The 54,671-nt window shown below is 44.0% G+C and carries 54 protein-coding genes and 3 pseudogenes; 37 read left to right on the top strand and 20 right to left on the bottom strand.

Annotated features, from left to right (window positions below; translation table 11 throughout):
* Positions 1–65: 65 nt before the first annotated feature.
* From H8A87_RS16230 to H8A87_RS16215, 4 genes are all read left to right on the top strand, one after another.
* The gene (locus H8A87_RS16230; RefSeq protein WP_198690977.1) at positions 66–374 is read left to right on the top strand and encodes an integrase core domain-containing protein; all 309 of its coding nucleotides are present in this window, start codon (positions 66–68) and stop codon (positions 372–374) included.
* Between the two features lie 30 nt (positions 375–404).
* On the top strand, positions 405–827 hold the full coding sequence (locus H8A87_RS20530; protein ID WP_408646933.1) for a toprim domain-containing protein: 423 nt from the start codon (positions 405–407) through the stop codon (positions 825–827).
* 519 nt (positions 828–1,346) lie between these two features.
* Complete coding sequence (locus H8A87_RS16220; RefSeq protein WP_198690972.1) at positions 1,347–1,619, top strand: hypothetical protein; 273 nt, start codon at positions 1,347–1,349, stop codon at positions 1,617–1,619.
* 591 nt (positions 1,620–2,210) lie between these two features.
* Positions 2,211–2,747: a hypothetical protein gene (locus H8A87_RS16215; protein ID WP_232370315.1), complete on the top strand. Its 537-nt coding sequence runs from the start codon at positions 2,211–2,213 to the stop codon at positions 2,745–2,747.
* A 59-nt stretch (positions 2,748–2,806) separates the two neighbouring features.
* On the opposite strand, the gene H8A87_RS16210 is transcribed toward H8A87_RS16215, so the two are convergent.
* On the bottom strand, positions 2,807–3,172 hold the full coding sequence (locus H8A87_RS16210) for a DUF1090 family protein (protein WP_198690971.1): 366 nt from the start codon (positions 3,170–3,172) through the stop codon (positions 2,807–2,809).
* Between the two features lie 209 nt (positions 3,173–3,381).
* Here H8A87_RS16210 and H8A87_RS16205 point away from each other — a divergent pair, with 209 nt between their 5' ends.
* Positions 3,382–4,224, top strand: a complete 843-nt coding sequence (locus tag H8A87_RS16205; protein WP_198690970.1) for a 23S rRNA (adenine(2030)-N(6))-methyltransferase RlmJ — start codon at positions 3,382–3,384, stop codon at positions 4,222–4,224.
* 152 nt (positions 4,225–4,376) lie between these two features.
* Positions 4,377–5,729 carry a glutathione-disulfide reductase gene (gene gorA, locus H8A87_RS16200; RefSeq protein WP_198690969.1) on the top strand — a complete coding sequence of 451 codons (1,353 nt, stop codon included), beginning with the start codon at positions 4,377–4,379 and terminating at the stop codon, positions 5,727–5,729.
* A 180-nt stretch (positions 5,730–5,909) separates the two neighbouring features.
* Here the strand turns inward: gorA and H8A87_RS16195 are convergent, their stop codons facing one another.
* Positions 5,910–6,233, bottom strand: a complete 324-nt coding sequence (locus tag H8A87_RS16195; RefSeq protein WP_198690968.1) for an AzlD domain-containing protein — start codon at positions 6,231–6,233, stop codon at positions 5,910–5,912.
* Entirely contained in the window at positions 6,233–6,895 is a 663-nt protein-coding gene (locus tag H8A87_RS16190; RefSeq protein WP_198690967.1) for an AzlC family ABC transporter permease, read from the bottom strand. The genes H8A87_RS16195 and H8A87_RS16190 overlap by 1 nt, the downstream gene beginning before the upstream one ends.
* Before the next feature lie 103 nt (positions 6,896–6,998).
* On the opposite strand from H8A87_RS16190, the gene H8A87_RS16185 reads away from it, so the two are divergent.
* The gene (locus H8A87_RS16185) at positions 6,999–7,547 is read left to right on the top strand and encodes a helix-turn-helix domain-containing protein (RefSeq protein ID WP_198690966.1); all 549 of its coding nucleotides are present in this window, start codon (positions 6,999–7,001) and stop codon (positions 7,545–7,547) included.
* Positions 7,548–7,637: 90 nt separating this feature from the next.
* The gene (locus H8A87_RS16180) at positions 7,638–8,006 is read left to right on the top strand and encodes a hypothetical protein (protein WP_198690965.1); all 369 of its coding nucleotides are present in this window, start codon (positions 7,638–7,640) and stop codon (positions 8,004–8,006) included.
* Between the two features lie 140 nt (positions 8,007–8,146).
* Here the strand turns inward: H8A87_RS16180 and lsrK are convergent, their stop codons facing one another.
* Positions 8,147–9,739: an autoinducer-2 kinase gene (lsrK, locus tag H8A87_RS16175; protein ID WP_198690964.1), complete on the bottom strand. Its 1,593-nt coding sequence runs from the start codon at positions 9,737–9,739 to the stop codon at positions 8,147–8,149.
* 74 nt (positions 9,740–9,813) lie between these two features.
* Positions 9,814–10,824 (bottom strand): transcriptional regulator LsrR, encoded by a 1,011-nt coding sequence (gene lsrR / locus H8A87_RS16170; protein ID WP_198690963.1) that lies wholly within the window; start codon positions 10,822–10,824, stop codon positions 9,814–9,816.
* A 240-nt stretch (positions 10,825–11,064) separates the two neighbouring features.
* On the opposite strand from lsrR, the pseudogene H8A87_RS16165 reads away from it, so the two are divergent.
* The 6 genes and pseudogenes from H8A87_RS16165 to lsrG form a co-directional block, all read left to right on the top strand.
* Positions 11,065–11,559, top strand: a pseudogene (locus H8A87_RS16165) (ATP-binding cassette domain-containing protein); the annotation flags it as partial.
* Between the two features lie 32 nt (positions 11,560–11,591).
* Positions 11,592–11,819: pseudogene (locus H8A87_RS16160) on the top strand (autoinducer 2 ABC transporter permease LsrC); the annotation flags it as partial.
* Positions 11,820–11,881: 62 nt separating this feature from the next.
* Positions 11,882–12,028: pseudogene (locus H8A87_RS20015) on the top strand (autoinducer 2 ABC transporter permease LsrD); the annotation flags it as partial.
* A 100-nt stretch (positions 12,029–12,128) separates the two neighbouring features.
* A complete protein-coding gene (gene lsrB / locus H8A87_RS16150) occupies positions 12,129–13,148 on the top strand; it encodes an autoinducer 2 ABC transporter substrate-binding protein LsrB (RefSeq protein ID WP_198690960.1) in 1,020 nt (339 codons plus the stop codon).
* Between the two features lie 50 nt (positions 13,149–13,198).
* Positions 13,199–14,083, top strand: coding sequence for a 3-hydroxy-5-phosphonooxypentane-2,4-dione thiolase (gene lsrF / locus H8A87_RS16145; RefSeq protein WP_198690959.1), 885 nt, complete (start codon positions 13,199–13,201; stop codon positions 14,081–14,083).
* Position 14,084: 1 nt separating this feature from the next.
* Complete coding sequence (gene lsrG / locus H8A87_RS16140; protein ID WP_198690958.1) at positions 14,085–14,384, top strand: (4S)-4-hydroxy-5-phosphonooxypentane-2,3-dione isomerase; 300 nt, start codon at positions 14,085–14,087, stop codon at positions 14,382–14,384.
* A gap of 373 nt (positions 14,385–14,757) precedes the next feature.
* On the opposite strand, the gene H8A87_RS20240 is transcribed toward lsrG, so the two are convergent.
* The 4 genes from H8A87_RS20240 to mobA are packed head-to-tail and all read right to left on the bottom strand — an operon-like array spanning position 14,758 to position 16,661.
* The gene (locus tag H8A87_RS20240) at positions 14,758–14,886 is read right to left on the bottom strand and encodes a hypothetical protein (protein WP_269749560.1); all 129 of its coding nucleotides are present in this window, start codon (positions 14,884–14,886) and stop codon (positions 14,758–14,760) included.
* Between the two features lie 10 nt (positions 14,887–14,896).
* Complete coding sequence (locus H8A87_RS16135; protein ID WP_198690957.1) at positions 14,897–15,517, bottom strand: hypothetical protein; 621 nt, start codon at positions 15,515–15,517, stop codon at positions 14,897–14,899.
* Positions 15,514–16,062 carry a molybdopterin-guanine dinucleotide biosynthesis protein MobB gene (gene mobB / locus H8A87_RS16130; RefSeq protein WP_198690956.1) on the bottom strand — a complete coding sequence of 183 codons (549 nt, stop codon included), beginning with the start codon at positions 16,060–16,062 and terminating at the stop codon, positions 15,514–15,516. Before mobB ends, H8A87_RS16135 begins: the two co-directional genes overlap by 4 nt.
* Complete coding sequence (mobA, locus tag H8A87_RS16125) at positions 16,059–16,661, bottom strand: molybdenum cofactor guanylyltransferase MobA (RefSeq protein ID WP_198690955.1); 603 nt, start codon at positions 16,659–16,661, stop codon at positions 16,059–16,061. The genes mobB and mobA overlap by 4 nt, the downstream gene beginning before the upstream one ends.
* A 173-nt stretch (positions 16,662–16,834) precedes the next feature.
* Here mobA and H8A87_RS16120 point away from each other — a divergent pair, with 173 nt between their 5' ends.
* The 5 genes from H8A87_RS16120 (at position 16,835) to H8A87_RS20655 (ending at position 22,438) form a co-directional block, all read left to right on the top strand.
* Entirely contained in the window at positions 16,835–17,104 is a 270-nt protein-coding gene (locus H8A87_RS16120) for a YihD family protein (protein WP_198690954.1), read from the top strand.
* 21 nt (positions 17,105–17,125) lie between these two features.
* Positions 17,126–18,112 (top strand): serine/threonine protein kinase, encoded by a 987-nt coding sequence (locus tag H8A87_RS16115; RefSeq protein ID WP_198690975.1) that lies wholly within the window; start codon positions 17,126–17,128, stop codon positions 18,110–18,112.
* Positions 18,113–18,129: 17 nt separating this feature from the next.
* The gene (dsbA, locus tag H8A87_RS16110; RefSeq protein ID WP_198690953.1) at positions 18,130–18,753 is read left to right on the top strand and encodes a thiol:disulfide interchange protein DsbA; all 624 of its coding nucleotides are present in this window, start codon (positions 18,130–18,132) and stop codon (positions 18,751–18,753) included.
* A 410-nt stretch (positions 18,754–19,163) separates the two neighbouring features.
* On the top strand, positions 19,164–21,956 hold the full coding sequence (polA, locus tag H8A87_RS16105; RefSeq protein WP_198690952.1) for a DNA polymerase I: 2,793 nt from the start codon (positions 19,164–19,166) through the stop codon (positions 21,954–21,956).
* A 434-nt stretch (positions 21,957–22,390) separates the two neighbouring features.
* A complete protein-coding gene (locus H8A87_RS20655; protein ID WP_438361642.1) occupies positions 22,391–22,438 on the top strand; it encodes a hypothetical protein in 48 nt (15 codons plus the stop codon).
* A gap of 147 nt (positions 22,439–22,585) precedes the next feature.
* On the opposite strand, the gene yihA is transcribed toward H8A87_RS20655, so the two are convergent.
* The 3 genes from yihA to darT form a co-directional block, all read right to left on the bottom strand.
* Complete coding sequence (yihA, locus tag H8A87_RS16100; RefSeq protein ID WP_198690951.1) at positions 22,586–23,209, bottom strand: ribosome biogenesis GTP-binding protein YihA/YsxC; 624 nt, start codon at positions 23,207–23,209, stop codon at positions 22,586–22,588.
* A gap of 273 nt (positions 23,210–23,482) precedes the next feature.
* Positions 23,483–24,544, bottom strand: a complete 1,062-nt coding sequence (gene darG / locus H8A87_RS16095; protein ID WP_198690950.1) for a type II toxin-antitoxin system antitoxin DNA ADP-ribosyl glycohydrolase DarG — start codon at positions 24,542–24,544, stop codon at positions 23,483–23,485.
* Complete coding sequence (gene darT / locus H8A87_RS16090; protein WP_198690949.1) at positions 24,541–25,191, bottom strand: type II toxin-antitoxin system toxin DNA ADP-ribosyl transferase DarT; 651 nt, start codon at positions 25,189–25,191, stop codon at positions 24,541–24,543. Before darT ends, darG begins: the two co-directional genes overlap by 4 nt.
* 418 nt (positions 25,192–25,609) lie before the next feature.
* Here darT and ppiA point away from each other — a divergent pair, with 418 nt between their 5' ends.
* The 3 genes from ppiA to argD all read left to right on the top strand — a co-directional run bounded on the left by ppiA (position 25,610) and on the right by argD (position 28,401).
* Positions 25,610–26,176: a peptidylprolyl isomerase A gene (gene ppiA, locus H8A87_RS16085; protein ID WP_198690948.1), complete on the top strand. Its 567-nt coding sequence runs from the start codon at positions 25,610–25,612 to the stop codon at positions 26,174–26,176.
* A gap of 304 nt (positions 26,177–26,480) precedes the next feature.
* Positions 26,481–27,056 carry an aminodeoxychorismate synthase component II gene (locus H8A87_RS16080; protein ID WP_198690947.1) on the top strand — a complete coding sequence of 192 codons (576 nt, stop codon included), beginning with the start codon at positions 26,481–26,483 and terminating at the stop codon, positions 27,054–27,056.
* 127 nt (positions 27,057–27,183) lie between these two features.
* Complete coding sequence (gene argD / locus H8A87_RS16075; protein WP_269749561.1) at positions 27,184–28,401, top strand: bifunctional acetylornithine/succinyldiaminopimelate transaminase; 1,218 nt, start codon at positions 27,184–27,186, stop codon at positions 28,399–28,401.
* Between the two features lie 84 nt (positions 28,402–28,485).
* On the opposite strand, the gene crp is transcribed toward argD, so the two are convergent.
* The 4 genes from crp to H8A87_RS16055 all read right to left on the bottom strand — a co-directional run bounded on the left by crp (position 28,486) and on the right by H8A87_RS16055 (position 31,843).
* A complete protein-coding gene (gene crp / locus H8A87_RS16070; RefSeq protein ID WP_004240730.1) occupies positions 28,486–29,118 on the bottom strand; it encodes a cAMP-activated global transcriptional regulator CRP in 633 nt (210 codons plus the stop codon).
* Between the two features lie 513 nt (positions 29,119–29,631).
* Positions 29,632–30,501 carry a phosphoribulokinase gene (locus H8A87_RS16065; protein WP_198690945.1) on the bottom strand — a complete coding sequence of 290 codons (870 nt, stop codon included), beginning with the start codon at positions 30,499–30,501 and terminating at the stop codon, positions 29,632–29,634.
* 77 nt (positions 30,502–30,578) lie between these two features.
* On the bottom strand, positions 30,579–30,797 hold the full coding sequence (locus H8A87_RS16060) for a YheU family protein (RefSeq protein WP_198690944.1): 219 nt from the start codon (positions 30,795–30,797) through the stop codon (positions 30,579–30,581).
* Positions 30,794–31,843, bottom strand: a complete 1,050-nt coding sequence (locus tag H8A87_RS16055; RefSeq protein WP_198690943.1) for a hydrolase — start codon at positions 31,841–31,843, stop codon at positions 30,794–30,796. Before H8A87_RS16055 ends, H8A87_RS16060 begins: the two co-directional genes overlap by 4 nt.
* A 100-nt stretch (positions 31,844–31,943) precedes the next feature.
* On the opposite strand from H8A87_RS16055, the gene H8A87_RS16050 reads away from it, so the two are divergent.
* Positions 31,944–32,549, top strand: coding sequence for a LysE family translocator (locus tag H8A87_RS16050; protein WP_198690942.1), 606 nt, complete (start codon positions 31,944–31,946; stop codon positions 32,547–32,549).
* A 16-nt stretch (positions 32,550–32,565) separates the two neighbouring features.
* On the opposite strand, the gene murP is transcribed toward H8A87_RS16050, so the two are convergent.
* Positions 32,566–34,032 (bottom strand): PTS N-acetylmuramic acid transporter subunit IIBC, encoded by a 1,467-nt coding sequence (murP, locus tag H8A87_RS16045; protein ID WP_198690941.1) that lies wholly within the window; start codon positions 34,030–34,032, stop codon positions 32,566–32,568.
* Positions 34,033–34,058: 26 nt separating this feature from the next.
* A complete protein-coding gene (murQ, locus tag H8A87_RS16040; RefSeq protein ID WP_198690974.1) occupies positions 34,059–34,964 on the bottom strand; it encodes an N-acetylmuramic acid 6-phosphate etherase in 906 nt (301 codons plus the stop codon).
* 745 nt (positions 34,965–35,709) lie between these two features.
* On the opposite strand from murQ, the gene H8A87_RS16035 reads away from it, so the two are divergent.
* Together H8A87_RS16035 and H8A87_RS16030 are read left to right on the top strand one after the other, a co-directional pair.
* The gene (locus H8A87_RS16035) at positions 35,710–39,135 is read left to right on the top strand and encodes an inverse autotransporter beta domain-containing protein (RefSeq protein WP_198690940.1); all 3,426 of its coding nucleotides are present in this window, start codon (positions 35,710–35,712) and stop codon (positions 39,133–39,135) included.
* 1,961 nt (positions 39,136–41,096) lie between these two features.
* Positions 41,097–41,987 (top strand): LysR family transcriptional regulator, encoded by an 891-nt coding sequence (locus H8A87_RS16030; RefSeq protein ID WP_198690939.1) that lies wholly within the window; start codon positions 41,097–41,099, stop codon positions 41,985–41,987.
* A 282-nt stretch (positions 41,988–42,269) separates the two neighbouring features.
* On the opposite strand, the gene H8A87_RS16025 is transcribed toward H8A87_RS16030, so the two are convergent.
* Positions 42,270–44,225, bottom strand: coding sequence for an ABC transporter ATP-binding protein (locus H8A87_RS16025; protein ID WP_198690938.1), 1,956 nt, complete (start codon positions 44,223–44,225; stop codon positions 42,270–42,272).
* Positions 44,226–44,341: 116 nt separating this feature from the next.
* On the opposite strand from H8A87_RS16025, the gene kefG reads away from it, so the two are divergent.
* The 4 genes from kefG (at position 44,342) to slyD (ending at position 47,619) form a co-directional block, all read left to right on the top strand.
* A complete protein-coding gene (kefG, locus tag H8A87_RS16020) occupies positions 44,342–44,905 on the top strand; it encodes a glutathione-regulated potassium-efflux system ancillary protein KefG (RefSeq protein ID WP_198690937.1) in 564 nt (187 codons plus the stop codon).
* Positions 44,906–44,907: 2 nt separating this feature from the next.
* A complete protein-coding gene (kefB, locus tag H8A87_RS16015) occupies positions 44,908–46,731 on the top strand; it encodes a glutathione-regulated potassium-efflux system protein KefB (RefSeq protein WP_198690936.1) in 1,824 nt (607 codons plus the stop codon).
* Positions 46,732–46,745: 14 nt separating this feature from the next.
* Positions 46,746–46,949, top strand: coding sequence for a YheV family putative zinc ribbon protein (locus H8A87_RS16010; protein ID WP_010848530.1), 204 nt, complete (start codon positions 46,746–46,748; stop codon positions 46,947–46,949).
* Positions 46,950–47,094: 145 nt separating this feature from the next.
* Positions 47,095–47,619, top strand: coding sequence for a peptidylprolyl isomerase (gene slyD, locus H8A87_RS16005; protein WP_198690935.1), 525 nt, complete (start codon positions 47,095–47,097; stop codon positions 47,617–47,619).
* A 136-nt stretch (positions 47,620–47,755) separates the two neighbouring features.
* Here the strand turns inward: slyD and H8A87_RS16000 are convergent, their stop codons facing one another.
* Entirely contained in the window at positions 47,756–47,974 is a 219-nt protein-coding gene (locus H8A87_RS16000) for a SlyX family protein (protein ID WP_198690934.1), read from the bottom strand.
* A gap of 247 nt (positions 47,975–48,221) precedes the next feature.
* Here H8A87_RS16000 and fkpA point away from each other — a divergent pair, with 247 nt between their 5' ends.
* The 8 genes from fkpA (at position 48,222) to fusA (ending at position 54,578) form a co-directional block, all read left to right on the top strand.
* Complete coding sequence (fkpA, locus tag H8A87_RS15995) at positions 48,222–48,986, top strand: FKBP-type peptidyl-prolyl cis-trans isomerase (RefSeq protein ID WP_198690933.1); 765 nt, start codon at positions 48,222–48,224, stop codon at positions 48,984–48,986.
* Between the two features lie 439 nt (positions 48,987–49,425).
* Entirely contained in the window at positions 49,426–50,163 is a 738-nt protein-coding gene (locus H8A87_RS15990; protein WP_198690932.1) for a helix-turn-helix transcriptional regulator, read from the top strand.
* The gene (tusD, locus tag H8A87_RS15985) at positions 50,163–50,558 is read left to right on the top strand and encodes a sulfurtransferase complex subunit TusD (protein ID WP_198690931.1); all 396 of its coding nucleotides are present in this window, start codon (positions 50,163–50,165) and stop codon (positions 50,556–50,558) included. The genes H8A87_RS15990 and tusD overlap by 1 nt, the downstream gene beginning before the upstream one ends.
* A 55-nt stretch (positions 50,559–50,613) precedes the next feature.
* Positions 50,614–50,973, top strand: a complete 360-nt coding sequence (gene tusC, locus H8A87_RS15980; RefSeq protein WP_198690930.1) for a sulfurtransferase complex subunit TusC — start codon at positions 50,614–50,616, stop codon at positions 50,971–50,973.
* A 19-nt stretch (positions 50,974–50,992) separates the two neighbouring features.
* Complete coding sequence (gene tusB, locus H8A87_RS15975) at positions 50,993–51,280, top strand: sulfurtransferase complex subunit TusB (protein ID WP_198690929.1); 288 nt, start codon at positions 50,993–50,995, stop codon at positions 51,278–51,280.
* Positions 51,281–51,447: 167 nt separating this feature from the next.
* Positions 51,448–51,822: a 30S ribosomal protein S12 gene (gene rpsL, locus H8A87_RS15970; protein ID WP_010848548.1), complete on the top strand. Its 375-nt coding sequence runs from the start codon at positions 51,448–51,450 to the stop codon at positions 51,820–51,822.
* A gap of 98 nt (positions 51,823–51,920) precedes the next feature.
* A complete protein-coding gene (gene rpsG, locus H8A87_RS15965) occupies positions 51,921–52,391 on the top strand; it encodes a 30S ribosomal protein S7 (protein ID WP_198690928.1) in 471 nt (156 codons plus the stop codon).
* Between the two features lie 78 nt (positions 52,392–52,469).
* Positions 52,470–54,578, top strand: a complete 2,109-nt coding sequence (gene fusA / locus H8A87_RS15960) for an elongation factor G (protein WP_198690927.1) — start codon at positions 52,470–52,472, stop codon at positions 54,576–54,578.
* Positions 54,579–54,671: the final 93 nt, after the last annotated feature.

The following is a 54,671-nucleotide window of genomic DNA, read 5'->3' as shown; positions in this document are numbered from 1 at the left end:
TTTATTGCGTACCCGGGATCGTTAGATCAACAGTATACAAATAATGACTTGACACTTAGAAGGGCATCCAAGGCAGTCAATACAGCAGTAAAAAGTTCCGCCGCTTACTCTGGCAAAACAAGATTATCCAAAGCCTGAGTCGCAGAGGCTGCTGCTATGATAATTCCCCGATGGAACGGATATTCCGGCGTTTGAAAAGTGAATGGATCCCACCAGAAGGCTATCAGGATATTCATGAAGCGATAAGAGATATCCCCCAATATCTGGGCGGGTACTATAACTACACCCGACCCCATAGTTTCAACGGGGGAAATACCCCCGTTGAATACGAAAAGCAATGGGAACAGGCTAGAAAGGTGTCCGGAAGTTCTTGACTACTACACAATGTGACGGCCGCCTATGGGGTGAACGGCGTCACGCCTGACCACTGGCAGGCCTTTGAGCAATACGGGATTAAGCAAATCCTGATTGCCTTCGACAATGACAGTGCAGGCAATGACGTGGCGGTAAAACTGGCGACCGCGCTGGTTGCCAAAGGCATCACCCCGCTGCGTGTGGTGTTCCCGTCGGGGAAGGATGCGAACGGGTATCTGTGCCAGATGGCCGAGCCGGAAACGGCCTTCTCGTTGTTGATTGAGGGCGCGCTGCTGATGCAGGACGCCGCGGACATGGTGGCGGTTGAGCACCAAAAAGTGGAGCCCGCCACAGCGCCAGAACCCGCGGCTTCCTTAGCCGCTGAACCCGCGTACAGCGTGGCACCCTGTGGTCGCCTGACCCGCCCCCACACGGCTTCAGTGCGTGGCAGGGCTTTGGCCTCAGCGCCCTGACTGACCTGCCAGCTGGCGGAGACCGGTCCACTGGTTACCATTTCTATTTATGAATATCAATATCCAAAAGTTTACAGTAAATATTGGTAGCGGATAGATGATAAGGATTTAATTTCTAGTGTTAGTCATAGTAAGCCAAATTATATATCTGTAATTATTAGATAGTTGAGTAATATAATGACACTATCAAGATAATTAGGTTATTTTAACAGTGTTAGATTACGAGCGGTCTGATAGGTTATATAAACTAGAATGGATTAAGTGAGTAAAAATATATATCAAATGTGAAAAATAAATTAAAAATACTTTTATGTCTGACTATCATCATGTTTTTAATATACAAAAATAGAGACTTCAATATCGTTGATGTTTTATTCTATTATGTTGATAATTATTGCCATAAAGACCAAGACTGTTTGGTGGATATGAGTGCAGTAATTCCGTTTAAATGGGATCCCATGTATGTATTTGATATGGATATATATACTGGTGATATTAAGAATATTGTGGGGATTTTCCATGAATGGGACTGGTCAGGGAATAAATTATATCGATAAAGGTAATAAAAATTTTTACACTGATGAATACTACCCACATTTTGGGTTCTTTGCAGACTATCAGCACTTATTACAATACTTTTCTTGTCCAGAAAATGGAGCAAAAGACAAATGTCGATTTAATTATTATTTTGTTCCCAATGATAATTCAAATGTCCTGATGAACGTGGAAGGTGCTCAAGAATTCGTTCTAAAAAGTACTACCGATTTTCCCCCGCAAACGAACAGCAAATGAAGGATAAGCGTTTTATTCCTCAAAAGTAGCTACGCTGGAAGTCAAAACATATTAATAACTACACTGGCATGTATAAATTACCAGTGTTTTTCTTAAAAATCCCACATACTTAATCCCTCGAAAACTATCATTAAATCACGTTAGTAATCATTTTCCTCATTTATTATTTGTTAACCATATTTTTCTATTTGAAATCAAAAAAATCGCTAGTACAATTACTATACTTTTTCGCTGTCTAGAGTATTCTTGCGTACCGCTCTTGATACTGAAGAACAGAAACAGATGTCAATTTCTTTATCTTGTAAACCGCACTTAAGATATCAAATAGTAATTAAAAACAATTGATTATAAGTGATGTGGGTTCATCTCCACAATTCAAGATATACCTTCATGACATATTGTAAACTCCAAAAATATTAAGCTGCTGTTGAAAGGCTGAGGAGGGCTTTTTCTGACTGAGTTTATCAATATCAATGACATGAGGGCTCTGTGATAAGGCTGAGATTGCAAGATTAATAGTAACTAGTTGATTTTAAAGGTTAAAATTCCAAAGCCGTTTTCTCATATCAGATTTGATTATGAAGGGGGGGAATGATGTTTTTCCATGTTGTCAACAGAAATAATATTATCATATTTGCGTTAATGTTGGGGATTGCCATTTTATTTTTATCTTTTAATAGCAGTCGATTGGGAATTATTGATTACGCCGACAAGCATTGTCAGAAGAACACTGCCTGTTTGGTTGATATGACTAAAATTATCCCTTTTGACTGGGACAAAATGTATATCATCGATAAAGGAATGGGACGTGAGGATATTGAGGATATTATCGGTGCGTCATTTAATGAAAAAGCCAGTCTTTTTTATAAGATTATCTTTGTTAGGAATAAAAAAGTAATTTATTCGGATGAGTATTATCCTTCGGATGAGTCGTATGTGAAAAAATTTCTCAAACCTAATTTTCATTATCCTTATGAAAGAGAAGGGAATTATTTTAGCCACTATGCTATTTCCAAAAATAATTCCATTCTTTCAGTAGAAATTAAACATGAGCCATTCATGAGTGATAAGGTTTACTACAAGATTTCCCCTTCTAATGCACAGCAGGTTAGGGGGAAAAATTTGTAAACTTCTCCCGCTCTTCCAAAAAAATGAGCTGAGTTGGTTCGGAATTTAGTGCAGGTTGGCTATTTCTGCTTGGCCTGCACTTTTTTGCCTGTGTCCATTGTGTTGCTTTTAGCAGGCTTGCGAGGCCGCTTTTTGCCATCTGCTTGCTTCAATGACGGAGAGTTGTCAGCTAAGTTATTTTTCACAATTTTTGGTTTATTGTTTTTATCTTGTACGCGTTTTTCCAGAGCACATGTGGCTTTTATGTTTTTCAAGGTTCGAGTTAATCCTGTTATTAGGCGCTCATTTTTATCTGTTTGGGCATATTCGAGCTGTTTCTTCAGTGTTTTTCTTTTTATCTCACATCCTGATTTATCTTGGCTTGCATAGGCAACACTCATACTGAAAACGATCAATGTAGATAAGATCAAGGTTTTCGACATCATGAATTATTCCTGGGATTATTAAGAACACTTATCTAAAATTTTATACTCCGATCTCGATTCGATCCTAAAAATTCAACTGAGTTAACACCGTAAAGGGAGCTGGAGGAGGCTTTTATCTTTTTTGTTGAGAATGAGGCTATAATGCCCCTTTAGTTGTCTGGTAGGGCATCAGGCAAGTTATCAATATTCCGCTCTCGGGGTTAAATCGAATGTTAAGTTATCGTCACAGCTTCCATGCCGGCAATCATGCTGATGTGCTGAAGCACACGGTGCAAAGCCTGATCATTGAGTCACTTAAAGAAAAAGAAAAATCTTTCCTGTATCTAGATTCCCACTCTGGCGCAGGCCGTTATCAATTGAGCGGGGAACATGCCGAGCGTACGGGAGAATATCTGGAAGGTATTGCCCGCATTTGGCAGCGTGATGATATTCCTGAGGAATTGACGGCGTACATGGATGCCGTGAAGGCGCTAAACCCAAATGGTTCTCTGCGCTATTATCCGGGTTCTCCGCTGATTGCTCGTCATTTATTGCGCGAATACGATGAGCTTAATCTGAGTGAGTTGCATTCCAGTGATTTTCCTTTGTTACGCATGGAATTTTCCCGTGATCAACGCGCACGTGTCCTGCGGGAAGATGGTTATCAGCAGTTGAAATCAAAACTGCCGCCAAGAAGCCGCCGTGGATTTGTGCTGATCGACCCATCTTATGAATTGAAATCGGATTATCGGAGTGTCGTTCAGGGTGTTCAGGAAGGGTATAAGCGCTTTTCGACCGGCACTTATGCGCTGTGGTATCCCGTTGTGTTGCGCCAGCAGATTAAACGCTTGGTGAGGGAATTGGAAGCGACAGGCATCCGCAAGATTTTACAGATTGAACTTGGCATGCGTCCTGACAGTGATCAACGTGGTATGACGGCATCAGGCATGATCGTCATTAATCCACCGTGGAAATTGGAGCAGCAGATGAAGGCGGTATTGCCGTGGCTGCATCAGGTATTGGTTCCTGAAGGTACAGGACATGCTTCAGTGGAATGGATTGTACCTGAATAAGGTGAGGGTTTAGCGTGGCGTTATCATTCAATAGCTGTGGCCTATGGCAATAAGAGCCAGAATCGTCCACAGTCAGCGATAACTTTTTGTAATAATAGACGTCAGGTTGAACTTTAGCAGTAAGTTAATTGATTAGACGGAAGTGACCTAAGATGAGTAAACATTACGATTATATTGCAATTGGCGGTGGCAGTGGCGGCATTGCTTCCATTAACCGTGCAGCCATGTATGGGCAGAAGTGTGCCCTGATTGAAGCAAAAGCATTAGGCGGAACATGTGTTAATGTGGGCTGTGTACCGAAGAAAGTGATGTGGCATGCTGCTCAAATTGCGGAATCTATTCATCAATATGGTCCCGAATATGGCTTTGATACCACAGTCAGTCGTTTTGACTGGAAAAAGCTGATTGCTAGCCGTACTGCCTATATTGACCGCATCCATCATTCTTATGAGCGCGTATTGGGTAACAATAAGGTGGATGTCATCCAAGGATTTGCCCGTTTTGTTGATGCGCGCACTGTTGAAGTTAATGGCGAAAAAATTACGGCTGACCATATTCTTATTGCAACAGGCGGTCGTCCTGTGCGTCCAGAGATTCCCGGTGCAGAATATGGCATTGATTCAGATGGTTTCTTTGAACTGGATGAAATGCCGAAGCGTGTTGCTGTGGTGGGAGCTGGCTATATTGCGGTTGAAATAGCGGGCGTGTTGAATGCACTGGGGAGTGAAACTCATCTGTTTGTCCGTAAACATGCGCCGCTGCGCTCTTTCGATCCTATGATTGTGGAGACATTGCTGGAAGTCATCAAAAGTGAAGGGCCGACATTGCATACGGAAGCGATATTAAAGTCCGTGATTAAAAATAGTGATGGCAGCCTGACCGTTCAATTGCAGGATGGCAGGGAGCAGACGGTTGATACGCTGGTCTGGGCAATTGGGCGTGAACCGATGACGGATAATCTGAATCTGGTTGCAACGGGTGTTGAGCTGAGTGAGAAAGGTTATATCCAAGTCGATAAATATCAGAATACCAATGTTAATGGTATTTATGCGGTTGGTGATAACACGGGTGCGGTGGAATTGACACCAGTAGCGGTTGCAGCGGGACGCCGTTTATCAGAGCGTCTGTTTAATAACAAACCTGAAGAACATTTGGATTACACCAATGTACCAACGGTGGTATTCAGCCATCCACCCATTGGTATAATAGGCTTGACAGAACCACAGGCAAAGGCGAAATATGGCGAAGATCAGGTTAAGATTTATACTTCGTCATTTACCGCAATGTATACTGCTGTGACGCAACATCGTCAGCCATGCCGCATGAAGCTGGTTTGTGTGGGAGCAAATGAAAAAATTGTCGGCATCCACGGTATCGGTTTTGGTATGGATGAGATGCTGCAAGGTTTTGCGGTTGCGTTGAAGATGGGAGCAACGAAAAAGGATTTTGATAATACGGTTGCGATCCATCCGACTGCGGCGGAAGAGTTTGTTACTATGAGATAACTCTTTATTATGTAGCGATATGGTGGATATCACTACAATTTTGTGTACTAAAATGATTGAGCCTGCCTGAACTTTTTAGAGTTTGAGCAGGCTTTTTTAATGTTTGATAGCATATTTATAATATGGATATACAGGGATGCAGCATTTACCACTTGCCGCTATTTGCGGCAGTGCTTTTCTTTAGTTTATACCCGCATAGCGCAGAAGTGCTGTCACGATCGCCGCAACTAGAATCATGACAATCAGCGGCATTTTTCGCCAAGCAAGAAACACCGCGACGGCAACACCCAGTACACGCGCCATACCAGCAAAATGGCCACTTTCGTAGAAGGTGGCAGCGAGCGCTACAGCGAACAATAACGTGGTGGCAGCATCCTTAAGCAGTGCCTGAGAGTGTTCTGATAATGCCAGTCTATTGCCCAGTTTTGCTCCACCAAGACGCATCAAATAAGTGCCAATCGACAACACCGCAATGCCGATAATAATCAGGGTATAGCTTGCCATTATTTTTTCCTCGCCAGTAAGCCCAACAGTGACATCAATACTGGTAACCCCACTGGCGTGAAAGGCACGGCTGCAAGCGAAAGCGCCGCCCCGCTGGAAGCGCGAATCAGTGTGGTTCTGTTCTTGAATGATGGGATAACCAATGCCAGCAAAATTGCCGGGAAGACTGCATCCAGACCAATGGCTTCCGGTATAGGAAGGAATTTACCGACCACGCAGCCAATGACTACGCCGAGCGGCCAGAATACGGCAACGCCGATACCGCATAGCCAGTAGGCGGCTTTGCGCTGTTCAGGAGTCGGTTGTGACATACCGAAAACCACACTTTCATCATTCATAATGTGGCATCCCAGAAACCCCAACATGTGTTTTCCGACCAACTCGCGTACAGCCACTCCGAAAGGAAAATGACGGGCATTCACCAACAAGCCTGCCACAGCTGCTGCAAGTGGATGACCGCCGCTGGCAACAATACCAATAAACATAAATTCTGACGCTCCCGCCAGCACTAACGTGGACAAGGCGAGTGGAACCCATAAAGGAAAGCCATAAGCCATGGCCAGTGAACCATAGGAAACGCCAACCACGCCGACAGCCAGACAGACCAGAAATATCGCTTTTTTAATATCGCCTTTCAGACAGGAGAAATAGTGAGTAAACATACAATGTTATCCATACCGAACGATTTTTCATTATAATGAACAGATTTGAAGATCATATCAAGTCGAACGTTTTGTTCTTTTTAATGAACACTGGAGTAATGGCATGACACAGCCAATCAGCGTAATTGCGAAGAGTTTAGTCCGTGAACGTGCCCGCATAGGTCTTTCACTGGCGGAAGTTGCCCGGCGTGCGGGTATTGCAAAATCCACATTGTCACAATTAGAAGCCGGTAACGGGAACCCTAGCATAGAAACGCTCTGGGCATTGTGTGTGGCGCTGAATATCCCTTTTGCCCGTCTGCTGGAACCGCAGAGCAACAAAACACAGGTGGTTCGACGTGGCGAGGGCACCAAAGTGGTGTCAGAACAGGCTGATTATCAGGCGATTTTACTGGCCACTTGTCCGCCGGGTGCACGTCGTGATATCTACCTGTTGATGACGCAACCGGGAGCAGATCACGTTTCCCATCCACATCCCCCTGGTTCGGTAGAGCATATCATCGTCACCCGTGGGCGGGCGCTGGTAGGGCTAACGGAAGCGCCAGAAGAGTTAAGCGAAGGCGATTACATCTGTTATCCGGCAGATCTAGAGCATGTCTTCAAAGCGCTGGAGCCAGATACTCAGGCGATTCTGGTATCTGAGCAGAATTAACATTATTCCGCCATTGCGGCGATAATCTGTAACGTTATTTTTCTGCTCTATATTGTGATATCTGCCATTGCTATATTACTGATTAATTTAGTGCAATCGCATATAAAAGAAAAAGATTTCAGTCGTAAAACGATGATTGATGCGTTTGTTTCTCATAGCCGCAATGGTCATTTAGATGATGCTATATTAGCAAGGAAACAAAAGAATAAAATTGTATGGCAAATGCAGTCGTTGATGGCATTTTCAAGGTTACTGCATAATGTTATCCCGTTGCTGGTGTTAAGTGTTGTTATGTTTTGTCATTATCTGGAATGGCTGAATTTGCAGGTTAGCCAATTGGCTGCTTTGGTTATTATCAGTACGGTATTGTTGGTGTGTTATAGTGCCAGCAAATTTTATTTTGATAAATATATTGTTGCAAATGCTGGGTTGATGTCGATATTGCTCTTGATTTTTTGATGTTGCTCTGCCTTTTTGTTGCTTCTGATGAAGAATTCTATCAAATGATGTCTATTGCTGTTGAAAATGATATTCGTCATGCAGGATCAGGACGCAATGAATTAAATTGGCCTCTAATTGCTAAAGAGGCCATTCAAAACTTACAGCCCCGGTGCTTTCCACAATGATGTCGTCAGCCCATCATCCACCAGATGCAGTTGGCCTTCATACACTGTCTGCCAATCTTTTTTCGCTTTCAGGTAAACCTCTCGGAGGTTTAAATCCGGCTGGTATTCTTGCTCCCAACGCACTAATTTTTCCCCTGTCGCGGGCAGTGAGTCATATAATCCAACGCCAACACCTGCTGCAATTGCACAGCCCAATGCCGTAGCTTCCTTAACCACCGGCACTCGTACCGGCAGTCCGGTAACGTCAGACAGAATCTGGCTCCAGAGTTTACCTTTCGAGCCACCGCCTGCGAAGACCAGTGAGTCAGGTTGAACACCAGAGAATGCTGCGACCATATCGAGGTTACACGCCGAGACGATAGCCGCGTTCTCTTCCAGCGCTCTAAATAGCGTCGCCTTGTTGCATTTTTCCGGATCAATCGAGAGGTTGAGGAAGGAGGGGGCGGCGTGATACCACGATTTAAACCGCATCACATCGGAGAAAATCGGCATTACGCCATGCGCACCCGCAGGAACGCGCGCCGCCATACCTTCCAGCAGGCTGTAGGCATCGACGCCCAATCGTTCTGCCAACAGTTTTTCTTCTGCACAGAAAGCATCGCGGAACCAACGCATGGTGAGGCCGGTAAAAAAGCTGATGGACTCAGCCTGTGCCATGCCGGGGATAACATGCGGGTTGATGCGGATGTTCATGTTCGGGTCGGTGATGGGCTTTGGCAGGTTGACGACTTGTTGCCAGAATGTCCCGCCAAGTACTGCGGTTTGGGCAGGTTTGACGACACCAATACCGAGGCAGCCGAGTTGAACGTCGCCACCGCCCATAATCACCGGCGTTCCGCTGTTCAAGCCGCACTCTGCCGCCGCTTTTTCCGTGATATAGCCGAGCAAGGTTCCCGTTTCTTTGACGGGAGAGAGGATATCGGAACGCAGTCCGGCCATTTCCAACAGGTTTGGACGCCAATTACGGCTGACTAAATCCAGCATCCCCGTTGTCCCTGCGTTGGAGGGATCTACCGCCAGTTCGCCACTCAGCATATAAGCCAGCCAATCGCTGATCATCGTCAGGGTGTTGGCTTGCCGATAGATATCAGAACGGTGATGTGCCAGCCAAAGCAGACGGGGCATGGCGCCCAGTGCCAGCGTTTGGCCGGAGTAGCGGTAAACATCATACTCAAAGGTATGGTTGTAAAGCTCTTTAAGTTCGATGACTTCATGGCTGGAGCGGGCATCCACGTTGGCACACGCCCAGATGGGATCGCCGTTGCGATTATACAGGACGATGCCTTCCCGCATTGAGCAGGCGGCAACGCCCTGAATCGCATTGGCGGGCAGATCCGCCTTTTGCAGTGCCTGCCTGATACATTGGCAGGTCAGTTGCCAGTTGTTTTTCAGGTCAAATTCCATCGAACCGACAACATTCGGTACGGGCTGGTGTATCCACTCAGCCTGTCCGACGGAAACCTGATTCCCTTCGAGATCAAATATAACTGCACGGATACTGCCAGTTCCTGCATCAAGCGCCATCAGATACTTCCTTGATGGGTGAGCATGAGCGCGTTGATTCATGATGCTATCCTCGTCTGTCGTTATCTTTTTCTTATTCGATATGGCACAGGGAGTGGATAGAGATTATTCGTCGATCAGGTCAGCATAGCCCTGGCGGTCTGTTCTTCTGTCACCAGTGAATTGATGTAACCCCCTTTCAATGCAGCAACGACGGCATCCGCTTTTTCGATGCCTCCAGCTACACCAATTACGTTCGGGATGGTTTTTATTTCTGGCAAGGAGATACCGATCAATTCTTGATGGATATCGATATCGTTGACCAATTCACCTTCCGCGTTGAAGAAGTAACCAAGAATATCTCCGACGGCACCTTTGCGGCCGAACATCAATTGTTCTCCATCGCTGATATAGCCGGAACGCATAATGGTCGCTTGCTGTTTCTGGTTGATCGCGCCAATTCCTACGATGGCGATATCTGCTGCACAGGCGGCCAAAATGACATCCCGTACACTGCTCTCTTCGCGGAATGTTGCCGCGACTTGTTGAGTAGAGGCTCGCAGTGGGGCAGGAATGATGCTGACAGGGCAGTCCGCATCAAGCTGGCCGATGCCAGTCATGTAAGGGCCCACACCGCCGGACAGCGTCACCAACCGAAGTTGCTGGGATGAGATAAAACCGCTCAGGTGCTGCAAAGTGCACATGGGAGTTTCACCAAATCCAATCGCCAATAGCTGGTGAGGTTCAATCAGCGCCATCAGCAGGTGGGCGGCTCCGACACCGAGACGGGCATTCAGGTTTATGCCGTCAAGGGTGGGTAACACGCGAACCTGTTTGAGATTAAAGCGTTTTTGCAAGGCATCTTCCAATTCCAGACACCCTTCATAGCGTGAGTTGATCTGAACGCGGATCACGCCAGACTGCCGCCCTTTCTCCAATAGGCGGGAGACCTTAAGGCGGCTGAGGCCAAGCAATTCACCGATGTCCCCTTGCGTCAGACCATCGTGATAGTAAAACCAGGCGATACGGGCCATTAGTTCTTCTTCACTCATGCTATTTCCTGGATAGTTGTGACTTGAATAGTCAATTTCCTCGGATAATACGCTTCTCTCTGATACTAATTGTTTCTTGCTTAATTTAATCGACATAACAACTTCTTTATCCACTAAGGAAAGAATAAGCATGAAAACCTCTAATGTGTTAGAGGATTCTCACAAAATTTTGAACATATTTTAATTTAGAACTGATTTTTTCACAAAATGTGATCAAACCATTGAAAAAATCTTAAGTTTTGAATTAGAGTTTTGAACAAATGTTTTTAGAATTAATAAATGTTCATATCTAGCATCGGTGTCAAAACGCAAGCCCAAAATTCCATGAGGTACGTGATGTCACAGAGCAATACCGCTACTAATACCGATAATCCACTTTACCAGCGCCATGACTGTACGCCTCTTTTGGCTGCCCGTGGAATCAGTAAGCAATTTTCTGGTTTGATGGTGTTGAAGCAGATCGATTTTACGCTGATGTCGGGACAGGTTCATGCATTACTGGGTGGAAATGGGGCGGGTAAATCAACTCTGATGAAAATCATTGCCGGTATTGAACAGCCAGATGCCGGAACTTTGGTCGTGGATGGTGCTACTGTTAATCATCTGACACCTGCAAAAGCACATCAATTGGGCATTTATCTGGTACCACAAGAGCCTTTGTTATTTCCCAGTCTTTCTGTTCAGGAAAATATTCTATTTCGCTTACCTAAACATCAAGTCAATACAAGTCGAATGCAGGAATTGCTGACTCAACTCGACTGCCAAATTGACTTGAAGGCGCCAGCGGGCAGTTTAAATGTAGCGGATCAGCAGTTAGTGGAGGTTATGCGCTTTCCTTTTGGCAAATATGCTGAGGCCTTGACATGTTGAAACTTATCCAAAATAACCGAAAGGCCACGGCATTGATCGCTATTTTGGGGCTGTTTGATCTGCTGGGGAGTCTAGATCGTCATGTTTTCAGCTTCCAGACTGTTACGATTATTTTCGGTGATGCTCAACTCCTTATTTTATTGGCGATGGGCGCTACATTGGTGATACTGACCAGCAATATTGATGTTTCAGTTGGTTCAACTACGGGATTGTGTGCTGTGGTGAACCGATAAAGAAATCAATAGCAAAAAACGGGAGGCTATAATGAGTACGGTACAATGCTATGGGCAGTTATGGCTGGGAAATGGTGCTCTTGGTGATGGAAATTTTGCGGTCTGGCGTGGTTAATCCACGGATGCTGGATATTAATGTGCTGTTGTTTAGTACCAGTGATTTTATCTGCATCGTCACTAAAATCGTGATTAGTGGCAATGCCAGAGGGCTTCTGTTTCACAACAACATATGCCTGAAACATAAAAGATGATCCTGAAACATAAATGATATTGAAATAAGAATAGACGGAGATAGGTATGAAGGCACCAACGATGAAAAAGTTGGCTTTGGCTGCTGCATTAAGTCTGGCGTGTGTCTCTTGGGCACAGGCGGCAGAGAAGATTGCGTTTATCCCTAAATTAGTCGGTGCTGGGTTCTTTACCAGCGGCGGCCAAGGTGCGGTGGAAGCTGGCAATACACTGGGCGTTGAAGTCACTTACGATGGCCCAGCAGAGCCAAGCATGGTGGAGCAGGTTCAGCTTATCAATAAATTTGTTAATCAAGGTTATAACGCGATTGTGGTGTCGGCGGTGTCAACCAATGGCTTGTGCCCTGCCTTGAAACGCGCCATGAAGCGGGGGGTCAAGGTACTGACGTGGGATTCAGATACATCACCAGAATGCCGCTCCATTTATATCGATCAGGGAACGCCAAAACAGTTGGGTGGAATTCTGGTCGATATGGCCGCTAATCAGGTGAAAAAAGAAAACGCAAAAGTGGCGTTTTTTTATTCCAGCCCGACAGTGACGGATCAGAACCAATGGGTGAAAGAGGCCAAGGCCAAAATTGCAGCGGAACATCCGAACTGGGAAATTGTCACCACACGGTTTGGGTATAACGATGCCACGAAATCATTGCAGACTGCGGAAGGTATTTTGAAAGCGTGGGGAGATTTGGATGCGATCATCGCCCCAGATGCCAACGCGTTGCCTGCGGCAGCTCAAGCGGCAGAAAATTTGAAGCGTCAGGATGTCGCGATCGTTGGATTCAGTACCCCGAATGTGATGCGCCCTTACGTTGAAAACGGTACGGTTAAACAGTTCGCTCTGTGGGATGTGGTCAAGCAGGGCAAGATAGCTATTCATATTGCCAATGAGATATTGCAAAAAGGCGATCTGAATGTGGGAGATAAATTGAACATTCCTGATATTGGCAACATTGAGATCTCACCCAACAGTGTACAGGGATACCGTTATGAAGCAAAAGGCAATGGCATCGTTGTCATGCCGGAGCGGGTGATTTTTACCAAAGACAATATCAACCAATACGATTTCTGATTCATAGAGCTGGTATACGGCTTGGCTCTGACACCTTTCTGGAGGGAGAAATGGCAGATTTAGATGATATCAAAGACGGTAAAAATTTTGGCATTGATACACCACAAAAGAATACTTTGTTTGAACTGAAAGGCTGTGGTGCGCTGGATTGGGGCATGCAATCCCGTTTGGCGCGGATTTTTAATCCCACCACCAATAAAACGGTGATGCTGGCATTTGACCACGGTTATTTTCAGGGGCCAACAACGGGTTTGGAGCGTATCGACATCAATATCGCCCCGCTGTTTGAACATACCGACGTGCTGATGTGTACCCGAGGTATCCTGCGCAGTCAGGTTCCTCCTGCAACCAATAAACCCGTGGTGCTGCGTGCATCCGGTGCTAACTCGATTCTGACTGAACTATCCAATGAAGCTGTCGCGGTGGCGATGGAAGATGCGCTTCGGCTCAATGTCTGTGCGGTAGCGGCGCAGGTTTATATCGGTTCGGAACATGAACATCAATCCATCAAGAACATTATCAAGCTGGTGGATCAGGGAACGCGTTATGGTATGCCAACGATGGCAGTGACGGGCGTCGGTAAAGATATGGTGCGTGATCAACGTTACTTCTCGCTGGCGACTCGCATTGCAGCGGAAATTGGGGCGAACATAATCAAAACCTATTATGTCGATACTGGTTTTGAGCGGATCGCAGCGGGTTGCCCAGTGCCGATTGTGATTGCAGGCGGTAAGAAATTGCCGGAGTTGGATGCGCTTGAAATGTGCTATCAGGCGATTGATCAGGGAGCATCCGGTGTGGATATGGGACGCAATATCTTTCAATCCGAAGCGCCCGTTGCGATGCTGAAAGCGGTGCAGGCAGTGGTACATCACAATGAGAAGCCCGCTCAGGCTTATGAACTGTTCTTGAGTGAGAAAGCCAGGGGGGAATAATATGCACGTCACATTAGTTGAGATTAATGTCAAAGCCGACAAAATCGACGAATTTATCGAGGTATTTAGGGATAATCACCTCGGTTCCGTGAAAGAACCGGGCAATTTGCGATTCGATGTGCTGCGCGATGAAAATATCCCGACTCGCTTCTATATTTATGAAGCCTATACCGACGAAACGGCAGTTGCGGCGCATAAGAAAACGCCTCATTACCTGCTCTGTGTCGAAAAACTGGAAGCGTTGATGGCTGAACCACGGAAAAAGACCACGTTTATTGGTTTGATGCCAGAAGGGAAGTAAGGCAAGAGCATATTACGGTAAGAAATAGAAAAAATTACTCTTATTCTTTTATCGTGTAAGTATAAATTCTCTAAGTATTCAACAGCCTGCAATATAATATGTGGGCTGTCTTCCAAAAATCGTCGGTGATTAATTGTATTTATTGGTCGGTATCTTCTGGAAACAGCTTCTGTCCGCTTTACTTGTCACTACTGACGATTTTATTGCTGAAAATAGATTTGAATCATCTGGATTTCATCCTGATTCACAGAAGTAAGGTCGTAGACTAAAAGCGGAAATAACGCCCTGACGGTAACGTTAAGGGCGTTTGGTTTTTTGACAAAATCCTTTTGAATAATTCCTGCTTCCATTTATAAGGCTGGAAGATCAATTTTTAAGTGGTTTGTTGTTTTACTTCGTCAATAGCAGTAGCAATTGCCCTCAAGCTACGCTGAATATCGTCTTCCGTAGTAGCCCAAGAGCTGACACTGAGTCGGATACCGTTGTTTATTTTCCATACCATTCATGGATGCTCATCTCAGCTTCTTTACTGGAATCTGGTAAGCATGACTCTTATCATGAGAGCCAATAAACCATATTGAAAATCCTTTAAAATAGGATTTTATTTCCAATACTTCTCTATAAGCACGCCATCCGTTAATTTGAATGTCTGTTGAGAACATGGTTGAAACATCTGGGTTCCAAGGATGTTCCAGGCCAAATTCACGTGCCGGAATATTAAAATCGCCAAAATATATCGGTTTTCCCGTCAATTGATGTAATTGTTCGATTTGCTGAATGATATTCTGTTCGCGTTTATAACGGTGGTTGAGAATAAACTTTGTTTCGCCAACACCACCTTGTTGAATAAACGGGAAAGGCTCAACGATAACTTGGATATCATGACGTAATAATTCCTCAATTAAAATAATGGCTTTTTTCTTTTGTGGCTGATTAACTGCCATCGTAGAGGAAGTAACAGTCGGAATATCTATTCGAATAGGAACATTCACGGTATTTAAATTAAAGTGTCTTACATCAGCGACGATTTTTTCTATATTTTCAACATCCCATACGGTTATGTTGCCAGATTTTACTTTTCCTGTTTTTACGGTACTTATTTTCACAGTACTTGTTTTCGCGGTATTCATCATAATAAATCCTCTCGGGATTTTTGTGAGTATAACCATTCAGTAATAAATGCGGTCACCTGTTCCGGTTTATTGATATCGAGCTGTGGAAGTGGTGCGGCCAGCGGGATATTACTGGCAATCGCGATCACATGGGGATCAAGGATTTCATCAACGGTGTGGTACAGGTCATCTCGATAAAGTGCGATTTTTGGGATCGACTCTTGTTTGAAACCTTCGACCAGAATCAGATCCAAAGAATTTGCATCGAATCGGCTGGCAAGGTAGTGCAGATCCAGCGCTGGCAAATCTGGCGTTTCTGTCATCAAGGCCCAGCGCTGCTGGCTGGCAACCAATGTCTGGACTGCTCCTGCTTTGCGCAGCTCATAGCTGTCTTTGCCCGGTTTATCGACATCCATATTGTGATGAGTATGCTTAATCAACCCAACGCGGATATGTTGTTGGCGCAATAATGGAATAACCTGTTTTAATAGCGTCGTTTTCCCGGTTCCACTATAAGCGGTGATGCCCAGTATGGGCAGTGTTGTGTCGTCGAAGTTGTGACTCATGCTGGTTCCTGAAGGAGTCCCCAGTGTTGGTATTCCCAGTTATGGCATTCTTCTGGTGTATTTAGGTTGGTGAAAGCATGAGCGTCAGGAAAATAGACGGCTTTTGCCTTAATCATCTGCATAAAGAACATGAGTTTTCTATCCCCCAGTGCGAGGTAGCTTTCCAAGCGAGGGATCAGGCTGCGATGCATTAATGCTAAAGTGGGGTGGGCACGTTCGCAGTCGTGGGCATAAGCGGCCCAGGCGTGTTGTTTGTAGAGCCACAGTTTTGCGACGAGATCTTCGGGAAAATCCGGTACATCACAGGGAACAAATACCACCCATTCATGGATGGCTTTCTTCAAAACCGCCAACATACCGGCCAGTGGCCCTGAAAAATCGGTAATGATATCCGGTATGATGGGATAACCACTCTGCTGATAAATTCCCAGATTGCGATTGGCATTAATCAATAGCTCATGAACCTGTGGCTGCAATTTTGTGACAATGTGTTGGTATAATGATGAGCCATCGAATTGCAGTAATCCTTTGTCATTTCCCCCCATGCGGGTGGATAGTCCTCCAGCCAGAATTGCGCCACTGATTTTTGGATGCGTCATGTTAAATCACCTGATATTGGGCAATGAAATGTTTGGGTATATAACCATTGTGAATCAATATCTAACGATGCTGCTTTGAGGTGGGAGTATAACTTTACGCTGATTGACAGACCAATTCTTTCTCAGAGCTATTAACCCTGCTAATTTGTATAGTTATTTATAAGGAACTAAAAATGAAGTATCACCGTCTCAATGAAGTTATCGCACTTTTACACCCAGTGTGGAAGAATGAGCCGGATCTCAATCTGATAGAACTTTTGCAAAAACTGGCTGGTGAAGCGGGTTTCAAAGGGCAGTTGTCTGAATTAACAGATGATGTTCTGATATATCACCTGAAAATGCTTGGTACGGATGGCCAGGCAGAAATCCCTGGATTGAAAAAAGATTATGAAGAAGATTTTAAGACTGCGTTGTTGCGTGCCCGGGGCATTATTAAAGATTGATGAAGAGAGAACTGTGTTGTGATGGAACCGAAGGCTTTTAATTTTCAGAATATTACGCCGGACCTAATCATGGATGCGTTGGTGCAGTCTGGCCTCTACATTGATTCCGGTCTGACTGAGCTAAATAGTTATGAGAACCGCGTTTATCAGTTCATGGATGAGAACCGTAAACGCTATGTCGTGAAATTTTATCGTCCCTTGCGCTGGAGCCAACAGCAGATCCAAGAGGAACATGATCTTGCACATGAATTACAGCAAGCCGATCTGACCGTTGCGGCACCGCTAATGTTTGATGGGAAGACAGTGCTGAATTATGGCGGATTCTTTTTTGCCATTTTCCCCAGCGTGGGTGGACGTCAGTACGAATCGGATAATTTTGACCAGCTGGAAGATGTTGGGCGATTGCTGGGCAAGATGCATCAAATTGGCCGCCAAAAAACATTTTCTGCTCGTCCTACTATTAATCTTAATGAATATTTATATCAGCCGTATCAATATTTGGCTGAATGTAAGCTAATTCCTGCTAGACATAAGAAGGGTTTTTTTGCTGCACTGGATGAATTGAACAAGGTAGTAGCAGATCAATGGCATGATAACTGGCAAGTATTGCGGCTGCATGGTGATTGCCATGCTGGTAATATCTTGTGGCGTGATGAGGCATGGTTTGTGGATCTTGATGATGCCCGCAATGGCCCTGCTGTTCAGGATTTGTGGATGATGCTCAATGGATCACGGCAAGAACGGATGATCCAGTTGGATATCTTGCTTGAATCATATGGTCAGTTTACGGATTTTGACCCAAAGACATTGGCTTTGATGGAGCCTCTGCGTGCGATGCGAATGGTCTATTATTTGGCATGGGTCGCTCGTCGCTGGGAAGATCCGGCTTTCCCCAAAGCGTTTCCATGGATGGCTGATAGTGACTTTTGGCTTAATCAGATGAGCCTTTTTTCTGAACAAATTCGGCTGTTACAGGAACCACCTTTACAGCTCAATCCGATGTATTAATTTTTCTGGAGACCATTATGAAAAAATTTTGGCTAGTACTGGTAGGAGCGTTTATGGCATTTAATGCGTCCGCTTCCGGTTTTTCTGAAGGCAAACAGTATACGGAATTAAAAAATTCGGTTGCGGATCAGCCGCAAGTTTTGGAATTTTTCTCTTTTTATTGCCCTCACTGCTATCAGTTTGAAAATGTTTATCATGTTCCTTCTACTGTTGAGAAAAACCTGCCAGCAGGTGTGACTCATGAACGTTACCATGTCGATTTTCTGGGTCCTTTGGGTAATGCCCTGACGGATGCCTGGGCGGTCGCCATCGTTATGAAGATTGAAGACAAAGTCACCCCAATTTTGTTTGATGGTATTCAGAAAAGCCAGACTATCAATAGTAAGGAAGACATCCGCAATGCCTTTATCAAGGCGGGTGTGTCTGGTGACGAGTATGATGCGGCATTGAATAGCTTTATCGTACAATCTGTCGCGGCCAAAGAGCGTCAGGCGGCTCAGAATTTAGAATTGCGTGGTGTTCCAGCCATTTTTGTTAATGGAAAATACTTGATTAACAACGGTGGCATTGAATCTCGGTCAGCATTGGATTATGGGCAAAAGTTCTCTGATGTGGTGAATTATCTGGTGACAAAAAAATAAACCGCGAGATCATGACCTCAAAGAAACAAGAACGCTAGTATTAATATAAAATAACATAGGTATTGTGTCGGCTATGATAAAGCTGGCACAATACTTGCTGAAAGGCTCCTTTCATAACATAAACTCCGGTAATATCCACAAGTCAGTGATTTTTAAGTAGTTGTAATATTTCCTTAATATTTCGCGTAATTCATTGATTTTTACCTCCTGTTATTCACTCTTTACGGTATTAAACATAAATCTGTTTTATGTGCCATTTTTTTGTGCACAAAGTTATCCACAGAGCACTCATCAGAATATTTGTCAGAAAATGCACGTTAGCACGAGAAAATTCTCGCAAAATTCGTCTATAACGACACAGTATGGCATTCTATTCTTTATTCATCCCACAGAACGACGAAGAAAATTTTATGGCACAAATAGCAGACAATCCCCTGATTTTGGTTGATGGCTCTTCATACCTTTATCGTGCATACCATGCGTTCCCTCCACTGACAAACAGTGCAGGAGAACCGACGGGCGCCATGTATGGCGTGCTGAACATGCTGCGCAGTTTGATCATGCAGTATAAACCCAGTCATGTGGCGGTCGTGTTTGATGCCAAAGGCAAAACGTTCCGTGATGAATTATTTGCTGAATATAAATCCCATCGACCACCGATGCCGGATGATTTGCGGGCGCAAATTGAGCCGCTGCATAAAATGGTTAAGGCAATGGGTCTGCCAATTTTGGTAGTACCGGGCGTTGAGGCCGATGATGTTATCGGTACATTGGCGTTGCAGGCTGAAAAAGAAGGCCGTTATGTTCTGATCAGCACCGGCGATAAAGATATGGCTCAGTTGGTGACCCCGGGTATCACACTGATTAACACCATGACTAACACCATTTTGGGGCCGGAAGAGGTCACGGAGAAGTATGGTGTTTCACCTGAATTGATCATCGATTTTCTCGCCCTGATGGGAGACTCTTCCGATAATATTCCTGGTGTGCCGGGCGTCGGTGAGAAAACAGCATTGGGATTGTTGCAGGGTATTGGTGGATTGGACGATATCTATGCCAGACTTGATGAGATTGCCACACTTAGCTTCCGTGGAGCCAAGACATTGGGCGGGAAAATGGGGCAGCATAAAGAGGTGGCTTATCTCTCGTATCAACTGGCGACGATTAAAACCGACGTTGAGCTGGATAGGACTTGTCTGGAGCTTTCCGTTGTGCCACCGGATGCGGATGAGTTGCTAGCACTGTTTAGCCATTATGAGTTCAAGCGTTGGATTAGTGATGTGCAGAATGGCAGTTGGCTGGAAGGTAAAGGTCAGAAACCTGCTGCTGCCAGTGCCAAATCAGAATCAGTGTCGGTTGCGCCAACTGCGGTCAAGATTTCACCGGAAAGCTATCAAACCATTCTTGAGCGCCAATCCCTTGATGAGTGGATTGAGAAGCTGAAACAAGTTCCGGCATTCTCTTTTGATACTGAAACTGACGGCCTTGATACTCTAACCGCCAATCTGGTGGGAATGTCTTTTGCTATTGCGGTGGGGGAGTCCGAGGTTGAAGCGGCTTATTTGCCGTTGGGACACGATTATCTGGATGCGCCACAGCAACTGGATCTGAATGAAGTGCTCACAGCATTAAAACCGTTGCTGGAAGATGCAAACCTGCCCAAAATTGGCCAAAACCTGAAATTTGATCGTGGCGTTCTGGCGCGTTATGACATCGCTCTGAATGGTATTGTTTTTGATACCATGCTGGAATCGTATGTCTTGAACAGCGTGGGGGGACGACATGACATGGATAGCCTTGCGGAGCGTCATCTGGGCTATAAAACCACCACGTTTGAAGAAATTGCGGGCAAGGGCAAAAAACAGCTGACTTTCAATCAAATCCCGCTGGAGGAAGCGTCAAAATACGCGGCTGAAGACGCGGATGTGACTTTGCGATTGCATCAGGCTATGTATCCACAGGTGGAGAGCGTACCGACCCTGAAAAAAGTTTTCCAGAAAATTGAAATGCCGTTGGTGCCGGTGTTATCTCGCATGGAGAGGATGGGAGTACTGATCGATGCCCAAACGTTGGCAGTGCATTCACGGGAAATCACTGCGCGTTTGGATGAGCTGGAAAAATCCGCTTATGTGCTGGCGGGTGAAGAATTCAATTTGGCTTCACCAAAGCAGTTACAAGTTATTCTGTTTGAAAAAATGAATCTGCCTGTACTGAAAAAGACCCCGAATGGTGCACCATCAACCAATGAAGAAGTGCTGGAAGAACTGGCGGAGAATCATGAACTGCCACGGGTGATTCTGGAACATCGCGGTCTGGCAAAACTAAAATCCACCTATACCGACAAACTGCCTCAGATGGTTAATCCGCTGACGAATCGCGTCCATACTTCTTATCATCAGGCGGTAACTGCGACGGGACGTCTGTCTTCCCGCGATCCAAACCTGCAAAACATTCCTGTCCGCAATGACGAAGGGCGACGTATCCGTCAGGCATTTATTGCGCCAGAAGGCTATTGCATTATGGCGGCGGATTATTCACAGATCGAATTGCGGATTATGGCGCATTTGTCGCAGGACAAAGGGTTGCTGGATGCGTTTGAGCAAGGTAAGGACATCCACCGTGCGACTGCCGCGGAAGTGTTTGGTGTACTACTGGAGCAAGTCACCAGTGAGCAGCGCCGTAGTGCGAAGGCGATTAACTTTGGTTTGATTTATGGTATGAGCGCATTTGGTTTATCCCGCCAGTTGGGTATTCCACGCGGCGAAGCACAGCGCTATATGGATCTCTATTTTGAACGTTATCCGGGAGTGCTAGCTTATATGGAACGCACGCGCCAGCAAGCAGCCGATCACGGATTTGTCGAAACGTTGGAAGGTCGTCGATTATACCTGCCGGATATTAAATCGCGTAATGCCATGCGCCGTAAAGCTTCAGAGCGTGAGGCTATCAACGCCCCAATGCAGGGTACGGCGGCGGATATCATCAAATTGGCGATGATTGCGGTGGATGATTGGATCGTCAGCGAACAGCCAAATGTGCGCATGATCATGCAGGTTCACGATGAACTGGTATTTGAGGTACGTGAGTCTGAATTGGCGACAGCAGAGCAGAAAATTCGGGAGCTGATGGAGCAAAGCATGCAGCTTGATGTGCCGTTAAAAGTGGATGTAGGGATTGGTGATAACTGGGATCAGGCACACTGATTAACATATATGTCTTTTATCTTTCAATTTACTGCTTTTTGAAAGCTATTGGGTATAAGACAGCGTCTTTTCCAATCAAAAATCTGTCAAAGAAACTAAAGAGCCGCAAAAAAGCGGTTCTTTTTTTTAGGTTATCGTTTTTTTGTAAAAATGATTTTTTATTGAATGATTTTTATGAAATTACTGTTTGTTTAATGAACTGAAATTCCTCTCATCACACCGCGAAGAGGCTTGTTACAACAATTTCAGTTAGGTTTTATATTAGATCTAGATCTCACAAATATGTAATTAAACTACATAAAAGACGGCTTAATAACCTAATTTGGTCAAATAATAGAGGCTGAATCGCGGTATTTTATGAAAATTAATTACAAAAAGTCTTTTTTTGATTAGAGGAATAAGGTAGAGTTATCGGCGTAGGGTACAGAGGTAAGATGTTCTATCTTTCAGACCTTTTACTTCACGTAATCGGATTTAGCTGAATATTAGCTGCCCCAGTCATCTCTTTTGACTGGGGCGTTTTTTTATGTCCGATTTATACCCTTCATATCTCAAGTTGCTGCTTTGTTGGCTGCAATTTGAAATTTATTGGGTATAGAAGGTGAGGATGCGGTGAACGTAGACGGATGTTACTCCGCCTCAATGGCCGGTTGGTTGAACCAAAGGTCAAGTTTCTGCTCAAGTTTATCGATCCCGATTTTTTTCAGGACGGAGAAGTATTCGATCTGAACATCGCCATCCAGAGAAGATAACTCCTGACGGACTTTCGTCAGCTGGCTTTTACGGGCACCGGATGCCAGTTTATCGGCTTTAGTCAGCAATACCATGACAGGCACCTGCATCACGACAGCCCACTCGATCATCTGCATATCCAGATCTTTCAGTGGATGACGGATATCCATCAAAACCACTAAACCTAGCAGACATTCACGCTTCTGGAGATATTCTCCCAAGGCTTTCTGCCACGTGCGTTTCATCTCTTCTGGCACTTCAGCGTAACCATATCCCGGCAAATCCACCAGACGAACGCCTTCTTCCACTTCGAACAGGTTAATCAACTGAGTTCGGCCGGGTGTCTTACTGGTACGCGCAAGGCCCTTTTGGCGGGTCAGTGCATTTAGGGCGCTGGATTTACCTGCATTTGACCTACCGGCAAACGCGACCTCAATGCCCACATCTTGAGGCAGGTGGCGAATGTCAGGTGCACTCGTGACAAAGTGGGTCATGTGATAGTTGTAGTTTTTGATGGTCAAAATGGTTATCTCCCAGAGGAATACACGAAAATAGCGCGGTGATTATACCGAGAGCAATGGCTTGTGGACAGGCGTAACTTTATATACTCTTCATCTTTCAAGTTGCTACTGTGTTGGCTGCGCTGCAACTTGAAAGCTATTGGGTATATATCGCCATTTATTCCGACAGCGAACGGCGCAGATAGTCGGCGAAATTTTGATAGTCTATTACAATTACTTATTTTGTGTTCAAGCTTATCAGGTGGCCAAATTTACTATGCCACTCTACTCTGCTTAAATTGAAGCAAGTCTATCTATAGCGATATTTACATGGCGGTCTTCAAACAACGATAGCTTCCGTGAAGCCCACTTAGCATCACCTTTCCAATGGCTCAAGCCTCTTTTAATTGACTCGATATTGTTGTCGCATTTTTCTTTATACAAGAGCCAATCGACTGTAGCTAACAGCTCCATGCCATAGGGAGACTCAAACCCTTCAATGAGTTCTGCGGTTTTTTCTAATACCGATAAGTAATCTTTAGCTCCGGTTCTCAAGTAAGCCTGAAGCTTTTCTTTCTTAGAGTCATTAAATCGAATTACATCTAGCGGGTCACTATCAGGAATACGCTTATCAGAACAAAGGTAGCTACCGTCTAATGCATTGAGTAAATGAGTTAAATTGTGTGCATATGGTCCATAGTTCTTCGCTTCAAACTTGAGTTTGAGAATGTCTTGAAACCCTTGCTTTTCAAGTTCTCTAGAAAGTAACCAAGCCAGTTTTTGTATCTCAAGTAAGCTGCATTCCATTCCTAAAATCCAGTAACGACGAATAAGCTCCGCGATCATGGCTCGGGCTGGGGTTAATGCTTCAACGCCTTTCTTTTTACTAATATTTTGATACTTAGCAATAGGTTCGTAAATGTAGACGTCTACACCATCTAGAGGTGATAGTGCTGCTTCGATCTCTGGTTTCACATCATCCCAGCTAAGACCGCCGTTACCAGCGCCCAAAGGGGGAATCGCAATCGATTTGACGTTATTCTCCATAATCCATTTTTTGAGATCACCTAATCCTTTAACTATCCATTCCATCTTAGAAGGGGAGCGCCAATGCTGTTTGGTTGGAAAGTTAATAATCCATTGGGGACCAACTAGCTCTCCTGTTTCAGTAACAAATATTTTTCCGGTATTAATGTCACCAGACTTACAAGCTTTTGCATACAAAGTCATATTCAAAGGGAAACGATCTTTGAACATTAAAGCAATTCCCTTTCCCATAATTCCTACTGTGTTGACTGTGTTGACCAATGCCTCCACATCAGAGTCTAGTAAGTTACCTGTTGTATAATGAATCATGAAAAATACCACCTTGGTCTCGTGATCACTTGAACATAATGACCAGATTGCTTGATTAACTCTTCTAAGTATTGCTTATTTTTTTCGGAATAACACACGATACCAACGAAAGCTTCTACTGGGCAATGGTTGTGTATGAGAGCTTCTGCCTGATAGCGTTCAAACTTGGCAGGATCATCAGGATCTCTTTTAAAATCTTTTGATTGAATAATATTCCAATCAATTTTGTCCAGATCTGCTACATCAGAGTAGAAATTCGACCACATGTAGTAAGCGTGGCTATCAGTAAAAATAAAGGGAACATCCATTTCATGTAATCTGTGCAAACTAGAGACAAGGATAACGATTTCATTATTATCTCTTCGCTTTATTCCTCCCCAACCACTATGTATGTTCTTTAGCATCGGAGAAAAAGGCGTGAAATAAAATGGGATGTAATCGTTCAGTGTTCCTCCCGGGGCAATGGGTACGGGATGGTTAGCTCTTTTCAATATTAGCTCTGGATTACCAATATCTACCCAATTCTCTGATTTTGTATCACTATTCCCTGCAAAAAAACCATTTTGGAGAATCCAAGGAAGGTTATCTCTGTGAACAATTCGCCAAATCAACGCTTTCTTGGGGTTTAAGCTTTCTTTATAGCTCATGTCAGCGACCGTTACGGAAAAAAGCTGGTTGAATATTGATATGGTGGAAACATCCCATATCGAGTACAAAGCGCGTTTACTTGTTTTTGTACTAACTCATTATGAAAAAATATACTAAATTTGATTAGGAATTTCAGTTCCATCATTCACTGAGCAGATCAATGCGATACTGATTCTCTTTGGCGTGTAAAGCACATCAATATAGAGGTTATTCTTAAAATAATCCTCGCCCAAATATGCGAATATACCCTTCATCTTTCAACCTGCTGTTTTGTTGATAGGTAGATTTTCCCTCTACTCACCTAAAATACTCGTAAATGTAGGTAAATCTTTGGAACTTAGTTCCATTGGGAATTACACTTAATGAGTTTTGTTGTTATGAGTTTTATTGTTGACCTCAAAAATAAAGGAACCATCAATGTTTAAACGTATTTTTGTGTCGCTTATGACTGCATGTGCTATCAGTGTGGTGGCTGTCCCAGCATTGGCTGCCGAAACTCATGTGAAGCTGGTGACATCAGCCGGAGAAATCGAACTTGAGTTGGATAGCAGTAAGGCACCAATTACCACCAAGAATTTCGTTGAGTATGTCAATGAGGGATTTTATAACAACACTATTTTTCATCGTGTTATTCCCGGCTTCATGATTCAGGGCGGCGGCTTCACAAAAGATATGAAGCAGAAAGCCACTAAGGACCCAATCAAAAATGAAGCAGACAATGGCTTGCGTAATCTTCGTGGCACTATCGTCATGGCGCGTACCGCAGATAAAGACAGTGCAACCAGCCAGTTTTTTATTAACGTTACTGATAATGCTTTCCTTGACCACGGTCAGCGTGACTTTGGTTATGCCGTCTTTGGTAAAGTGATAAAAGGTATGGATGTGGTTGATAAAATTTCTCAGGTCAAAACAGAAAATGTTGGGCCTTACCAAAATGTGCCAGCGAAACCTATTGTGATTTTGTCAGCTAAGGTCGAGCGCTAATCGTTTGACAGGGCGTAATACGGTATTCGGATAATCATTCTTGGTTGTTCGAGTACCGTCTGCCCTCTTTCATCTTCCTTCTTTCTGTCGCCTCTGTTTTTTCACATCAGGCTTGCATCATGGCGATGCAGTTGTCACGCATTCTCTGTGCCTCTATTTTAAAAATGCTTCTGTGGTATGATAAGTGCCCCGTTGCCGTTGATACTGCTTTACCTGATTTTCATTTTACCGTAATACAGAATGCATAATACCCCAATGGGGTAGGGCAACTTATAAAACTATAAAATCAGTAGGATACACTCCTATGTTATTAATAATAGATAACTACGATTCTTTTACATTCAATTTATATCAATATTTTTGCGAGTTAGGGACAGAGGTTTTAGTTAAACGTAATGATGAATTACATCTTGAAGATATCGAAAGATTGGCTCCCACACATTTAGTGATTTCGCCAGGGCCTTGTACGCCAAATGAAGCAGGGATCTCGCTGGAAGCGATTTCACACTTTGCTGGGAAGTTGCCCATCCTCGGTGTGTGTTTGGGGCATCAGGCGATAGGTCAGGCTTTTGGAGCCAGCGTTGTTAAAGCCCGTGAGGTGATGCATGGGAAAACCTGTCTGCTCCACCATAGCCAGCAAGGAGTATTCAAGGGATTGGATCATCCACTGACCGTCACGCGTTATCATTCTTTGGTCATAGCTGCTGAAACTCTTCCTGCCTCATTTGAGGTGACAGCATGGAGTCAGCGCAACGGTGACGTGGATGAAATCATGGGAATACGTCACCGTACTTTGCCACTGGAAGGAGTGCAGTTTCACCCGGAAAGCATTCTTAGTGAGCAGGGGCATGAGTTGTTGAATAACTTTCTCAAATATTAATCAGATACCACCAGCAGTCCCTCACTCGGCTTTTTTTTATTTGCTCTAATATGATTTTTTATTCATATTTAGTGACTATTATTTCACTGTGGTATGGCAAATATAAAAAAATAAGGTGAGGGAGATGATGATAGAAAATACAGCAATAAACCGAAATACCTACGATCAGGTTATGCTGCCAATTTATGCGCCAGCGAGTTTTATTCCTGTCAGGGGGCAAGGCAGCCGGGTATGGGATCAACAGGGCAAAGAGTATATTGATTTTGCTGGTGGTATCGCCGTTTTAGCTTTGGGGCACTGTCATCCCGCCTTGGTGGATGCCCTGAAACAGCAAGGCGAAAAATTGTGGCATATCAGCAATATTTTCACCAACGAACCCGCCTTATCCTTAGCGCAAAAATTGATTGATGCGACGTTTGCACAGCGAGTTTTTTTCGCTAACTCAGGAGCAGAGGCCAATGAAGCGGCATTTAAATTGGCACGCCGTTACGCGATTACCCGCTGTCATCCCAATAAAACCAAAATTATTGCTTTTCATCAGGCGTTTCACGGACGTACATTTTTTACTGTTTCGGTCGGTGGGCAGCCGAAATATGCCGAGGGTTTCGGGCCTAAACCCGCCGATATTGTCCACGTTCCTTTTAATGATCTGGATGCCGTCAGGGCGGTGATAGACGATCATACCTGCGCTGTTGTTTTGGAACCGATTCAAGGAGAAGGAGGCGTCACGCCTGCAACGGTGGAATTTCTTCATGGTGTGCGTGAGTTATGTGATAAACATCAGGCGCTGCTGGTCTTTGATGAAGTTCAGAGTGGAATGGGGCGCACAGGCAAGTTATATGCTTACCAGCATTATGGGGTACAGCCGGATATTCTGACGACAGCAAAAGCTCTGGGGGGCGGTTTCCCGATTAGTGCAATGCTAACGACAGAGGCAATTGCGACAGCGATGGAAACAGGCGCGCATGGAACAACTTATGGAGGAAACCCGCTGGCTTGTTCTGTCGGTTGTGCTGCATTGGATATCATCAACACGCCGGAAGTGTTGACGGGAGTGGAAAATCGACACGATATTATTATCCATGCACTGGAAAAGATGAACCAAAAATATGGAATATTTCAAGAAGTTCGCGGCAAAGGGCTGCTTATCGGAGCTGTATTGAAAGTGGAATATCAAGGTAAAGCGAGAGAGATATTGCAACAAGCGGCGGAACAGGGATTGATGTTATTGAGCGCGGGAGACAGTATTTTGCGTTTTACGCCATCATTGATTATTCCTGAGGATGAGATAGCAGATGGGATGGCGCGGTTGGATATGGCGATATCACGATGGCTGAATGAATGAAATAACAGCTAAGTGAGACAATAAAAAAAGCCAGTGCGAATGGAATAGATTATGCCACTGGCTGAGTTTCAGATTTTTTAGGAACTAACGTGTTCCATAAACGACAATGGTTTTACCATGTGCAGAGATCAGGTTTTGATCTTCCAGCATCTTAAGGATACGGCCAACTGTTTCACGGGAGCAACCCACAATCTGCCCAATTTCCTGACGTGTGATTTTGATTTGCATGCCATCAGGATGGGTCATTGCATCAGGCTGTTTGGCCAGATTGAGCAATGTTTGGGCGATACGGCCTGTAACGTCCAGAAAGGCTAAGTTACCCACTTTTTCGGAAGTTGTTTGTAGGCGACTTGCCATCTGAGCAGATAAACGCATCAGAATGTCAGGATTAACTTGAATTAACTGGCGAAATTTCTTATAGGAAATTTCAGCCACTTCACAGGCGCTTTTGGCTCGCACCCATGCAGTACGTTCTTGCCCCTCTTCAAATAATCCAAGTTCACCAATGAAATCTCCCTGATTTAAATAAGAGAGAATCATTTCTTTGCCTTCTTCATCTTTTATTAGAACAGCAACCGAACCTTTAACAATGTAGTAAAGCGTTTCTGCTTTCTCGCCTTGATGAATAAGCGTGCTCTTGGATGGATATTTGTGAATATGGCAGTGTGACAAAAACCATTCAAGAGTAGGGTCTGTTTGTGGCTTGCCGAGAACCATTCGCTTTATCCTCTGTTGTTATTTCCGCCTTTATGATGTGAGAAACAGAAGGTTTCTCTTCAGGCTGGCTTTATAAAGTCAATAGATTAACATATTAACTTGCTGAAAAACTGACAAGCGGGAATTTTATATGAATTATAAGGATACCGAAATGCTGGTGTATTGATCTTAACCCATATATCTTGCCAGCCTCGCTTGTAACCTTGTTTGTAACACAGGAAAACGTTTCTGTCTTCTCCTGTATCGCTTCAGCATATTAAACTGGCCGCCAGATTACCAGAAATCTGTCTGGAGAGATGTTTTTATTGATTTTATATTTATAAAAAGAAAAATAATGTTAGATACTGAACTTGTAGTGATGAATTTTATGTCGCTCGGACACGTTATGCTTCTTCATATTCATAAGACTGATTTTTATCAGCTACTTTATTGTTACAAAAACTGCTTATTTAAATAAAACAGGCAGCATTATTTTTTGTTACCTGTTTTATTAAAAAGAAAATGAGGCTTAAATCATGAGATTCTTTTGCCTTCAAGTAATTGCTTCACGAGCGGTGCCATAATTAACTCCATGGCCAATCCCATTTTTCCACCCGGAACAACGATGGTATTTATACTGGAAATAAATGAGCCCTGAAGCATTGCCAGCAAATAAGGGAAATCAATTTGGGTTAGGCCACGGAATCGAATCACGATATAACTTTCGTCCAGCGAAGGAATGGCCTTGGCAGAGAAAGGATTCGAAGTATCAACGGTGGGAACGCGCTGGAAATTGATGTGGGTGCGTGAAAACTGAGGGGTGATATAGCGGATATAGTCATCCATCGAGCGGACAACGGAATCCATGACTGCCTCTCTAGAGTGCCCACGTTCGCTGGTGTCACGAATCAGTTTTTGTATCCATTCCAAGTTGACGATAGGCACGACACCAATCAGCAAATCAACATGGCTGGCGACATTGTGCTGTGGAGTAACAACACCGCCATGCAGCCCTTCATAAAACAGAACATCCGTATTTGATGGCAAAGATTCCCACGGTGTAAAAGTGCCCGGTAATTGGTTATAAGGCACAGCTTCATCATAGCTATGGAGGTATTTTCGGCAACGGCCATTGCCCGTTTCCCCATAGTCAAAAAATGTCTTTTCCAGCATGCTGAAATCATTGGCTTCTGGCCCAAAGTAACTGATATGCCTACCCTGCTCTTTTGCTTTGCGGATCTCAGCATCCATTTCAGGACGAGTATAACGATGAAAACTATCCCCTTCGATGAGTGCAGCGGTCGTGTCAAGTTGTTGGAAAATCTTGCGAAAGGCCACGCTGGTGGTTGTCGTTCCTGCTCCACTGGAACCAGTGATTGCAATGACAGGATGTTTGGCAGACATGGACAGACTCCTTATCAATAAAAATTGGGATTATCTTCTTTAATCAGTCACTTAGGATGAATAAAACAAGCAAGGACTTATGGACGGAACATTTCTTTAGGCATGATATTGACGGTTTCATGTAATTCAGACCATACCAGCAGAACCTCACCTCGTTCAAGCTGACGTTTAATATCCAGTACTTTTTGTTCGAGCGTTTTCTCTTGTTCGCCGTAATCGGTGCCTTCCCGTAAGACAAAACTTTCTATCAAGTTGAGTAGCGTATCGGCTTCCAGTTGTTGCCACGGGATCATCATTGTGGTTGCTCCTGATGATGTTGTTGTAATTGTTTTGGGGATGATTGTTTTGTGGATAATTGATTTGAGGATGATGGCTCTAAATAAGGTGCCAGCCAATCAGGAATGCGTTGTTCCAGCCACATTTGTGGGTTTTTCAGTGAGCCGCTGACGAAACCGACATGACCACCATGTTCAGTCATTTGATATTCAATATTAGGCGGTAAATGTGCCGGATTGGGGATTACTTCCGGTGCCATGAAAGGATCATCTTTGGCGTGGATAATCAACAGCGGTGTCGTGATATTCGGTAAACGAGGCAGCGCACTACACTGGTGATAATAGTCGTCTGCATCTTTAAAACCGTGGATTTTGGCGGTGATAGCGTCATCAAATTCACGCAATTTTTTCATTGAATTGAGTTGGCTAAGGCTCAAAGGCAGCGAATTAGGATAGCGCAGTAATTTACGGGTGGCATTATTTTTCAGTTTATTGAGCAGGTAGTGTTGATAGACCTGAGAAAACCCCTGTTCTATCCGTTTGGAACAGGCTTTCAGCATGAACGGTGCAGAGACAATAACGGCGGCATCTACTTGGGCCTGTTCTTGTTCCTCTGCCAGATAACAGGCCAGCATATTGCCGCCAAGAGAATAGCCGACAGCGGCGGTGGGAGCATTGCCATAAGTCGTTTTTAGCCAGTTCAGGAAATAGCGGGCATCACTGGTTTCCCCTGAATGGTAAATGCGTTGCTGACGATTAGGTTCACCACTGCATCCACGAAAATGCATCACGACACCAAGCCAGCCTTTTTCCTGACAGGCACTGATCAGACCGTGGGCATAAGGGCTACGGAATCCTCCTTCTAAACCATGAAAAAGAACCAGTCGTGGTTTATGGGACACGGTTTCCGGATCTTCGCTCCATGCTAAATCCACAAAATCACCATCAGGCAAGGTTAGCCGCTGCCAATGGGGTTGTAGCTTGGGGTGGCGTCGAAGCAGACGAGGCAAAAGAGTTTGTAAATGGGGATTGCTCGCCCCACTTAAAGGACAAAAGTTATCACTCATAATGAATTGATTTCATGATTAGTCATCTTGTATGTGGAATAACATACTGCTATTTTTCTCGAAAGGAAATGTTAACTCTTTGGGTGAGAGGAAGTAACCCATGACCGCAAGCCTGATATTCTCGCTCAGTACATTTGTGTTTATTTCCGCTGTCACGCCGGGTCCAAACAATATGTTACTGACTTCATCGGGTGCCAATTTTGGCATCCGCCGCTCCATTCCACTTTGTCTGGGCATTGTTCTGGGAATGCAGACAATTCTGTTGCTGTCCGCCTTTGGTATTGCGGCACTGCTGCTGATCTATCCCGCCATGCATACGGGCTTGAAGGTGCTCGGTAGCCTGTATTTGTTGTGGTTGGCTTGGAAAACGGCGACTTCGCACTATAAGCGATTGGACACAACAAAGCCGGTAGGAACGCCAATCAAAATTCATCAGGGTTGGTTATTACAGTTCTTGAACCCCAAAACATGGCTGATGGGATTGGGAGCAGTCAGTAGTTACAGTCTGGCTGGGGCGCTATATAACCACTCCATTTTAGCCATTAGCGTAGTGATGATCATCTCCAGTACGGTCGCGGGTGCCATCTGGCTTATTCTCGGTTCACTGATTGGTCGCTTATTGAGAAGCCGCCATTCATGGTTTATATTCAATATCGCAATGGGAATTCTGACCGCTGCCTGTGTGCCGTTAATTTGGATTAATTGAAGTTGATTTGATCGAATCAGCTCAGGTCGATATTTTTGCTACCGAAGAATAAGGTCAGCGTAAAACCAGCGACGTAAGCGATGATTAGCCCTGCCCCATATACTGCCATGCCCGTGAAGATACCACTGTTGGAAGTCATCAAGGGCAGGGCGACCAGCCCAGAGGGGCCGAAAACACTATTTAGCCCGACGGGTAATCCCCACCAAGCAACCAGGCCGACAAAAAAGCCGCCAACTGCACCACCGAGACAGGCGGTGACAAAGGGTTTGATGCGGGGCAGGGTTACGCCATAAATCAAGGGTTCCCCGATCCCCAGAAATCCCGGAATGATGGCACCTTTGATCTGCGTGCGCAGCAGGGAACCTTTTTGGGCTTTCACATATAACGCCAGCGCAGACCCTACTTGACCTGCTCCGGCCATGGCGAGAATAGGGAACAAGGAATTGAAACCTTGTGCATCCATCAAGGCAAAATAGACGGGGACGAAGCCTTGATGCACACCAAACATTACCGCGATTAAGAATAATCCCGCTAAGGCTGCCGTACCGAATGGGTTGCCATTCAAGTTTATGAACAACCATGACATCGTGGTAAACAGATAACTGCCGACGGGCATAATAACGATAAAGGCAACGGCACCCATGATAAGCAGGGTAATTGCGGAAGTCAGGATCATATCTAGATCCGACGGCATGATTTTGCGGATCTGTTTTTCCACCCAAGCGCCAAGAATACAGGCGATCAGCACCCCGATGATATTACCTCGTGGATCGATGGCAAAGCCAAAGAAATTGCTGATGCCGGAATAGAACCCGCTGGTGGCTTCGGCGTTATAACCCAGAACGAACAGAGACGCGATAATGGCACCGTTCACGCCCGATCCGCCAAATGCCTTTTGCGCATTGTAGCCAATCAAGATACTCAGGAAACTGAACATGCCTTTGCTGAAGATTTTCATATAGCCGATCATCTCTACCAGTATGGCGTTGGGATGCGCGACTTCTTTGATAAAAACCTGTTCCAGCAGGGTAGCGAACCCCAATAACAGGCCAACGGCAATAAATCCTGGGATCAGGGGGGTAAAGATAGTGGCGAATTTAGCCAGAAACTTATGGATTGAACGGGTTTGTTTTTCTTTGAGATGTTTTCTGTTTGAGGACGCGATATCTTTCAGGTTGCCGGCATGAGGCTCAATGGCGTGCGACTCTGATTCATTGAGATGATGTGATTCACTTAACAGTGTATTCATCATATCTGCGGCTGTTTGGGCTTTACCGGGGCCAAGGACAATCTGGAATTGGTCATCACTTTCTATGACGCCTAATACTCCTGCGATTTTCTTCAATGTGATTTTATCGGCAAGTGAATCATCACGGAGAGTCAATCGCAGGCGGGTCATACAATTACCGCAGTGTGCAACGTTACCCGCCCCGCCAATGGCGTTGAGGATTTCGACCAGCATTTCCTGACTAATTTTAGCCATTTATGACCCCTTCAAAGAGGCAATGATTATCGGTTTATCAGGATTGCTGGCCTTATAAATCCTTGGTGCTCTGCCAATAACGCTTTGGCTTCTTCGGCATTGATGCCCGATAAAATCATCACGATTGCGGTTTTGCAGTGGCCGCCACAGGCGTTCAGGGCTTGTTCTGCCATTTCCCTGCTGCACTCGGTGGCGGCCATGACAATATTTTTCTGACGTTCGATCAATTTAGCATTAGTGGCTTCTACATCTACCATCAAATTGCCATATACCTTGCCAATGCGGATCATGGCGCCTGTCGTGATCATATTCAGTACCAGTTTTTGTGCCGTTCCTGCTTTCATGCGGGAAGAACCTGTTACAACTTCTGGCCCTACCACGGGCGTGATGGCGATATCCGCCAATTGCATCATTGGGTTATCAGGATTACAACTGATACAGGCTACGGTAGCGCCAACTGATTTGGCATATTCCATCGCGCCTAATACATAAGGCGTCCGACCACTGGCAGCGATTCCCACCAGAACGTCTCTTTGATTAAAGTGTAGTACCTTAAGATCATCTGTGCCTAATTGCCGATTATCTTCCGCATTTTCGACAGCTTTCAGAATTGCCTGATGCCCGCCAGCAATTAAACCGATCACTTGTTCTGGTTTTGTGCCATAAGTTGGTGGGCATTCACTGGCATCCAAAATGCCTAAACGCCCAGATGTACCGGCTCCACTATAGATTAAGCGTCCTCCTTGACGAAATGCCTCAGCGACTTTATCAACCACACAGGCAATCTGGGGCAGTGTTTTTTCAACGGCTATGGCCACTTTTTTATCTTCATCGTTGATAACGCGCAGTATATCGAGTGTTGATAATTGATCAATATGGGAACTGGCAGGGTTACAGCTCTCTGTCACCATACTGTTTAAGTCGATTTTCATCATTTTTTTGCCATATTTTCTGGAAAATTAAGAAGTGATTTATGTGTGCCAAATTATCGTACTGAACACTTGATATAAAATATATACCCATAGAGTCAAATTGCAGTGAAGAGGCCAGAGGAAATCTGAACAGTAAATAAGACATGCCATTGTAAACAATATGGTTTTAATTTCTACCAGTGGTAAATTTTGAATTTACTCTTCAATAGAGCAGCCATTACAACGAATAACCAGCTCTTATAATGGGAAGAGGAATTTTAAATTGTATTAATTGTTTCTCAGGATGTTTGGTTAATATATTAATTTGACTTAATTGATGTTTATTGGCTTTTTAGCAATAAGATTAAATTACCTAGCTGACTCTAGGGATAATACAAGGAAATTTTATTGAAATTGGCGTTAGCTAAACCTATTAAAATTGACATCTTGAATTCAAGGCTGCATTTCGGTGTGGCCTTTTCTGTATTTGCTACTGAAATTACACCGATTACTTCAGTATCCACACATTTAGGCCAATGTCCATAGAGCTTATTTCGGTTGACAAATTTTTATACAAAGTAAAAATATCTGAAAAAATCATAAGATTACTTTTTGTTATCACATGATAACAATATTTCATTACGCATGCCGATAAAAACTTGCCTAATGTTTGTTAAGTGTGGAAAAAGATAGCTTTTTTTATACCAACCGGACATCAAATAATATAAGTGCTGGCATTAGCCCATATTTTATGAGGTACTCATATATGGACTCATCTATTAGTAATAAGTTCAGTCGATCATTTGTTTTTATATGCTCCTTGTTTTTGCCATTTACATCCATGAGCACATTCGCAGTTGGTGAGAAGAACCCTGATCATCAGCTACAAAAAGAAATCTTACAGAAAACAGAAAGTGAAAATAGCATATATAATAAGGAAGATAACAAAGCAGGTGTGATTGCCCAAAATATTCAGAGGGTTGGCGGTATGTTATCATCTTCGCCATCTCAACTTGCTGATCAAGCCAAATCTTACGCGCTAGGGAAATTAAATAGCACGGTATCCAGTGAAGCACACAAATGGCTATCTCAATTCGGTACAGCCAAAATTAACTTATCCCTTGATAGAAAAGGTAAGTTGGATAATAGCTCATTAGATTTCCTGCTTCCGCTTTATGACAATAAAGCGGACTGGCTGGTTTTCACCCAATTAGGCTATCGCAATAAAGATAGCCGCAATACCGCTAACTTCGGTGTGGGAGGGCGTTATTTCACATCCAGCTGGATGTATGGTTTAAATACTTTCTACGATTATGACATCAGCGGTAAAAATAAACGTTTGGGTTTCGGGGGAGAAGCTTGGGCAGATTACGTCAAGCTCTCTGCCAATACATACTTACGTCTGAGTGGTTGGCATCAATCCTTTAAGGAGATGGATTACGATGAGCGTCCTGCCAACGGTTTTGACCTCAATGGTGAATTCTTCCTGCCAGCTTATCCGAATCTTGGTGGTAAGTTGAGTTACGAGCAGTACTTTGGTGATAACGTTGCTTTGTTCAACCGCGATACCAAACAGAAAAATCCCAGCCTTGCCCGATTTGGTTTGAACTATACGCCAATTCCGTTGGTGACAATGGGCGTGGATTATAAAAGTGGGAGTGGTGGACGTAGTGAAACCTTGCTCCAAGCTAATCTGAATTATCGCTTTGGCGTGCCTTTGAACATTCAACTCTCGCCTGATAATGTGGCTTCTATGCGTACATTGGCGGGAAGTCGTTACGATTTGGTTGAAAGAAACAACAACATTGTTCTGGATTACAGGAAAAAAGAGGTTCTGCGAGTGACTCTGCCTAATTCTCTGACAGGGTATAGTTATGAGAAAAAATCAATAACAGCCGAAGTTACATCAGACAGGCCCATAAAACAGGTTACTTGGATGATAGGAGAGGCATTCCGTCAGAATGGTGGCGATATTCCTGTCAATGGCAAGGACATTGACATAGTACTGCCACAATATAAGTCTGATCGTGCAAACAGCTACCCGGTTTTTGCTATTGCACAGGATGATACTGGCAAGGAGGTCAAATCAGAGGTAATGATCCTGACGGTTGAACCTATGTCAGTACAGACAAGCGTTACCCCTAACCGCGCGGTGCGTGCTGATGGTCAGGCAGCGTTTACGTTGTCAGCAACCCTCAATTACGGAGACGGTAATACCCCGATCAAGAATAAGGTGATCGAAGGTGTTAACTGGTATGTTGAATTTCCTAAAGGTCAGGGTGCTGAACCATATAAACAAGATGATGTCGATATTCGCTGGGAGAAGCCAGCGGAAACCAATGAACAGGGGCAGTTAACAGCAAAATTATTCTCTCAGGTGCCACAGACAGGTTTCAAAGTGTATCTGGAAATAAAGGGAATGCCTAAAATACTCGTAAATAAAACGGAGCAAATTAATTTTATTCAGAATAACTTCTATATTACGCAATTAGAGTCTGCACCTAAAGTTCCTATTGCCATTAATAAACCAAACAATGTTTACACCTTGAGCGCTTTAGTATTGGATTCCTATGGTGCCCCAATTAGTAAAAAGGAACTCAAAGATGTTCATTGGGTTATGGATGCTCCGAATAGCAAGATTACACCGGAGAACAATAATACCACGGATGAGCAAGGGTGGCTTTTTGCTACCTTGCAGAGTACTCAGGCTCAGACCGTCAGGGTAGGGATTTCGGTTGCAGATCCTCTAAATGACGGTATTGATCCACCGATATATTTTGAACCCGTGGTTTTTGTTGATGATACGCAAAAATTGAGTGTCAGCAAATTTGAATTTGATCCGTCTACAGGCATATTTGAAGCGGATGGTAAGAAATATACCGTTACTGCAACAGTAGTAGGTAGTGATGGTAAACCCTATGCAAATAAAGTCGTAGAGCCTGTATGGAGTATAGAGGCTCTCCCAGCTGTATCTGGTGCGATAATAACCTCTGTGAATACGACGACAGGTAAGCATGGAGAGTTAAAGGCGACTTTAAGCAGTACAGAGGGGATTAAGAATGCCAAAGTGGGGATAACCCTTAATGGTTCGCCAGCAATATTATCTCAGACTTTTGATTTTAATCCAGTGAATCCGATTGATGCTGAAATTAAAGGTAAAATGGAAATATCGTCTGATGAGCCACTTCCTGCGGATGGGGTTAACAAATACACCTATAAGGTATTGATAGTCGATCCGAAAACCAGCAATCCTATCAGAAATCACTCCTTCACTGATGTGAATTGGAGCATGACTAATGGTAAAGAAGCGCTGCCAGAGGAATTAAAGCTTATTGATATGCGGCAAGCCACCGATAATGATGGGTATTTAACTGCATCTTTGGTGAGTAGGGCGGGAGTAGACAATGTTGTGGTAAAAGTGACCACTGATGTTAATCAGAAACCACTTACCGCAGTAGCGGATAAAAATGTGAGTTTCACGGCTATAGAAAGAGAAACAAAGGTTCATGTAAGCTTTACGAATGGATCCAGTCAAAATTTTCACAGGGGTCAACCGGACTATGTATATGAACAAGTGGAATTTAGGTTTTCCGACCCAAGGGGCGGTAACCTGCTGTACGCTAAACCGATTAATACGGAACTTAACGACGTTATTTATCATATTCCTGCCGGAGCGTCTATAGAGCAGGTAGTAGATGATAAGCAGGATAAATACTTGGCATTTTCTCCTAGAAAATTCAAACCTGGTCCAGTAAAAGTTATTGCTGAAGTCACAACTAAGAAGACAGGAGGAAAGTATATTTATTCTTACACATTCAATCCTAAGAAATTTATTTTTTCTCCACACTTAGGAGGAGATGATTATGTAAAATATGACGGAGAGGGTAAGCCAAATTCGACATGTGAGCTTCTTGAACCAAAATATTCTTGGAATATCGGAAATGTCAAATCTGTTACTGATGAAATGTTGGGTATAGTTGGTTCAAGTCAGTCGTCCTATTCATTTACAGAAGAGTATAATACTTCTGATTTTGTATCAATAGGCCTTGTTACTCCCGCAAGTAATACCAACGTTAAAGTGGCTTATATCAGGGATGGGCGTGAAAATTTCTACTTATATGATTATTCTAATAAGCAAATAAGTGATTATGCCTTTAATGCTAAAGGAAGATTGATCTGTGTGTTACCATAATTAAAATAAGTTATCATGATACGTCTCAACAGGCTCAGTTACTGAGCCTGTTTTTTTATGTGATTTATCGGGAATTGCATGGTTAAAAGTATTAAGGTTATTTGTTTTTTCAGAAAATAAATATGTTAACTCGATACGCAGGAAGTGAAAGACGCCAAAATATCCCTTGCTCTTTAAGGTGATATAAAAACGCTATCACCTAGTTTTTCCTTTATCCCTGCAAAGGTTGCCAATATTGCGTTTAAAGGTGACATAGAAGTCTCTTCAGACGGGCCTATTTGGGGAAATGAGCAGGATGCGTATACCTATAGGGTTTTGATCATGGAGCCAAAAAACGAACAACCGATGCGTAGCTGGAGCTTAGCGAGCGTAAAATGGATGACAAACTACCGGATACCAAAACGGGGGCTAAATATATCTATGAGTACCACTTCAACACGCAGAGATATATTTTTAGCTCTGAACTTGGTAATGGAAACTATGTGAAGTTGGGAGGAAACTCTGGAAACGGTACGTGTGAAACTCTTGACTCCAGATATTCTTGGGGACGTAAGGCAATATCAATGACTGACCAAGATGTTGGAACGTCTGCATCAACGGAAACAAATCATTCATTGGGTGGATGAATATAAAAAATTTCAGGTTTTGGCATTTTATCCTATCCATATGAACAAAATACGAAAATAAAAGTGGCTGTCAGTAACAAACTGTTACAGTTCTTCTTATGTAATTATGTGGCAGGGAATAAGATGGATACTATTATTTATAGTACATTTTTATTCAGGTGGATTAATAAACTTAACGAGTTGAATTTTCGGTTATGCCGTCAATGGAGTATATGTTCAATGTATTGAACTATTGAGCCTGCTTGGGTTTCTTTTTGGTTACATTGCTATGCCTGAAACAGCATCTGAGATTGTAATCTAAGATACTACAGTAATCAAGATTAACCTGTTGAATTTACGATTATTTTATTTGAATGCTCATGGTTTTATTGTGCATGTTTTTTATAAGGATATTTATTTTTCGTTATCCTGTGATACATAAAACCCAACATACTTTCTCTATAAAACAACATACCAATACAGAATATTCCGATATAAAAAAGATCAAAAACTTGAAATAAGGGTAGAGGTATTTCACCAATAACAGCATGCTACAAAACCCATCATTCCATATGCCATTATTTATTGATGTTACATTTACGAGCCGTGTTTTTACTCGTATTATGATGGTGGGTATCATTATTGTTGTATTTAATAGAATACTTTAAATTAACACTTTTCCTTATTAACACGTAATAAGAGTAAATATCAAAATAGCTAAAAAAGTAAAGCGTGGTTTAGCTATTAATAATAGAATGGATATGAATTGTCTGCTGTTTGTTGCATTATACGAGTAAGTCAGATATATATGCTTTTCTTTGTGTTACTAAATTAAATTATTTACACAATAGTTTCGTAGTATGATATTTTAATTTTCATGATTTTTGGTATTACCTTAAGTGGGTTGCCAATAAATGAAAGTTATCAATTGATAACTTGCTGTTCATTATTTAGTTCTTGGTGGTAGCCCTAATTGTACGACATATGAAATCATCAGAAGTAGATTATTTGTATGGTGTATGCCTAATCTATTTCAAATTTTAGCTCAGTCAATAAAGCTGTAATTTGAAAAATGAAATGGGAGTGTGAGTTGGTATGGATGACAAGAGATTATCTTGTTCTGTTTTGCTAAAACGCGTATTTGTTGTTAGTTGCGATTGAAATTGTTCATTGATGTAATTAAAACACAATAATAATAAATCTTTTGCTAATTGTCCCCTTATTAACTAACATTTTATTAGTTAACATTTTGACCAGTTGACCTGATAAAACCGTTGGCAAAACACTAAGTTAAAATGCTATCACCATGAATCTGTAATGTTTTGTAGTTATTTAACAATCATTGGGCGAAAGAACATGGATATACGCAATCTTGAAGCTTTTATCGTTTTGGCTGAGACTCTGAATTATCATAAAGCTTCAGAAAGGCTTTACCTTTCTCAGCCTGCATTGACGAAGAAAATACACGGGTTGGAAGATATTCTTGGTGCTTCACTATTTACAAGGGGGCCAAATGGAACAAGATTGACAGATTTTGGGCAGAAGACACTGGAAAATGCCAGAAAGTTTTTAACTCATTATGAACAGTTCAAGAGTCAGGTTCATTTTGATTCAAAAGAAGATTTGGTCAGGCATTTATATGTCGGCTCCTGTTTTCCTATCCATAACTATTCTCAAATAGAGAAGCAGGTTGCGGAGAAGAAGGGGAATGTTGTACTGGCATTGGTGACTGGGCTGTCAGTTGAGCAGCAAATCAGTTTATTGAATGCAGGGATGTTACATGTTGCTGTAATGCCTCTGGCATCAATTGCCCAGTTAGAGCCGAAAAGGGTATTTACGGAAAGATTGGTTTATATCTTTAAAAAAAGGAGCAATCTGATATCTAAGTTTAGGACAGCTTTAAGTAAGTTTGGAAATGGGATTTTTACGACAAATTCATCAGGAAAAAAAGAGGTGATTGAATTAACGGATTGTCTTAATGTTTTTCCTATTTATACTGGCGACAATATGCATTTGTTATTAAAGACAAATGACATTATGTTGATAATTGAGATGATTACAAAAAATAGTGCCTATACGTGTGTTCCTAAGCGGATTATTAGTTCTATTCCTGAGTATTATATGAATTTTCTGGAGATTGTTGAGACAGATAAAAAAATAGATCTTGGTGTGGTATGGGCAAAGTCAATAGATAAGCATCTGATTGATGATGCTGAAAATTTTTCCACATTGGTTGCTAATGTGTAAGTCAGTGAGCAACAGCTGTTTTCTATGGGATATCTGTCATTTAATTTCTTATGAGAATGAACATATTAGGTTTTTTTCAATTATAAATAACCTTTCTGAATAAATGAGTTATCATTTTTTACGGCGCGTAAACTCGCTGTTTTCATGCAATTTTTTATTTTTGTTCTGTAAACAGGGAGCAATATTTTCAATGCTTGAGTAAGTGATGGGATGAGAAGATAGGAAGTAATCGGGCATTGAATAACAATGCCCGATTATACTTACTCGATGATACCTGAAAGATTAATTGGCTCCTTGGCTCGTATTAAATGCCTCTGTCATTTGTTCGAGTTGTTCCTGAATATCCAGCCATTCTATCTCGACATCTTCCAGTTTGGATTTTGTTTGTGTCTGTTGATGTAGGCATCCGGTTAATTCAGCTTTGCGATCATTTTCGTAAAGCGTGTTGTCTGACAGTTTTTCTTCTAAACCTGCCAATTCCGTGCCCAGTTTTTCCATCTGTTTTTCAAGGGTAGCAAGCTGTTTACGTAATGGCTGGGTTTGGTTACGGAATTCCGCTTCACGTCGTTTTTGATCTTTACGCTCTTGGGCACTGTAATTTTGAGTGCCATTCTCTAAAGCTTCGGTATTCGCTTTCTCTTTTTCCAGACTGTCACGCATTTGTTGGCGTTGCAGTTCAGTCAGCCATTGCTGGTAATCTTCTAAATCGCCTTTGAAAGGTTCGACTTCGCCATCATGCACCAGATAAAGTTCGTCTGTTGTGGAGCGCAGTAAGTGTCTGTCGTGCGATACGACGACCAGAGCACCTTCGAAATCGATAAGAGCTTCAGTCAATGCTTGTCTCATGTCGAGATCGAGGTGGTTGGTCGGTTCATCGAGCAGCAGGAGGTTGGGGCGCTGCCAGACAATCAGAGCCAGTACCAATCGGGCCTTCTCACCACCGGAAAAACGTCCGCTCGGATCAGTCACTTGATCACCTTTAAAGCCAAACCCACCCAGATAATCCCGTAGCTGTTGTTCCAGCTCTTGTGGGGCTATTCGGACTAAATGCTGTAATGGAGATTCATCTGCCCGCAGATATTCCAACTGATGTTGTGCGAAGTATCCCAGTTTGATGCCTTTTGATAAGGCGATCTCTCCTTGCTGCGGCGCAAGCTCGTTTGCCAGCAATTTGATCAGCGTGGATTTACCCGCGCCATTGCGACCCAATAGGCCGATACGTGAACCCGGCACCAGATTCAGTTTGATCGAGTTCAGCACGATCTTGTCGCCATAACCTGCACTGACTTTTTCCATGATCAAAAGCGGATTTGGCAGGCTGTCCGGCTGGCGGAAACTGAAATGAAAAGGATTATCGACATGAGCTGGGGCGATAAGCTCCATCCGTTCCAGCATTTTGATGCGGCTTTGTGCTTGCTTCGCCTTGGAGGCTTTGGCCCGAAAGCGATCTATGTAGCTCTGTAAGTGCGCCACTTTTTCCTGCTGGCTTTGGTATAGCGCCTGTTGCTGGGCAAGTTTGGCGGCACGCTGTCGTTCGAAAGAGGAGTAGTTACCAGTGTATTCGCATAAAGCCTGCTGATCAATGTGCAGAATTTTATCAATGATCGGATCGAGGAAATCTCGATCGTGGGAAATCAGGATCAAGGTGCCGGTATAATTTTTCAGCCATTTTTCGAGCCAGATAACGGCGTCCAGATCAAGGTGGTTGGTCGGTTCGTCGAGCAATAGCAAGTCGGAGCGACAAATCAGCGCTTGCGCCAAATTGAGGCGCATACGCCAGCCACCGGAAAATGAACTTACTGATTGTTCTAACTGAGCTTGGGAAAACCCAAGACCGTGCAGTAGGCTGGATGCACGGGAGCGGATTGTCCATGCCTGGTTGGTATCAAGCAAGCCATGAAGATGGGCGATGGCGTGACCGTCATTTTGTTCGTTGGCGATTTTTAGCTTCTGTTCCAGTTGCCGAAACTCTCGATCGCCATCGATCACATATTCCAGTGCCGACGTCTCCAGGGCTGGTGTTTCCTGATTCACCCAAGCCAGTGCCCAGTTGTTGGGAAATGTAACGGAGCCATTCTCAGCCTGAAGTTCATTTTTCAGTAAGGCGAGTAGGGTAGATTTACCACAGCCATTCTTGCCAACTAATCCCACTTTTTGGCCGGGATTGATGGTTGCGCTAGCATTGTCCAGTAGGATACGAATGCCACGGCGGATTTGCAGTGAAGAGAAAACAATCATAGATGTTGTCTATATAAAATATGTTAAGTTAATAATTAGGTTATAGGTATTCAATTTGATAGCTTGACGTGCATGGTAGCGGAAAATATGTGTCCTGACACGTCCTAGGGGGATTGATGTTGTTGTCGCCTAACGTATCGCTGCCTAAAGTGTTGCTGCTGTACACCCATCCCGAACCTCTGAATTCAGTTGCCAATAAAGTTCTATTGCAGCCTGTGCAGGAATTGGAACATGTGACTGTTCACGATCTCTATGGCTGTTATCCCGATTTCTTTATCGATGTGTCCCTGGAGCAGCAGTTGCTGCGCGAGCATAAAGTGATTGTTTTCCAACATCCTTTGTATACTTATAGTTGTCCTGCTTTATTGAAAGAGTGGATGGATCGTGTGTTGAGCCGTGATTTTGTCAATGGAGCAGAACAGGCGCTGAGAGGAAAATACTGGCGCTCTGTCATCACCACAGGAGAACCTGAGGGAGCCTACCGGAGAGGGGGATATGACCTTTCTTTGATGGAAGAAATTCTCCGGCCTTTTGAGTTGACGGCGTCAATGTGTCAGATGCATTGGTTATCACCAATGATTATTTACTGGGCCAGACGCCAACGGCCTGAAGTGCTTGTGGGCCATGCGAATGCTTATCGGGAATGGCTGAAAGCACCATTGTCTTTGGGAGGGTTGTAATCATGGAGACTTCAACGCTGTTAAGCGCCGGAACACTGTTTTTGTTTGCTGCTGTTGTGGCGGTTCCCCTTGCCCAAAAATTCAAGATTGGGGTGGTATTGGGTTATCTCATTGCAGGAATCGCACTGGGCCCGTGGGGGCTGGGGTTTATCAAGGATGTTGATGAAATCCTGCATTTTTCTGAACTTGGTGTTGTTTTCCTGATGTTTATTATCGGCCTTGAGCTGAATCCAACAAAACTCTGGCAGCTCAGGCGCTCGATCTTTGGTGCGGGTACGGTGCAGGTGGCATTAACAGCGTTGATACTGGCTTCATTCCTTTTTCTGGTGAATTTTTCATGGCAGGCTGCGGTTATTGGTGGCACTGGGCTTGCGATGTCATCCACTGCGATGGCGCTGCAATTGATGAAAGAGAAGGGGATGATGAACAATGAGGGTGGGCAGCTCGGTTTTTCTATCCTGCTGTTTCAGGATATGGCCGTAATCCCCGCCTTGGCTGTTATTCCATTGTTAGCTGGCGGGACGGAATCCAGTGACTGGTATCGCATTGGTCTGAAAATTGTTGCTTTTGCTGGCATGTTGCTGGGAGGACGATATTTGTTGCGCCCCCTGTTTCGGTTGGTGGTGAAATCCGGTGTCAGGGAGGTGTTTACAGCGGCTTCGTTGCTGGTCGTACTGGGGGCCGCGATCTTCATGGAGAAATTGGGTTTTTCAATGGCGCTCGGTACTTTTATTGCCGGTGTCTTGCTGGCTGACAGTGAGTATCGCCATGAACTGGAGATTTCCATTGAGCCATTCAAGGGATTGTTGCTGGGGTTATTTTTCATTTCTGTTGGCATGTCCCTAAATATGGGGGTTTTGCTGACTCACTTGTTAAGTGTCTTGTTAAGTGTCTTGGGGCTGGTGCTGATAAAAGGTCTCATACTTTATGTTATTGGCAGAATATCCGGTTTAAGAAAATCATCATGTTTGCAGTTCGCAGGGGTATTAAGTCAGGGGGGCGAGTTTGCATTTGTCTTATTTTCTGCGGCGATTGGACAGGGTGTGTTAAATCAGAATCAGATGTCACTCCTGTTGGTTGTGGTGACATTGTCGATGATGACAACACCTTTGGTGATGCAGTTGATTGAAAGCATGTTGGCGCGCCGATATAACTTACAGGAAGAACATAATTCACAGGAAGGGCATAGTGAGCAGCCATTTGTGGAGGACAATGGTCCACAGGTGATTTTGGTGGGTTTTGGTCGTTTTGGGCAAGTGGTTGGGCGCCTGCTGATGGCAAATAAGATCCACATCACCGTACTGGAACGCGATGTGAGTGTGATCAGCACCATGCGTCGTTATGGTCATAAGGTGTATTATGGTGATGCGAGCGAACTGGAACTCCTGCGTTCAGCAGGCGCAGCGAAAGCCAAGGCGATTGTCATTACCAGCGATGAGCCGGAAGATACGATGGCGATTGTCCATTTGTGCCAGAAACATTTTCCTCACCTGAATATTCTTGCGCGTGCAAGGGGGCGTCTGGAAGCCCATGAACTGTTGCAGAGTGGTGTGAAAGATTTTAATCGAGAAACATTTTCCAGTGCATTGGAGCTGGGACGCAAGGTATTGATCCGATTAGGTATGCATCCACATCAGGCGCATCGTGCGCAGCAGCATTTCCGGCGACTGGATATGCGCATGTTACGTGAACTGATGCCCGTGCTGCATGGGGATGTGGCGCAGATATCCCGTGTTAAAGAGGCTCGCAGGGAATTAGAAGAACTATTTGAACGGGAAATGATTAATGAGCGTCGCCAGCCGGAAGGATGGGATGAATATGAATAGCGTTGGGGGGAATTATGTCAGTCAGTCGTAAACGTTTTATTGCGGGAGCAGTTTGTCCAAAATGCCAGTCACAGGATACGCTGGCAATGTGGCAGGAAAATAAGGTTGATATCGTGGAATGTGTCCATTGTGGCCATATGCAGAGGCAAACCGATGAAGCCGTCACTTCTCATGTCAGGGAGCAGGAACAGGTTATTGGTATTTTTACGCCACAATAAAATAAATGCACGAACAATAAATTGTGGATAAACTTTGCCGTCGCTAGGTACAGCGCCGTAGAATTCCGTTACAATTGGCCGCATTTTTTGAGCTATAAAAATTTTCCCCCACGGGTTTATGCCCCTCGGGTATGTAGGAGTTGTCATGAAAGTAGTAAAAGACTTGGTGGTCAGTCTGGCTTATCAAGTAAGAACAGAAGATGGTGTTTTAGTTGATGAGTCCCCGGTGAGCGCGCCGTTAGATTATCTGCATGGCCGTGGTTCTTTGATCAGCGGATTGGAGAAAGCAGTGGAAGGCCGTGAGGCGGGTGAACGTTTTGATGTTAGCGTAGAAGCGGATGATGCATACGGTCAGTATGATGAAAATCTGGTTCAGCGTGCACCGAAAGATGTGTTTGTTGGTGTTGATGATATTGAGGTTGGCATGCGTTTTCTGGCTGACACGGATCAGGGGCCGATTCCTGTTGAAATCACTGCGATTGAAGGTGATGAAGTTGTCGTTGATGCTAACCACATGCTGGCAGGTCAAAATCTGAAGTTCAATGTTGAAATCGTCGCTATTCGTGAAGCGACCGAAGAAGAATTGGCTCACGGTCATGTACATGGTCAGGGTGGTTGCGGTGATCATGAGCACGATGAGAATGGATGCTGCGGTGGCAGCTGCCACTAATTCAGGGCTAACTGAACATTGTTGGCAATCTGAAACAATCAGTGAGCAGAAAAAAGGGAAGCCCACCACGGGCTTCTCTTTTTTTATGCTTCATCCATCCCTGGCAGGTGCTACCCTGCTACCCCGGATGGTAATATCAGTAATGGGGGGGAGGCGTTTCCTCTGAAAGTGGTGCAATGATTGATGTCTGGTGGGTTTTTAGACGTTCAGTCATTAATCGCAGGTGTTCTTTCAACCTGTCGGTTTCTAGTTGCTGCTTTCTCACTTCTTGATTCAACTCTTCAATGGTAGCTTCTTGGTAGGCCAGTTTAGTTTCTAATTGTTCAAATCTTTGTTCAAATTCAGATAATTCCATTATCTTTCCTCCTGCCTCTGATCAATTAATTACATACGGAATGATTACTCGAATCAAGTTGACACTATAATACTCAAAACATTCAGTGAAAGTGGGTTTCTCGAAACCTCTTTACTTTAATGTTGTCTCAATGGTTTTTAGAACAAGGTGTAGCAAGTATTGTTATTGGTTTCCGTAGGCGGTTATAGTAAATGTTACGTGTGACCTGTGCTGACGGTAACCCCACCCAAATTTATTGGAGAATAGGATGAAATCATTGTTTAAAACAACTCTGCTGGCAACGACACTTGCGGTGGCATTCAGTGTACCTCAAGCCTTGGCTGCCAACACGGAAGCCAAAGACGAAGTAAAACTAAATAGTGCATTTAAAACGGTAGATCAGCAAAATTCTTATGCTCTGGGGGCTTCTCTGGGTAGCTACATGGCAAACTCATTGAAAGAGCAGAAAACACTCGGTATCAATATAGAAAAAGCACAGTTACTGGCGGGTGTTGAGGATGCTTTAAATAATAAAAGCAAATTGACTGATAAAGACATTCAGGACACTCTGCTTTCTTTTGAATCTAAAGTGAAAGATGCAGCACGAGCCAAGGTTGAGAAAGAAGCCGGTGAAAATGGCGAAAAAGGTGCTAAGTACCGTGAAAAGTTCGTTAAGCAAGCTGGCGTAGTAGAAACCAAAACAGGGCTTCTTTACAAAATTGAAAAAGAAGGTACTGGCAAGGCACCTAAAGAAAGTGACACAGTGGTTGTCAACTATCAGGGCGCGTTGATTGACGGCCAAGTTTTTGATAGTTCTTATGAGCGTAAAGAACCTCTGTCAATTCGTTTGGACAGTGTTATCCCGGGTTGGAAAGAAGGTTTACAGCATGTGAAGAAAGGCGGAAAAATCACATTGGTTATTCCACCTAAGCTGGCTTATGGTCAGTCAAATCTGCCTAAAATCCCAGCTAACTCTACTTTAGTTTTCAATGTTGAATTACTGGATATTAAACCTGCCGCCAAGGCAAAATAATTCCTTTAATATTTAAGAATCAACATTGGCAGGGGCTTAATGCCCCTGTTTTATTGTGCATATTTTTTACCTCTTGGCTTGCTGCTGGAATTTACCTCTACTTGATGAGTAATAAGCATGAATAAAGCAAAATGAATTTGTCTGCTTATTATTTCCTGCGGTATTAAAAGAAATGCCGTTCTCATATTTCAGGTGTATTAGGCATGAAGCTGTGATAGATCGCTGTGATATGATTAGCAAGAGCTTGACGGAAATTCAATGTAGTTTTAACGTCAATGTAGTTTTAGCGTCATTATTCCGAATAAAATATAGAACATTCTGCCTGCAACAGTAGGTGTCTACTGAGATAGATGCTTAGTTGCAGTAATGTGATTTTATAATAAATCTCACTCTGATATTTTGGTGAGGCAAAGTCTGAGCTTGAAGGATGGTGTATTACATGTCTACCCCGCTATTAACTGGTGATAATATATCTAGTGATAACAGTGATATTGATTTACTGGAAAACCAACCGTTTAGTGAAACGGATCATGAAGTTTTAAAATCTTACGAAGCTGCTGTTGATGGCCTGGCTATGTTGATTGGTGGGCATTGTGAAATAGTTCTTCATTCACTGGAAGATCTTAAATGTTCAGCTGTCAGAATAGCCAATGGGGAACATACTGGCCGTAAGATTGGCTCTCCGATTACCGATTTGGCGTTGCGGATGCTGCATGATATTACGGATGAAGATTGCAGTGTTTCCAAAGCGTATTTCACGCGAGCAAAAAGTGGCTCGTTGATGAAATCTATCACAATTGCCATTCGCAATCGTCAGCGTCGGGTCATTGGACTTTTGTGCATCAATATGAACCTTGATGTGCCTTTCTCCGAAATTATTCAGACCTTTATCCCAGAAAAGACCCATGAAGTTGCTTCAAACGTCAATTTCGCTTCTTCCGTGGATGATCTGGTAGCACAGACTCTGGAATTCACTATTGAAGAAGTGAATGCTGATCGCAATGTTTCTAATAATGCGAAAAACAGACAGGTAGTGCTTAATCTCTATGAGAAAGGTATTTTTGATATTAAAGATGCGATTAATCAGGTCGCTGATCGTTTAAATATCTCCAAACATACGGTATATCTCTATATTCGCCAGTTTAAAAATGGTGAATGCGCTAGTTCGGAGAAGTAATGTCGTCACTGTCTTATTGCCTGCTGGTCACTGGGCCAGCTTACGGTACTCAGCAAGCCGGTAGTGCCTACCAATTCGCTCAGGCGCTGATCGCGTCAGGCCATAAACTGCATAGCGTGTTTTTTTATCGCGAAGGTGTCCAAAACGGTAATCAGTTGGTCGCCCCCGCTAATGATGAGTTTGATTTGGTCAGAGCATGGCAGGCATTGGCAGTCCAGCATCAGTTCAATCTGTTTATCTGCGTTGCGGCGGCATTACGGCGTGGTGTTGTGGATGAACAGCAAGCCCGTGAATTAAATCTGCCTGCTGCGAATCTGGCGAATGGGTTTGAACTCAGCGGGCTGGGATCGCTGGCAGAAGCCATGATGTTGTGTGATCGCGTTATACAATTTTAGGGGCCGAGTGGGTATTGATGAAAGTAGTGGGTATTGTTGAAAATAGTGGGTATTGATGAAAAAAATCGCCTTTGTTTTTACTGAAGCCCCCCACGGATCTTCTGCTGGCAGGGAAGGGCTGGATGCACTGCTAGCGACATCGGCATTAACCGAGCAGATCGGTGTATTCTTTATTTCTGATGGAGTATTCCAATTACTGGCTAATCAGCAGCCGGATAAAGTTCTGGCCCGTGACTACATCTCAACCTTTAAGATCCTGCCTCTCTATGACATTGATAAATGTTACGTTTGCCTTGATGATCTGGTGATTCGAGGAGGCAGTCCGGCAAACAACTTTGTGCTGGAGACTGAATTTCTTCCCGCTGCGGCAATACGAGAACTGCTAGCGGGCTATGATGTTGTGTTGAAATTTTAATCTATTTCAGGCAGGTAATATGTTATATACTGTTGGTCGCTCACCTTACCATGATGACTTCAATGCAATGCTTGGTCTTGTATCTGATGCAGATGATGTTCTGTTAATCCAGAATGGTGTGTTACTGGGCATCAGTGATAACCATCATTTGGCTGAGTTGCTCCAGACGGGAGCAGGCATTTATGCCTTGCAGGAAGATCTGGATGCACGGGGGCTGGTTGAACAGATTTCAGACCGTGTAATGGTGATTGATTACAGCGGCTTTGTTAGCTTAACGGTAAAACATCAGCAAAATTTTGCCTGGTAGATATGGATTGCATTTTTCAGCCATTTTACCAGCATAGAAAAACTGTATATTTCTTGACACCTCGTCAAGTCAGCAATAAAATTCCGCGTCCTCTCGTTTTGTCATGATGGCTGACAGAGGGTAAAATCCGTGTTTACGAAGCAAAAAAACCAGGAGCTTTTTTAATAATGGCAACTATTAACCAGCTGGTTCGCAAATCTCGTAGCTCGAAAGTTGTGAAAAGCAACGTTCCTGCTCTGGAAGCTTGCCCGCAAAAACGTGGCGTATGTACTCGTGTATATACCACCACCCCTAAAAAACCAAACTCCGCACTGCGTAAAGTATGCCGTGTGCGTTTGACTAACGGTTACGAAGTTTCTTCCTACATCGGTGGCGAAGGCCACAACTTGCAGGAACACTCCGTTATTCTGATCCGTGGCGGTCGTGTTAAAGACTTGCCAGGTGTGCGTTACCACACTGTTCGCGGTGCACTGGACTGTGCCGGTGTTAAAGACCGTAAGCAAGGTCGTTCTAAGTACGGTGTGAAGAAGCCAAAGGCTTAATGGTTCTCCGTTAAGTAAGGCCAAACATTTTTCACTTTAATGTCAAAATAAACTCGTAGAGTTTTGGACAACCCTGAAATTCGAAACGGAGTATTTCCATGCCACGTCGTCGTGTAATTGGTCAACGTAAAATTCTGCCAGATCCAAAATTCGGATCTGAACTGCTGGCAAAATTTGTGAATATCCTGATGGTAGACGGTAAAAAATCTACCGCAGAAGCAATTGTATATAGCGCGCTTGAGACCCTGGCTCAGCGTTCTAGTAAAAATCATCTGGAAGCATTCGAGCTGGCACTGGATAACGTGCGCCCGACTGTGGAAGTTAAGTCCCGCCGTGTTGGTGGTTCCACTTATCAGGTTCCAGTTGAAGTTCGTCCGGTTCGTCGTAATGCACTGGCAATGCGTTGGATCGTTGATGCTGCTCGTAAACGCGGTGATAAGTCGATGGCTCTGCGCCTGGCGAATGAATTATCTGATGCGGCTGATAACAAAGGCGCTGCTGTGAAGAAACGTGAAGACGTTCACCGTATGGCAGAAGCTAACAAGGCGTTCGCACACTACCGTTGGTAATCCCTTTGTAGTGAAGATGTTCTGGGTAGCTGCTTGGCTACCCGTTCTTTAAATTGAACGCCCACGAGAGAGGAAAAAATGGCTCGTAAAACACCTATAGCGCGTTACCGCAATATCGGTATCAGCGCTCACATCGACGCCGGTAAAACCACGACAACTGAACGTATTCTGTTTTATACAGGTGTAAACCATAAAATTGGTGAAACTCACGAAGGTTCAGCAACAATGGACTGGATGGAGCAGGAGCAGGAACGTGGTATTACTATCACGTCTGCTGCGACCACTGCATTCTGGTCTGGTATGGCTAAGCAGTATGAACCACACCGCATCAACATCATCGACACCCCAGGACACGTTGACTTCACCATCGAAGTAGAACGTTCCATGCGTGTTCTTGACGGTGCAGTAATGGTTTATTGTGCAGTTGGTGGTGTTCAGCCGCAGTCTGAGACTGTATGGCGTCAGGCTAACAAATACTGTGTCCCACGTATCGCGTTCGTTAACAAAATGGACCGTATGGGTGCGAACTTCCTGCGCGTTGTTGAGCAGATCAAAACTCGTCTGGCTGCAAACCCAGTTCCACTTCAACTGGCTATCGGTGCTGAAGATACCTTCACCGGTATTGTTGACCTGTTGAAAATGAAAGCAATCAACTGGAACGAAGCTGATCAGGGAACTACCTTCACTTATGAAGATATCCCTGCTGACATGCTCGAACTGGCTGAAGAATGGCACCAGAATCTGATTGAATCCGCTGCAGAAGCATCAGAAGACCTGATGGACAAATATCTGGGCGGTGAAGAGCTGACTGAAGAAGAAATCAAAAAAGCTCTGCGTAAGCGCGTTCTGGCTAACGAAATTATCCTGGTTACCTGTGGTTCTGCATTTAAGAACAAAGGTGTTCAGGCAATGCTGGATGCAGTTATCGAATATCTGCCAGCCCCAACTGATGTTGAATCCATCAAAGGTATGCTGCCAGACGGTAAAGACACACCAGCAGAACGTCATTCCAGCGATGACGAGCCATTCTCTGCACTGGCGTTCAAAATCGCGACAGACCCATTCGTGGGTAACTTGACGTTCTTCCGTGTTTACTCTGGTGTTGTTAACTCTGGTGACACCGTACTGAACCCGATTAAAGACAAAAAAGAACGTTTTGGCCGTATCGTACAGATGCACGCCAACAAACGTGAAGAAATTAAAGAAGTCCGTGCAGGCGATATCGCTGCTGCAATCGGTCTGAAAGATGTAACCACAGGTGATACTCTCTGTGACATGAGCTCCCCAATCATTCTGGAGCGTATGGAATTCCCAGAGCCAGTTATCTCTGTTGCTATTGAGCCAAAAACTAAAGCTGACCAAGAAAAAATGGGTATCGCTTTAGGCCGTCTGGCTCAGGAAGACCCATCATTCCGAGTGAGCAGTAATGAAGAAACTGGTCAGACTATCATCGCGGGTATGGGTGAACTTCACCTCGACGTACTGGTTGACCGTATGCGTCGCGAATTCAACGTTGAAGCGAACGTAGGTAAACCTCAGGTTGCTTACCGTGAAACTATCCGCTCTTCTGTTGAGCAGGAAGGTAAACACGCTAAACAGTCTGGTGGTCGTGGTCAGTACGGTCACGTGTGGCTACGTATCGAACCTCTGGAAGCTGGCGGTGCTGGTTACGAGTTCTCGAACGAAATCGTTGGTGGTGTTGTTCCTAAAGAATATATTCCAGGTGTCGACAAAGGCGTTCAGGAACAGCTGAAGGGCGGCGTTCTGGCTGGTTATCCAATCGTTGATATTAAAGTTGCCTTGTTTGATGGTTCTTACCATGACGTTGACTCCTCGGAAATCGCCTTTAAAATTGCTGCGTCCATGGCATTTAAAGAAGGCTTCATGAAAGCGAAACCAGTTCTGCTGGAACCTATCATGAAAGTTGAGGTGGAAACACCAGAAGACTACATGGGTGACGTCATCGGTGACTTGAACCGTCGCCGTGGTATGATCGATGGTATGGATGATGTAGCTACGGGCAAAATTGTTCGTGCTCAAGTACCATTATCTGAAATGTTTGGTTATGCTACTGACCTGCGTTCTCAGACCCAAGGTCGTGCTTCTTACTCCATGGAGTTCTTGAAGTACAACGAAGCGCCGAGCAACGTCGCTCAGGCTATTATCGAAGCTCGTAAAGCTAGATAAGTTTTCGAGTTTACTATCTTTTTAGCTCCCTCATCTATGTGACGGGGGAGCGGTTTTAAGGAATAGAGTCGTGTCTAAAGAAAAGTTTGAACG

It is taken from the genome of Xenorhabdus lircayensis (assembly GCF_016306625.1).
GTDB classification, from domain to species: domain Bacteria; phylum Pseudomonadota; class Gammaproteobacteria; order Enterobacterales; family Enterobacteriaceae; genus Xenorhabdus; species Xenorhabdus lircayensis.
This window is presented reverse-complemented; position numbering and strand designations above follow the sequence as displayed.

Bases quoted from the DNA above. Each gene is read 5' to 3' on its own strand.
- H8A87_RS16220 (WP_198690972.1), top strand. From the start codon at position 1,347: ATGAATGGGACTGGTCAGGGAATAAATTATATCGATAAAGGTAATAAA.
- H8A87_RS16215 (WP_232370315.1), top strand. From the start codon at position 2,211: ATGATGTTTTTCCATGTTGTCAACAGAAATAATATTATCATATTTGCG.
- H8A87_RS16210 (WP_198690971.1), bottom strand. From the start codon at position 3,172: ATGATGTCGAAAACCTTGATCTTATCTACATTGATCGTTTTCAGTATG.
- H8A87_RS16205 (WP_198690970.1), top strand. From the start codon at position 3,382: ATGTTAAGTTATCGTCACAGCTTCCATGCCGGCAATCATGCTGATGTG.
- gorA (WP_198690969.1), top strand. From the start codon at position 4,377: ATGAGTAAACATTACGATTATATTGCAATTGGCGGTGGCAGTGGCGGC.
- H8A87_RS16195 (WP_198690968.1), bottom strand. From the start codon at position 6,233: ATGGCAAGCTATACCCTGATTATTATCGGCATTGCGGTGTTGTCGATT.
- H8A87_RS16190 (WP_198690967.1), bottom strand. From the start codon at position 6,895: ATGTTTACTCACTATTTCTCCTGTCTGAAAGGCGATATTAAAAAAGCG.
- H8A87_RS16185 (WP_198690966.1), top strand. From the start codon at position 6,999: ATGACACAGCCAATCAGCGTAATTGCGAAGAGTTTAGTCCGTGAACGT.
- lsrK (WP_198690964.1), bottom strand. From the start codon at position 9,739: ATGAATCAACGCGCTCATGCTCACCCATCAAGGAAGTATCTGATGGCG.
- lsrR (WP_198690963.1), bottom strand. From the start codon at position 10,824: ATGTCGATTAAATTAAGCAAGAAACAATTAGTATCAGAGAGAAGCGTA.
- lsrB (WP_198690960.1), top strand. From the start codon at position 12,129: ATGAAGGCACCAACGATGAAAAAGTTGGCTTTGGCTGCTGCATTAAGT.
- lsrF (WP_198690959.1), top strand. From the start codon at position 13,199: ATGGCAGATTTAGATGATATCAAAGACGGTAAAAATTTTGGCATTGAT.
- lsrG (WP_198690958.1), top strand. From the start codon at position 14,085: ATGCACGTCACATTAGTTGAGATTAATGTCAAAGCCGACAAAATCGAC.
- H8A87_RS20240 (WP_269749560.1), bottom strand. From the start codon at position 14,886: ATGGTATGGAAAATAAACAACGGTATCCGACTCAGTGTCAGCTCTTGG.
- H8A87_RS16135 (WP_198690957.1), bottom strand. From the start codon at position 15,517: ATGATGAATACCGCGAAAACAAGTACTGTGAAAATAAGTACCGTAAAA.
- mobB (WP_198690956.1), bottom strand. From the start codon at position 16,062: ATGAGTCACAACTTCGACGACACAACACTGCCCATACTGGGCATCACC.
- mobA (WP_198690955.1), bottom strand. From the start codon at position 16,661: ATGACGCATCCAAAAATCAGTGGCGCAATTCTGGCTGGAGGACTATCC.
- H8A87_RS16120 (WP_198690954.1), top strand. From the start codon at position 16,835: ATGAAGTATCACCGTCTCAATGAAGTTATCGCACTTTTACACCCAGTG.
- H8A87_RS16115 (WP_198690975.1), top strand. From the start codon at position 17,126: ATGGAACCGAAGGCTTTTAATTTTCAGAATATTACGCCGGACCTAATC.
- dsbA (WP_198690953.1), top strand. From the start codon at position 18,130: ATGAAAAAATTTTGGCTAGTACTGGTAGGAGCGTTTATGGCATTTAAT.
- polA (WP_198690952.1), top strand. From the start codon at position 19,164: ATGGCACAAATAGCAGACAATCCCCTGATTTTGGTTGATGGCTCTTCA.
- darG (WP_198690950.1), bottom strand. From the start codon at position 24,544: ATGATTCATTATACAACAGGTAACTTACTAGACTCTGATGTGGAGGCA.
- darT (WP_198690949.1), bottom strand. From the start codon at position 25,191: ATGAGCTATAAAGAAAGCTTAAACCCCAAGAAAGCGTTGATTTGGCGA.
- ppiA (WP_198690948.1), top strand. From the start codon at position 25,610: ATGTTTAAACGTATTTTTGTGTCGCTTATGACTGCATGTGCTATCAGT.
- H8A87_RS16080 (WP_198690947.1), top strand. From the start codon at position 26,481: ATGTTATTAATAATAGATAACTACGATTCTTTTACATTCAATTTATAT.
- argD (WP_269749561.1), top strand. From the start codon at position 27,184: ATGATAGAAAATACAGCAATAAACCGAAATACCTACGATCAGGTTATG.
- crp (WP_004240730.1), bottom strand. From the start codon at position 29,118: ATGGTTCTCGGCAAGCCACAAACAGACCCTACTCTTGAATGGTTTTTG.
- H8A87_RS16065 (WP_198690945.1), bottom strand. From the start codon at position 30,501: ATGTCTGCCAAACATCCTGTCATTGCAATCACTGGTTCCAGTGGAGCA.
- H8A87_RS16060 (WP_198690944.1), bottom strand. From the start codon at position 30,797: ATGATGATCCCGTGGCAACAACTGGAAGCCGATACGCTACTCAACTTG.
- H8A87_RS16055 (WP_198690943.1), bottom strand. From the start codon at position 31,843: ATGAGTGATAACTTTTGTCCTTTAAGTGGGGCGAGCAATCCCCATTTA.
- H8A87_RS16050 (WP_198690942.1), top strand. From the start codon at position 31,944: ATGACCGCAAGCCTGATATTCTCGCTCAGTACATTTGTGTTTATTTCC.
- murP (WP_198690941.1), bottom strand. From the start codon at position 34,032: ATGGCTAAAATTAGTCAGGAAATGCTGGTCGAAATCCTCAACGCCATT.
- murQ (WP_198690974.1), bottom strand. From the start codon at position 34,964: ATGAAAATCGACTTAAACAGTATGGTGACAGAGAGCTGTAACCCTGCC.
- H8A87_RS16035 (WP_198690940.1), top strand. From the start codon at position 35,710: ATGGACTCATCTATTAGTAATAAGTTCAGTCGATCATTTGTTTTTATA.
- H8A87_RS16030 (WP_198690939.1), top strand. From the start codon at position 41,097: ATGGATATACGCAATCTTGAAGCTTTTATCGTTTTGGCTGAGACTCTG.
- H8A87_RS16025 (WP_198690938.1), bottom strand. From the start codon at position 44,225: ATGATTGTTTTCTCTTCACTGCAAATCCGCCGTGGCATTCGTATCCTA.
- kefG (WP_198690937.1), top strand. From the start codon at position 44,342: ATGTTGTTGTCGCCTAACGTATCGCTGCCTAAAGTGTTGCTGCTGTAC.
- kefB (WP_198690936.1), top strand. From the start codon at position 44,908: ATGGAGACTTCAACGCTGTTAAGCGCCGGAACACTGTTTTTGTTTGCT.
- H8A87_RS16010 (WP_010848530.1), top strand. From the start codon at position 46,746: ATGTCAGTCAGTCGTAAACGTTTTATTGCGGGAGCAGTTTGTCCAAAA.
- slyD (WP_198690935.1), top strand. From the start codon at position 47,095: ATGAAAGTAGTAAAAGACTTGGTGGTCAGTCTGGCTTATCAAGTAAGA.
- H8A87_RS16000 (WP_198690934.1), bottom strand. From the start codon at position 47,974: ATGGAATTATCTGAATTTGAACAAAGATTTGAACAATTAGAAACTAAA.
- fkpA (WP_198690933.1), top strand. From the start codon at position 48,222: ATGAAATCATTGTTTAAAACAACTCTGCTGGCAACGACACTTGCGGTG.
- H8A87_RS15990 (WP_198690932.1), top strand. From the start codon at position 49,426: ATGTCTACCCCGCTATTAACTGGTGATAATATATCTAGTGATAACAGT.
- tusD (WP_198690931.1), top strand. From the start codon at position 50,163: ATGTCGTCACTGTCTTATTGCCTGCTGGTCACTGGGCCAGCTTACGGT.
- tusC (WP_198690930.1), top strand. From the start codon at position 50,614: ATGAAAAAAATCGCCTTTGTTTTTACTGAAGCCCCCCACGGATCTTCT.
- tusB (WP_198690929.1), top strand. From the start codon at position 50,993: ATGTTATATACTGTTGGTCGCTCACCTTACCATGATGACTTCAATGCA.
- rpsL (WP_010848548.1), top strand. From the start codon at position 51,448: ATGGCAACTATTAACCAGCTGGTTCGCAAATCTCGTAGCTCGAAAGTT.
- rpsG (WP_198690928.1), top strand. From the start codon at position 51,921: ATGCCACGTCGTCGTGTAATTGGTCAACGTAAAATTCTGCCAGATCCA.
- fusA (WP_198690927.1), top strand. From the start codon at position 52,470: ATGGCTCGTAAAACACCTATAGCGCGTTACCGCAATATCGGTATCAGC.